Here is a 57671-nt window from a genome sequence, read left to right as displayed (position 1 = left end):
CGGTCCCCCTGCCGTCATGCCCTCACCGGCTCACCCCGTACGTTCTCGCCCCCGGTCTCACCCGCTCCCCGGATTCTGGAGTGCTGTTGCATCGCAGAACGATCGTCCAGGGTGTCGCCGCGACGGTGGCGGCGGCCTTCCTGCCGGGCTCCGCACGGGCCGTGACGGCACCGGACGGCTCCACCGACTACGCGACGGCGCTCTGGGCCCCGGCGGCCCCCGCCAACTACACCGTGCCGTCCCGCTCTTCCGAGCGCCGGATCGACCGCGTGATCATCCATGTCGCGCAGCAGTTGTTCACACCGACCGCGGGCATCTTCCGCGACCCCGCCGAGCAGGTGTCCGCCCACTACGTGGTGCGCTCCGGCGACGGCCATGTCGCCCAGTGCGTCCGGGAGAAGGACGTCGCCTGGCACGCGGGCACCTGGGACTGGAACACCCGGAGCATCGGCATAGAGCACGAAGGGTGGGTGGACCGCCCCGAGTTCTTCACCGACGTCATGTACCTGCGGTCAGCCGAACTCACCGCCGACATCTGCGCGCGTCACGGCATCCCCCGGGACCGGGAGCACATCGTCGGCCATCACGAGGTACCGGGCAGCGACCACACCGACCCCGGCGTCCTCTGGGACTGGGACCGCTATCTCCGGCTCGTGGTCGCCGCCGGATGACCTCGACGGATTTCCGAGCGGCCTCCCTCGTCGCATAGCCGCCTCCCCGGCCGCGTGAGATTCTGGAGATCGTGCGGAATCGACGCGCGTGACGGCGAGCCGGAGGGACGGAAAATGGCGAGCGAATTCACCGTGGGCGACCACGTGCGCTGGAATTCCGAGGCGGGCCACGTCGAGGGCGTCATCATCGAGAAGCACACGCGGGATGTCGCCTTCAAGGGTTATACCCGGCACTGCTCCGAGGACGATCCGCAGTACGAGATCAAGAGCGACAGGACGGGCCACATCGCCATGCACAAGGGCGGCGCGCTGACGAGGGTGTAGGGGCCGATGCCCACCCGGATCTGCACGATCGGCCATTCGACGCGCTCGTTCGACGAGGTTCTGGAGATGCTGCGGGGACACGACATCGTCTGTCCGGCGGACGGTCGCTCCTTTCCCTCCTCCACGAAGCCGGCCGTCCTCGACGGGAACGCGCGGATCCGTGACAGCCGCCTCACGTACCCGCCGCCGGACCCGGCCCCCGCCACGAAGTCACCGTCCTGACCCGTACCGGCGCTCGGCCGGTTCGCCTCGGCCGGCCACGAGCAGGTGCGGAACGCGCCGCGCAGTTCCGCCGGAGCTACTCGGCGGCGCGCCTCCGGCGCTCGCGTTCGAACTCGGCGACATCCGAGATCCAGGGCGTGTGCTGTTCGAGTGCCGCGCAGCCGCCTCGGACGAAGGCGCTCACCAGGTCCCGATAACCGCCGATCCCGTCGACCAGGCTGTACTCCACCCGGTATTCCGGATCGGCCCCGCCCACGCCCTCGCGCAGCGTGGTGATGCGGGCGATGGTGTCCGCGAAGAAGTGGAGCTGAATCCCTTCGCCCCTCTCCTCGTCCTCGATGGTGAACACTTGGTTGTCCGCGGACGCGCGGTCCCCGACGAACTCCCAGAACTCCGCGGTGGCGGCACGGCCACGGCCCGACAGCCACTTCTTCTCGACGCCCTGGTCGTCGGTGAAGGACAGGGCGGTCTTCCTCGCACCGCCGCCGGAACCGTCACTCGCGGCCCCGTCGTCGTCCATCGGGGTGCTCCTGGCCCGGTGCGCCGCCTCCGAGCACATCAGGAAGCTCACGGTACGTACCGCGTCGTCAGCGAGCTGGGGGTACGCACCGCGCACCGCCGTGTCGACCGTCGTCCGCATGCGCTCCCAGTCGCGCTTGTCCGTGGCGTGCTTCCCCCGTCGCGGGTCGCGGCCGATCCCCCTACCGGCGCACGCACGCTCGGCGGTGGCGACCACCCGCAGCACCTCGGGCAGCAGCGCTGGATCGACGTCGCCGGGCGTCCGCCTCGGAATCGTCGCCCCGTGCAGGTACTGGCCCGTATACCTCAGTATCGCGGCGTCGAGCGGGCCGAGTACCACCCCGCGCTCGGCGCGACGCCGATGGGCGTGGTGCTCCTGGGCCCGTCGCACGTCGGCCGTCTCGGTCGCCGTGCTCATCGCCGCGCAGACCTGACCCCGATCGAGCAGATCGGTGTCGGCCCCGTGGGCGACGAGCCGGCCCCTGTCCCACCTGATGCTCCGGAAGAGCGCGTCGACGTCCGCCGGTGCGGCGAGGAGGATCGGGTCGAGAAGCGCGGTGGCGGCGTTCTCGTCGAGCCGGCCCCGGCTGCCCGCGGCGTCGCACAGCGGAAGGACCGCGCTCCACAGCAGCAGGTGCCTGGCCAGATCCTCCTGGATCACCTCCCTGTGGGCTTCGCCGATCGGGAACGTGAAGGTGCGCGGATCATGGTTTGCGTCGGCCCCGGCCGCGAGCATCAGTTTGAGCTCACCGTCCTCGCGGACCACATTCGGGATCCAACCGCTCCGGCGAGTGAAGACGATGTCTCTCATGGCCCCAGTCTTCCTCATCGGCCGGGGCGCCCGGTCTCGCCACGGAGACTCCGGTCATGATCCGTGACCCGGCAGCGGGACGGCGTCCGCGGGTTCGTGCGCTTCCCCTGCGGCAGGACGGCGCGGGTGGAGCGGCCGGCACTCGTCACGCGAGGGCGCGGATCGCCTCGATGGTCCGGTCCACGCTGAGTGTCCCGTTCGCGCAGTCGCGCAGCAGGGCCGTCACCCGTTCGTCCTGGTATTCCCGCAGAGGCGCGGGTGGGGTCGCGGGCGCTGCGGCTCGGGTGATGTCGTCGCGGGTCAGGAGGTAGTCCGCCAGGGCCGCGCAGGAACGGTGCTGGAAGATGACGTCCGGCTTGACCGGAACGCCGAGGACCGTCCCGACCCGGCGGGCCAGGCGCACGTAGATGATGGAGTTCAGGCCGAGCTGCCGGAACGAGGCGTCCTCGTCGAAGCCCAGCGCCTCGTCGCCGATCTCCGGCTGGAGGATCTCGCGCTTGATGCGCTCGATCAGGTCTCGGCGCGGATCCGGGGTGGTCTCTCGCGCGGTGGTGATCCGGTCGATGAGCGAGGTGAGCACCTTCGATTCGCTCAGTTCCGCGAAGTCCGACACGCCAGCGTCCCGCAGATACCGGATGCAGTCGGTCCATCGGACGGGCTTGGCGATCTGCTCGGCGAGCAGGTCGCGGACTTCCTGCGCATCGGGGCCGAACGGCCGGCCGGTCACGTTGGAGATGACCGGTGTCCGCAGGTCGCCGAGGTCGACCGCGGCCAGCAGGTCGCGGAAGCGCGCGGCGGCCGGGGCCATCGCCGGGGAGTGGAAGGGTCCGCTGACGCGGACCGGGACGAAGCCTCGGACACCCTCCACCTTCTCGAGGACCGGCTTGATCCGCGCCAACTCCTCGTGGCTGCCGGAGAGCACGATCTGCTCGGGCGCGTTGTAGTTGGCGATGACGACGCCGGTGGCACCGTGCTGCTTCAGGGTCTGCTCGACGACCTGCTCGGAGATGCCGACGACCGCGGCCATCGCACCGCCGCTCACCTGGCTCATCAGTTCCGCACGGCGTTGCACCAGCGTCAGGCCGGTTTCGAAGTCGAAGGCGCCGGCCGCGAACAGCGCGCTGTACTCGCCGAGGCTGTGGCCCGCGAAGAAGTCCGCGGGCGGCAGGTCCTCCTGCGCCGCCGACCAGTGCAGCGCGTTGACGACGTAGATCGCGGGCTGCGCGTACGCGGTCTCGGAGAGCCGTCGTTCCGGGTTCTCCAGACAGAGCTCTTCGATCGGGTAGCCGAGCACGTGGTCGGCGCGGCGGCGGAGGTCGGGAAACCTCCCGAACAGGCTTCGTCCCATCCCTTTCTTCTGGACGCCCTGGCCGGGGAACACGTAGCAGCGCATCAGAGCCGCCCGCCCCCGAGGCCGGATCCGGTCGGCCGCGCCGGCCACGCGGGAACCTCGGTGATCCGGACCACGGCGCACGTCCAGGTGAAGCCGGCGCCGACCCCGAGCAGCATGCAGAGGTCGCCGACGTCCACGGCACGTTCCCTCACGAGATGGTCGAGTCCGGCGATCTGGTCGCCCGCGCCGAGGTGGCCGACGGTGCGGCCCCAGGACCAGGTCGTGAGATCGAGGTCGATATCGAGTGCGGCGAGGACCTCGCGCTGCAGCACGATGCGTCCGAAGTGCGGAACGACGAACCGGGCGATGTCACCCAGACGCGCGTCCGCGTCGTGCAGGGCTCGCTCGACGCAGTCTCGGAGTCCGGCGCGGAACCGGCGGGTGAACTCGTCGAGCTCCACGTCTCCCAGGTACTGCAGTTTGCGCAGACGCAGGTCGATGGGGTGGGTGGGGTCGTGGTGAGGCGTGAAGGGCGCGTCGCCGCGATGCAGGCGCTCAAGGGTGGGATCCGACACCGTGGAGGTGCTCAGCACCTGTGCGAACCCGGACCTCTTGCTGAGCACCATCGCCGACGCGCCGTCGCCGGGGACGATGCCGATGTCACTGTTCCAGCGGTCGATCACCGGCGGACCGACCTTGTCGGCGGTGGTCACCAGCGCCGCCACGTCGTCGGTGGCCCTGAGGGAGCGCGCCGCGATGTCCAACGCGGTCATGCAGCCGTTGGAAGCGTTCTTGAGCTCGAAGGCGAGCGCCGAATGGTCCCCGAGGACTTCACGGTGGATGTAGGAAGCCGTCGGGTAGAGCTCGAGTCCCTGGAAGTACACGCAGGCGTGCAACAGGAGCGCGATGTCCTCGGGCCGGTGACCCGACCTCTCCAGGGCGTCTGCGGCAGCGGCCACCGCCATCTCGGGCGGAGCTTCGTCCGTGGCCTCGCAGACCGACTCGAGCTGCGTGTCCTCGGCGTCCTGGGCGTCGAACCGGCCGTCGGCGACGGCCTGTTCGACCTTGGTCACCGGGGGCAGGTAGGTTGCGGTACCCGCGATGAACAGGGCCTCTGTCTTCACTTCTCGTTCCCTCTCAGGGTGGTGGCGTCGCGGAGCAGGAGTCCGACGATGGCCTCCGCGGTCGGGTAGTCGAACACCAGGGTGGCGGGAAGCGTGGTGTTCAGCCGCTTGGCGAGGCGCTTGCGCAACTGGACCATGGTGAGCGAGTCGATCCCGAGGGAACGCAGCGCTCTGTCGGCGGGCACGCTGCCGGGTCCGGGCAGGCCGAGCACGTCGGCGACTTCGCCGCGGACGAGGTCCAGCAGCAGAGCCGGCCGTTCGGCTTCGGAGGCGTCCGCCATCCGTGTGTCGAGCGACTCCGCGGTGCCGGCAACTCCGGCTGCGCGCCCTTCGGTTGTGCGCCGCAGCATGTCGCGCAGCAGGGGAGGCGCTTCCGCGTCGCCGAGCGCGTGTCGCAACGATGCCAGTTCCAGGCGCACGGGCATCAGCTGGGGCTCGGGCCGCGCAAGGGCGGCGTCCAGGGCGTTCAGCCCCTCGGTCATGGTCAGGGCGCCGATACCCTGCCGCCGCAGGCGTCCCAGCTCTGCTTTGCCGAGGTGGGCGGTCATGCCCACTCCGGCCTGCTCCCAGAGCCCGAAGGCGAGGCTGAGCCCTGCCAGACCCCGCTTGCGCCGGTTCGCCGCCAGGGCGTCCAGCGTCGCGTTCGCCGCGGCGTACCCGCTCTGTCCTGCGGTGCCCAGCGTTCCGGCCGCCGACGAGAAGAGGACGAACGCGGCCAGGTCCAGCCGCTCGGTCAACTCGTCCAGCAGGCGCGCGCCCTGGACCTTGGGCGCCATCACCCGGTGCAGCCGCTCTGCGGTGAAGCCCTCCACCAGGCCGTCGTCGAGCACGCCGGCGAGGTGGAACACGGCCGTGAGGGGATGGCTCGGGTCGATCCCTTCCAGAACCGCGGCCACCGCGGCCCGGTCCGCGACGTCGCCCGCGACCAGGTCCACCCGCTCGGCGCCCGCGGCTTCGAGTTCCCGCACGAACGAGGCGGCTTCGGGGGCGTTGCCACCGCGCCGTGACAGCAGCACCAGCCGCCGCGCTCCGTGTGCGCGGACCAGGTGCGCGGCGAGTGCGCTGCCGAGCTCGCCGAGACCACCGGTGATCAGCACCGTGCCGTCCGGGTCGAGGGGGCGTGGCACGGTCAGCACGGTTCTGTCCGCGGCGTTCCGCCGCGCGTGGCGCAGGGCGTACGGCGCGTCCCGTACGTCGAAGGCGGTGAACGATCCCTTGGCCCGACTCGCGTCGGGGGCGGACGGATCAGCGGCCGCCCGGGCGAAGGTGAGGTTCGCGGGCACCGCCCTGAGGGTGGCACCGTCCACGCGGATCCGATGACCGAGCGCGCCGGCCGCACTGCCCATGACACGGTCACCGACGTGTACGGAGGTGACGCCGCTGCCGACCTCCCTGGCGATCCCCGCGAACTCCAGGACCTTGGTGTGCGCCGGGCTCATCCCGGCGGCGCGGACCTCGACGCGTACCTCCCACGGCGCGACCGGCTCCGGCGCGCCCTCGTCGTGCGTGGCGGCGACGACGTCCAGCTGATCGTCTTCCCGCCGGTGCAGGTGCCAACCGCCTTCGTGCGGCAGGACGAGCGCGTCGACCTCCCCGACGGTCGGCCGTGCCCGTGGCACGTGGGCGGTCTCGCCACGCAGGGCGCACTCCGGCTCGCCGCCGCTCTCGATCACCCGCGCCAGGAGCCGGAAGTCCGGGGTAGCGGCATCGAGGTCGATCAGGCGCAGGATGCGCTCAGGTTGTTCCGTACGGGCCGTACGCACCATGCCCCACACCGCGGCATGGGCCCAATTCCCCACCTGGTCGTCCGGGCTCGACGACACCGCGTCACGGGTGATCCAGACGAGCTCCGCGCCCTGGAGCCGAGGTTCACCGAAGCACACCTGGAGCGTCCGCAGCGCTTCGGCGGCGCTCCGTTCCGGATCGTGGCACACGGCGGAGGCGCGGTCAGGCAGCGCGAACAGCAGTCGCCGAGGCGTGTCCGCGCGGCCGTCGAGCCGCTTGATGAGGGCGTCCAGATCGGGTACGGCATCGGCGCCGAGCCCCGCGCCCATCTCCGCGTCGCCGACCACGAGGGTGCCCGCGGAGTCGAAGGCCCCGGCGTCGGGGTGTACGCGTTCGAAGCCGACGCGGTAGAGGTGCTCGGCGAACGGGTGGCCGCGGCGTCTGCCGGGCTGGAACTTCAGCTTGCCGATCCGGGCCACCAGGTGGCCCGCCGGGTCGGCCAGCCATACGGTGGCCGGCGCGAGGTCCTCGTCCTCGCCGGATTCGAACGACACGCGCACGGTCAGTTCTCGGCCTGCGGCACGGAACAGCTCGACGTCGGACCAGATGAACGGGACGAGCGGTCCGGGAGCCGCACCCGCCTCCATCAGACCGGCGACGACGACCTGCAGTGCCGCGTCGAACAGCGACGGATGCAGGCCGTGGCCGGCCGGATCCAGCGCCCCCGGAAGGGATACCCGCCCGTAGTAGACGCCCTCGCGGCAGGCCAGTTCGCGCAGTCCTCGGAAAGCCGGGCCGTAGTCGAGCCCGTTGGCGAGGGCACGTCCGTAGAAGGCTTCGACGTCGAGGGCACGGGCGTCGGTCACCGGCCGGTCGTCGAGGTCCGGCGGCGGCGTGACGCCGACGCCCGCCCGGATCACGCATGCTCCGGTCGCGTGCTGCCGCCAGATCAGCGGCTCGTCCGTGTCCTCGGGTTGGGTGTGGAACGCGAAGGGGCGTCGTCCGTGCGCGTCCGGGTCGCCGACGGTGGCCTGGATCCGCAGCGCCCGGTCGGGAAGGAGGACGACCGGCTCCAGCAGCGTCAGGTCCGCCACGGCGTCGGCGCCGGCGGTCCGGGCGGCGAACAGTGCGGCGTCGATCACGCCCGCGCCCGGCACGTAGACCTGCCCGCCGACGACGTGATCGGCCAGCCACGGGCCGTCGTCGAGCGACAGCCGGCCGGAGAACAGATGTCCGCCGCCGCCGGCGAGCGTCGTGATCGCGTCGAACCACGGGTGGCCGTCCGCGGGCTGGTCCGCCGTCACCGCGGCGGGTCCGGCCGGAAGCTCGCCGAGCCAGAAGCGCCGGCGTTGGAACGCGTACGTCGGGATGTCGACCTTGCCGGCGCCACGGGACCCGAGGACTCGCTCCCAGTCCAGGGGGAAGCCCCGCTCGAACAACGTGGCGGCCGCTCGCCAGAGCCGGTCCACGCCGCCCGAGGCGCCTTCGAAGGCAGTGCCGACCTCGACGAACGCGCCGAAGCCCTCCTCGCGCAGCCGCTCCAGCGCGCGGTCGAGCCTCGTGGGCTCCGGCTCCGGCAGGTCGCGGAGCCAGTGGTCGGCCCCGAGCTCAGGGCCCGGCACGACCTCGCCCGTCAGGGGCGAACGGAAGGGGATGGACGTCCGGGCGGGCACGATCCCTGACAACGCGTCGCCGACCGCGCCCCCCGAGCGCGCACGAGCCTGCAGGGCGATGACGCGGGCGCCGTCCTCCAAGGTCAACGCCCCGCTCACCACGGCTGCGGCGACCTCGCCCTCCGCGTCGCCCACCACCGCCGCCGGCTCCACACCCCAACTGCGCCACAGCGCCGCACGTCCGAGACAGGCCGCGAACCGTGTGCACGGCAGCACATCGGGACTGTCCACGTCCTCCTCGCCGCGCAGCACCTCCAGCACGGACCAGCCGGTCAACGGCGCGAGGACCGCGTCGCACTCCGCCACGGCGTCGCGGAACACCGCGCTCTGCTCCAGCAGTCGGCCGTCCGCCTCCGGCGACTGCGCGTCCTGGCCGCCGAACACGAAGGCGATCGCCCCCAGCGCCGTGCCGGTGCCGGGCTCGACCGCCCGCAGGGCTTCGGCCGCCTCGACGGCGCTGCCCGCGAAGACCACGGCGCGTGCGTCGAAGTGCGTACGGCCGACGGCGGAGGTGTAGGCGATGTCCCGCATCGACGCGGCGGGCCGCGTGCCGAGCCACTCGGCCCAGTGCCGGGCCTGCGCACGCAGGGCGGCCGCGTCGGTGCCCGAGATCACCAACGGGTGGACGAGATCGTCGCCAGGCCGGTCCGCGACGGCGGTCTCCGGTGCTTCCTCGATGATGACGTGCGTGTTGGTGCCGCTGATGCCGAAGGAGCTGATGCCGGCGCGACGCACCCGCCGTGTCCGTGGCCACGGCCTCGGCTGCCGCAGGAGCTCCAGTTCGCCGGCGGTCCAGTCGATCCGGGTGTTCGGCCTTTCCGCGTGGAGCGTGCGGGGCAGCCACTCGCGCTGGAGCGCCATCACCATCTTGATGACCCCGATGACACCGGAGGCGGCCTGGGCATGGCCGATGTTGGACTTGGCCGATCCCAGGTGCAGGGGGCGCACGCGGCCCGAGAACACCTCGGCGAGGGCGCCGGCCTCGATGGGATCGCCGAGCACGGTGCCCGTGGCGTGCGCTTCGACGGCGTCGATGTCGGCCGGGGCCAGTCCCGCGTCGGCCAAGGCACCGCGGAGCACGCGCTGCTGCGCGAGGCCGTTCGGCGCGGTGAGCCCCTGACTGCGGCCGTCCTGGTTCATGGCGGTGCCCCGCACGACGGCCAGCACCCGGTCACCGTCGCGCCTCGCGTCCGAGAGCCGCTTGAGCACCAGGACGCCGCAGCCTTCCGCCCAGCTCGTCCCGTCGGCGTCGTCGGCGAAGCTCTTGCAACGGCCGTCGGCCGCGAGCCCGTTGAGGCGGCTGAACTCGACGAAGATCTGCGGGGTGCTCATCACGGTCACTCCGCCGGCGAGCGCCAGGTCGCACGCGCCGCTGCGCAGCGCCTCGCACGCCAGGCGCAGGGCCACGAGCGACGAGCTGCACGCCGTGTCGACGGTGAGCGCCGGCCCGGAAAGGCCGAGTGTGTAGGCCACGCGCCCGGAGATCAGGCTCGACCCGTTGCCCGTGATCTTGTAGCCGTCGCTGCTTCCGACGTCCCAGCGCCGAGCGACGTCGTAGTCCGAACTCATCGCGCCGAGGTAGACGCCTGTGTTGCTGCCTTCGAGGGACGCGGTGCGCAGATTGGCCCGCTCGAGTGCCTCCCATACGACTTCCAGAACGAGCCGCTGCTGCGGGTCCAGGGAGAGCGCCTCCCGCGGGCTGAGCCCGAAGAACGCCGCGTCGAAGTCCTCGACGTCGCGTACGAAACCGCCCTTGCGCTCGAAGCGCCTGCCCGTGGCCGCGCGCTCCGCCTCCTCGATCGTGCTGAGATCCCACCCGTCCCAGCGCTGTGGGAACGGGGAGGAGGCTTCGCGGCCGTCGACGAGCAGGTCCCAGAACGCCTCGGGCGTGTCGATTCCGTCCGGCAGCCGGCAGGCCATGGACACGATCACGACGGGGTCGTCATCGTCGGGCCGCGGGGACGCCGCAGCGGCGGTCGGGGCGTCCGTGGCCTCGTACCGCGCACCGGCGTGCGTCAGCAGCAGCGCCGCGATCGCCCGCGGTGTGGGGTAGTCGAAGGCGAGCACGGTGGGCAGCGGGATCCGTGTCCGTGCGCTGAGCCGGTTTCGCAGCTCGACCACCATGAGGGAGTCGAAACCCTGCTCGCGCAGCGTCATGTCGGGGCGCACGCCGTCCTCGGGCCGGCCGAGCAGGGCCGCGGCCTCCTCCGTGACGAGTGCGACCACGGCTCCCGGACGCTCGGGTTCGGGCAGCGCCATCACGTCCTCACGCCACGCAGCACGGCCGACGGCCGGGATCGCGTCGTCGTGTTCGTCCAGCCAGTAGCGGCGGTGGTCGAACACGTACGCCGGAAGGTCCACCCGGCGCGCGTCCGAGGCCGGGAACACGCGCTGCCACGGGATCGGGACCCCCTGGGCGTGCAGCTCTGCCGGTCCCCGCAGCGCCTGTTCGATCCCGCCGTGACCGCGACGCAAGCTGCCCACCACGACGGCCGTCCCGTCGGCTTCGGTGCCCTGCGCCAGGGCTATCTGGAGCACCGGATGCGGACTCACCTCGACGAAGATCCCGAACCCGTCCGCCCGCAGGCGCTCCAGAGCGCGATCGAAGCGCACCGGCTCCCGCAGGTTGCGGCACCAGTAGTCCGCGTCGAGCTCCGGCCCGGCCGCCCGCTCCCCCGTCACACTCGAATAGAAGGCTGTCCCCGCTTCCGTGGGGGCAAGGCCCGTGAGCTGTTCGCGCAGCGCGGGCAGCAGCGCATCCATGTGCGGGCTGTGCGATGCGTAGTCCACGTCCACGCGCTGGCAGTACGCACCGGTGGCCTCCATCTGCGCGAGGAAGCGGTCCACCGCCTCGCCGTCCCCGGCCACGACGGTCGATCGCGCGGTGTTCACCACGGCGACGGACAGCGCCTCGCCGTAGGCCGCCAGCTCCTCGACGACTTCGCCCACCGGGCGCTCCACGAGCCCCATCGCCCCGTCCGGCGCATGGTCCTGCACGGCCCGAGCGCGCAACGCCACGATGCGGGCGCCGTCCGCCAGGCTCAACGCCCCGCTGACGACCGCCGCGGCCACCTCACCCTGGCTGTGGCCGACGACCGCCTCGGGTTCGACACCCCAGGCGCGCCACATCGCGGCGAGGCCGACGTACATCGCGAACAGCGCGGGCTGCACCACGTCCGTGCGTGTGAAGCGCGGCTCGAGTTCGTCCTGTCCCCGCACGACCGCGGCGACCGAGAATCCGGTGTGCGGGGCGAGCGCCTCGTCGCAGGCCGTCACGGCCTCACGGAAGGCGTCGTTCCGCTCCCACAGCGTCCGGCCCATCCCCCACCACTGGGCGCCCTGACCGGGGAAGACGAACGCGACACGGCCGCGTCCGGCAGCCGCGCCCGTCACGACCGCGTCGTGGCTCTCGTCCGCGGCGAGCGCCCGCAGACCGTCCACCGCCTCGTCCGTCGTCCCGGCGATCACCACGCCGCGTGTGGGGTGCTGCGCGCGGGTCGTCGCCAGCGAGTGGGCGACGTCGGACAGGCTCGTCGCGGGCGACTGCCCGAGGTGGCCGGCCAGCCGTGCGGCGTTGCGCGCGAGCGCGTGCGGGCTCGTGCCGGACACCGTCAGGCAGACGGGGCCGCCCGTGTCCGGTACGGCCGGTACGGGTGCACCCTCGGGCGCCTCACCGAGCGCGACATGGGCGTTGGTGCCGCCGTATCCGAAGCTGCTCACCCCCGCGAACCGCGGCCCGGCCGGCCACGCGGCCGGCTCGGTGACCACTTCCAGACGTTCGGCGGAGAAGTCGATGCGCGGGTTCGGTGTACGGAAGTGCAGGCTCGGCGGAATGACGCCGTGATGCACGGACAGCGCGGCTTTGACGAGCCCGAGCACCCCGGCCGCGGGTTCGAGATGGCCGAAATTCGTCTTCGCCGAGCCGATGCGCAGCGGCGCGGGCCGGTCGGGTCCGAACACGGTGCCGAGCGCGCGCGCCTCCGTCACGTCGCCCAGGGGCGTGCCCGTGCCGTGCGCCTCGACGTACGCCACCGCACTCGGCGCTACGCCCGCGTTCTCCCACGCCGACCGCAGCACCTCCGTCTGGGCGCCGTGGCTGGGGGCGGTCAGTCCGTCTGTCGCGCCGTCGTTGTTGACGGCGCTGCCGTGCACCAGCGCGTAGACGCGGTCGCCGTCGGCGAGCGCGTCGGACAGCCGGCGCAGCGCGACCACCGCGCAGCCCTCGCCGCGGGCGTAGCCGTCGCCGTCACCGTCGAAGGCCCGGCTCAGGCCGGCGGAGCTCTGCGTGCCGAGTTTCGTCAGGGCCACCGAGGTGTTCGGATGCAGCATCAGGTTGACGCCGCCGGCGAGTGCGAAGTCCGACTCACCGGAGCGCAGGCTCTGCACGGCGAGGTGCACCGCGACCAAGGAGGAGCTCGACGCGGTCGCCACGCCCATCGCTGGGCCGCGCAGCCCCAGCGCGTAGGCGATGCGGGACGGGATCACCGAGTTGTCCCAGCCGATGGCCGAGTGGGCGTGGATCGCCTCCGGGACACCCTGGGTGAACAGCGGGTACTCCTGCCACATCGCACCCATGAAGACGCCGGTGCGGGTGCCCGAGAGACTCGCCGGGGAACGCCGCGCGTCCTCGACCGCGGTGCAGGCCACCTCCAGGGCGATCCGCTGCTGCGGGTCCATCTGCCGTGCCTCGGCCGGTGGGATGCCGAAGTACTCCGCGTCGAATCCCGTGACGTCGTCGAGGAATCCGCCTCGCCGGTTCGCCGCGCCGCCGGACGCCTCCGCGTCGGCCCACGCGGTGGCGTTCCACCGGTCGGCCGGTACCGGACGCACCGCGTCGACGCCCTGGAGCAGCGCCTGCCAGAGTGCGGTCGGGTCCTCGATCCGTGCCGGCAGTCGGCAACCGATGCCGACGATCGCCACCGGCTCGCGGTGGTCGTACGTCCGGGCGGCGGTCTGGTCAGCCACGGGAAACCCCGATTTCGTCGGACGCGTAGAGCGCCATGCATGTCTCCTCGATCGCGGAGAGCGGCCCCGCGTCGTTCAGGATCGTCATGTGGTTCGCGGCGTCGATCTCCACCAGGCGAAGGCCCGGCATCTCGCGCGCCCAGTCCTGCTGGTAGTCCACGTGGTCGAGGGAGAAGGTCTCGCCGGCGACCTGGAAGTAGGGTTCGACCTCGCCCAGGAAGAGCCCGCGCCGGTTGCGGAAGTAGGTGCACACCACGCCTTCCGGCCGCGGCAGAGGCCTGATGGTGTGCTCGCCGAGCCGGTAGGCGAGCTGGATCGCCATGTTGCGCCTGACGAACCGCGCGATCTGGGCGGGTCTCATGGCGAGACCGCGCTCGGCCGCCAGCTCCGCGAGCCGCAGGACGAACGCGTCCTCGTCCAGGTCCGCCACGACCTCGTCCCGGTGGACGAGACGGGCACGCAGGACCGCCGGGTCCTTCTCCCCCGCCGGCCAGAGCAGGGAGTTGACGACCTGCAGCGCCGCGCTCCGCGCCGACTGGAACCCGTTCGCGTTCGACTTCGCCAGGCCGGTCCCGTCCGGCGAGTCCACCATCGTCAGCGAGGCCACGTCCTGGCCCTCGGCCTGCAGCCGCCGGGTCACCTCATAGGCGACGATGCCGCCGAGGCAGAATCCGCCGACATCGTACGGCCCCTCGGGCTGCACCGAGCGGAGGACCTCGGTGTAGTACTCGGCCATGGCGGTGACGCCCTCGATCGGCGCGTCCTCGGTCAGCAGGCCACGGGCCTGGATGCCGTAGAACGGGCGGTCGATCCGTTCGGCGATCGTGCGGTAGGACTCGACGCCCGCGAGGGCGCCGTGGATCCAGAAGACCGGCCTGCCCTCGGTCGCGCCGTTGAGGCGCACCAGTTCCGGGGCGGGCACGCGCGTGGAGCGGGCCTCCGCCTTCGACAGCCTGGCGACCACGTCGTCCAACGTGTCGTGCGGCTGCCACCATGCGGGCTGGAAGTCCGGGAACACCTGGCTGATCCGGCCCAGCATCGCGACCAGGAGCAGGGAGTTGAGACCGTAGTCCGCGAGCGACCTCGTGCCGTCGATCTCGTGGCGCGGCAGGCCCAGCACCGAGGCGACGAGGTCGGCGACGAAGGCTTCGCCGTCCAAGGGGCCGGCGCCCGAGTGCGATGCCTGATCCGGCCGCGGCGCCTGCTCGGCGAAGCACGTCAGGCGGGCGAAGGGGTACCCGGGCAGGGTGATCCGCCTGCGTCGGGCGCCACGGTGCATCAGGGCCCAGTCGACGGAGACGCCGGCGGCCCACTGTTCCGCCACGTGGTCGAGCCGCGCCGGCTCCCCGTCGTACTCGGGGCCGGCCGCGGTACCGACGTCCTCGGCGAACGCCACGCGGGCGAGCGTGTCCGGGTCGCCGTCGAGCCAGCCGCCGAGAACGCGAGCGGCCTCGTCCGTGCTCCGCGCCACGAACGCCAGTCGGCAGCTCATCGCTTCCCGGCCGACCTGCAAGGTGTACGCGATGTCCGCCCAGGAGCGCGGATCCGCTCCGGCGAGCCGATGGGTCAGGCGGCGCGCCCGCTCGCGCAGAGCGTCGGCGCTCCGTGCCGAGAGGACCAGGACCTGTGCACCGGGGTCGTCGTCCGGCTCCGCGGAGGCGATGTGCTGCTCCAGCACGACATGCGCGTTCACCCCGCCGATCCCGAAGCTGTGCATGCTCGCTCGGCGCGGCAGCGGCCGGCCGGCGTCGTCGGTGCGCTCGGGCCAGGGCAGGTTCTGCGTGGGGATCCGCAGCCGCGTCCCCTTGAGGGAGAGGTCGGGGTGCAGCCGCCCGAAGCCCGGCAGTGCCGGGATCACGCCGTGCCGCATCGCCTGCGCGGTCTTCACCAGCGCGGCCAGGCCGGACACCACCTCGGTGTGCCCGATGCAGGGCTTCACGTTGCCCAGATACGTCACGTCGGCGCTGTCGTCCCCGCTGCGCTGTCCGGCGCCGAGCGCCGCCAGCTCCGCGCTGTCCGCCAGCATCGAGCTCATGCCGTGGGTCTCGATGTAGTCCACGGCGCCCGGATCGATCGCGGCGTCGGCGTAGGCGCGCGTGACGGCTGTCTTCATGCCCCGGATGTTCGGTGCCGTGAAGGACACGCCCCTGCCGCCGTGGGCCACGCCGGTGCCGCGCACGACGCAGTGGACGACGTCCCCGTCCTCCAGGGCCCGGCTCAGCGGTTTGATCAGTACGGCGGCGACGCCCTCGCCGCGCGCGGTGCCGTCGGCGCCCTGCTGGAACGGCCGGACGTCGCCGCTCGGGCTGAGCATGCCCGCGGCCCGCATCCCGCCGAAACCTGCGGGTGACATCACCAGGTTCACGCCGCCGACGAGCGCCTGCTCGCACTCACCGTCGCGGATGGACCGGATCGCCCGGTGCAGGGCCACGAACGAGGACGAGCACGTCGTGTCGCACTGTTCGCTGGGGCCGTTGAGGTCGAGCAGGTACGAGATCCGGTTGGGCACCATCGCGGGCGACGGCAGACTCATCAGGTCCATGGCCGCGGGCCGGTACTCGCTCTGGGTCGTGGCGACGAACACGCCCGTGGGTCGGCTCCGCAGCTCGGCCGGCCGATAGCCCGCGTCCTCGACGGCGTTCCACGACGTCATCAGCAGCAGGCGCAGCTCCGGAGTGACCTGGCGCGCCTCGGTCATCGACATGCGGAAGAAGAGGGGATCGAATTCATGCACCCCGTCGAGGAATCCGCCCCGCAGCGCGGCCGCCTCGTCGCCGTGGGGCGTCCAGTCCGCACGCTTTTCCGGCGGTGCGGTGATGCGCCGTCCGCCGTGCTCGACCAACTGCCAGAACGCGTCGACGTCGTCGGCTCCGGGGAAGCGTGCCGCCATGCCGACGACCGCCATGCCGTCGAGCTCAGGCCGGGGCCGTACGGGATCGGGTGCCCGGTCCGGGGGTGCGGGCTCCGGCGGAAGTGCGTCCCGCAGGTCCTCGGCGTATTCGGAGACGATGAACTCGCCCAGCTCGGCGAGGGTGTTGTGCTCGAACAGCACCGTGATGTCGAGGTCGACGCCGAGCGTCCCGCCGAGGGTCCGGGCCACGTTCACCGCGAAGATCGAGTCGAGCCCGTAGTTCGAGAAGGGCTCGTCCCGCCCGATCCTCGTCCGCGGGATGTCCAACGCCTCCGCCAGCACATCGAGTGCGACTGCCTCGATGCGGAGGCGCAGCGGTTCTGCGGGCTCACTCCCGGCGCTGTGACCGGCCGTGGCCAGCGCCCCGCTCTCGCGCACCGGCGCCATGTGCGGTGCGGACGGGCGCGGGACGGTCACCGTCTGCCGTATGACGCCGTCGCTCTCGGCCACGATGATCTGCTGTCCGAGATCCTCGGCATCCCGCGCGGGCAGCGCGATCGCGCGGAACCCTTCCTGCGTCAGGACGTGCCGCCAGTGCGCCGTGGAGAGCAGCGGGCTGCCCTGGATACGCAGGTGCGGGTCCTCGAAGCGCCACCACCCGTCGAGGAGGCCGAACGAGAACTGGCTGAGCAGGTTGTTCGCGGTCAGCTCGTTCAAAACCAGCAGTCCGCCGGGCCGGAGAAGCGCCTTGGCGTTGCGCAGGGTGTGGCGGATGTCCCGAGTGGCGTGCAGGACGTTGGCGGCCACCACGGCGTCGTACCCGCCGAGGGTGAGGCCCTGATCCGCCACCGGGCGTTCGATGTCCAGGATTCCGCAGGTCAGCCAAGGATTGTCCGCACCGAACGAACGCTCAGCGTGGTTCAGGAAGACCCGCGATATGTCGGTGTAGCAGTACTCGCGCACGTCCAGCCGCGCGGACCGCAGCGCCTCCAGGACGACGGCGCTCGTGGCACCCGTACCGGCGCCGATCTCCAGGATCCGGGCGGCATCCTCCGTCAGGGCCTGTGCCCGCCGTCGCAGCCGCGCCACCAAGTCGTCGGCCAGCACCTGGTTGAAGAACGCCGACGCCGGGTTGGTCGCGTAGGCGTTCTGCACCAGCTCCAGTGATCCTCCGGGGAAGATGACCTCCGTGGCCGGTCGCCGTCCGGTGAGAATGTCGGGGAAGGCCCGCAAGGTGGTCTCCACCAGGAGGTGGGTGGCCGCGAGGTCGGGATTCCCCTGCCACGCGGGCCGTCCCGTCTCCCACTCGTGCCACAGCTGATCGATCGGCCGGTGCCGCGTGGCATCGCCGAGCAGGATCCCGCCGTCCCGCCGATCGATGTAGCCGGCCCTCTCGAAGAGGCGCAGGCACTCGTCGAACCAGGCGCGAAACCCCGGAGCGAGCCCTGCCGACTCCCGTGCCGCGTCCGGGGTCTGCCCGGACGCGCGGAACGCACCGAGCGTGCGCAGATGGGACCAGAGAAAGTCGAGCAGCAGCTGTTTCATGATCAGTCCCTTCGAAGGCCGCGATCAGATCGCGAGCGCGGTCAGCTCGGCGATGCGGGCACGCAGCCGCTCCAGTTCGCCGCTCGGTACCGCCGCCGGTTCCCGGACGCCGGCGGGCACGGCGTCCGGAGGCACGGCCGTGGGGAGGATGACTTCGTCGTCGCCCAGAACGATGCCCCGATCGTTGAGCGCGGGACTGAACTTCATCAACGTCAGCCTGCTGACCGGCCCCGCGCAGAGCCGTTCGATCGCCGCCGTCAGCTCGTCCGGCTGGATGAGCGGCGCCTGCGCTCCGACCACCGCGTCGCGCTTTCCTCCGGCGGGTGCGTTGTTGAAGCAGTAGCCCAGATTCAGCACCTTGCCGGCAGCGCCGTATCGGCGTCGCACCGTCAGCGCGAAGGAGTCGAGGAACGTGCAGGCGGCCGCGTAGTTCGCCTGCTTGATGGCTTTGAGGTAGGAGTTGATCGAGGACAGGAACAGGGCGAAATCGAGTGAATCACCGCCGAACACCTCCATGCACCGGACGCTCGCGTCGACCTTGCCGCGCAGCACGTCCTCGAACTGCGCCTCGCTCATCCGGGCCAGGCTCGCTCCCGAGAACACGAGGCCCGAGTGGACGACGCCGTGCACCGCCCCGAACCGTCGTACGATCTCGTCCTTCGCGGCACGCAGGGACGCGAGGTCGGTGGCGTCGGACCGCAGATACAGCGGCGCCGGACCGTCCGCGCCGGTCGCCCGGACGATGGCGGCCTCGACCCGCGCGTCCTGCGGCCTGCGGCCGAGCCACACCACCTGGGCGCGGTAGCGGCGGATCAGGTACGCGCTGATGGCCTCGCCGAGGGCGCCCGCCCCGCCGATGATGACGTAGGTGCCGCCCTGTCGCAGCCGGGACGACGTCGGCAGGGCCGGCTGAACGGTCATCAGGCGCTGCCCGTGCCACCGGCCGTCGCGTTGGATGCGCAGGTTCCCGTCCGGGTCCGCGGGCAGGTCGAGCACCGCGGCGAGGGAGGGCGCGTCGTAGGCTTCGACGTCCGCCACCCGCACCCGCCAGTCCGGGTACTCCTTCGCCGCCGTCCCCGCCAGGCCCGCCACACCGGCGTGCGCCGGGTCGACGCCCTCGGCCTCGTGGACGGCGTGCGCCCGCTCGGTGATCAGGGTCAGGCCCAAGGCGCGATCGCCGTACCCCGCGGCCAGCAGTGCCTTCACCGTGCGGAAGGCGTGCAGCGAGCCGCTCGACTGGCCCTCGACCACGCTCGCACCGGACCGGTCCTCCACGGCGCCGGGCGCCACCCAGATCAGATGGTCGAGTTCCGGGACCGACCTGACGGACGTCTCCAGATCCTCGTGCGTACCGTCCGACGGGTCCGCGACCAGGTGCGCTCCTGGCAGGCGCGCGAGGATAACGTCCCGCGCCCGCCCCGGGGGCGCGATGACGCCGACCGATGCGGAACTCCGCGGCCACGGCGCGGATTCCGTCGGCTGGAGGGGGTCCCATACAGGTATCAGCGTGGCGACGTCGTCCGCCGGGTCCGGCGTCTGCTCGGTCCGACGGCCTGTGATGCCCCGCAGCCGCAGGCACACCGTGCCGTCGTCGGTGGCGAGGTCGATGTCGATCCGGTCCGTGCCGCGCGCGTCCTCCGCACGGCGTATCAGGGCCCACATGGTGGATGCGCCGGGGGCGAGGACTTCGGCCGACCTGATGCTGAACACCAGCCCGACCCGGTCGTCGCCGTCGAGCAGGCGCATGCACTGCATCGCCGAGTCCACCAGCGCCGGGTGCGGGCCGGGGCCGTCCATCGTTCCTGACGCCGTGCCGGGCAGGCGCAGTTCGGCGAGCACCGCGTCGTCTCCGCGGTGCACCGCCACGACCCCCTGGAACATGGGTCCGTAGGCGATGCCGCGCTCCCGCCACCCGGCGTAGAACCGGAGGGGGTCGAAGGCCGTGGACCGGAGATCCCGGCGCAGCGCGGGCAGATCGAGCGCCTGCGCGGACGTCGGTTCCGCGGCGGAGACCTCGCCCTGGCAGTGGAGAACGGGCTCGTCTCCGGCCGGCTCCGTGGAGGCCACCGTGAAGCGGGTGACGTCGCCGTCCGCGCGAAGATCCACCCGCAGTGCGCGCGGCTCCCCCGAGACCGAGAGGGGGCGCAGGAAGACGATGTCGCGCAAGCGGACCGGGTCGCTCGCGGTCCGCCCCGCCGCTGCCGCGGCCCACCGCAGGTACATGGCCCCCGGCGCGATCCCGGTTCCCCGCACCTGGTGTTCACGAAGGTAGAACTCGTCGCCGGTGAGGACTTCCCCGTCGCGGCGCGGCCCATCGTCCGCCGCCGCGCGGATCGGCAGCGCGTAGCGTTCCCCCGCGAAGGGGTAGCCGGGCAGCGGAACACGGCGGTAGCGGCGGTCGCGGAACAACGCGGCGAAATCCGGTGCCCCTCCGTCGAGGAACTGCTGGGCGAGCGCCCGCAGCCGGGAGTCCGCGCTCTGCGCCGGAATGTCCTGCCCGGAGAGCCAGGCGGTGCACCGGTTCTCCAGTTCCGCGAGGTCCCGGACCACCCCCGCCCATCGATGCCGCAGGTGCTTGCGCCCGAGCAGAAGGGTGTGGCTCACGTCGCCGGCATCGAGGTCCGGGTGCTCACGGCAGTGGCGCGCGAGTCGGACGATCTGTTCACGCAAGGCGTGCTCCGTCGCGGCGGACAGCACGATCAACCGGTCCCCGTCCTGCCCGGTCGGCGGCGGTGTGGGCGGCTTCGACGGCTGCTCGATGACGGCATGGGCGTTGGTTCCGCTCGCGCCGAGCGACGTGACCGCGGCGCGCCGCCTGCCGCCCTCGGGCACGGCCCACCGCCTCGGCTCGGTGTGCACGAAGAACGGGCTGCCGGCCAACGTGACACTGGCGTTGGTCGTGGTGTGGTGGGGCAGACCGGGGATCACCTCGTGCCTCATCGCCAGCAGTGTCTTGATGACGCCGATCACGCCGGCCGCGGCCTGCGCGTGGCCGATGGAGGCTTTGGAGGAGCCGAGCGAGCAGAACCGCTCGGCGTCCGTGAAGCCGCGGAACGCGCGGTCCAGAGCCCGGAATTCCACCGGATCGCCGAGTTTGGTTCCGGTGCCGTGCGCCTCGACCAGCCCGATCCCCGCGGGGTCGATCTCGAAGTCCTGGTAGATCTGCCGGATCAGCCGTTCCTGCGAGGTCCCGTTCGGCGCGGCGATCCCGTTCGTCGTACCGTTGTGGTTGATCCCGATTCCCCGGATCACGCCGTGGATGTGGTCGCCGTCCGCCTCGGCGTCCGACAGCCGTTTGAGGATCAGCGCACCGACCCCCTCGGCGGGCACGAATCCGTCGGCCGCCTGGTCGAACGCACGGCACCGGCCCGTAGGGGAAAGCATCCCGGCCCGCGACGCGGCCAGATACAGCCGCGGCGAGTTCTGGACGTAGACCCCGCCGGCTATCGCCGTGGTGACCTCGCCCGCCCACAGCGCCTGGCATGCCAGGTAGAGGGAGACCAGCGAGCTGGAGCATGCCGTGTCGACCGCGATCGCCGGGCCGTGCAGGTCCAGGTAGTACGCGATCCGGGACGGCACGAGCGAGTTCATGTTGCCCCACAGCGCCTGGCCCGGATAGTCGGACGGCCCCGTCAGGTCCAGGTAGTCGCCCGCAGCGCAGCCCACGTAGATGCCGCACCGGTCGCGGTCGAGCGATTCGCCCGCGTGGCCCGCGTCCTCGAGCGCCCGCCACGCCTCCTGGAGGAACAGCCGCTGCTGCGGCTCCATGTAGACGGCCTCCGCACCGGAGATCCCGAAGAAGAGCGGGTCGAACTCGTCGACACCGTCCAGGAGACCGCCGTCCAGGCAGACGCTGCCCAGCGACGCGAGGTCCCAGCGGTCCACCTTCCCGACAGCGTCCCGGCCGGTGGCCAGCAGATCCCAGAACTCGCCGGTGTCCCGAGCGCCGGGGAACCGGCCGCTCATGCCGACGATCGCGACGGGTTCCCGGCCGCCGCCCGACGGCACGGTGGTCGCGGACGGCTGCGGCAGTGCGGACGGCTGGAGTACCGCGGCCGACCCGGGTACCGCGGAGGGCTCGGACACCGCCGACGGCTCGGGTACCGCGGCCGCGATGACGGCGCCTTCCTCGTCGACGACGAAACGCGTCAGCCGCCTGATCGACGGGTTCTCGAACAGCACACTCGGATCGAGGTCGGTGCCCAGCGACTCATTGAGCCGCTGCACCAGGGAGACGCCGGTGAGCGAGTCCAGTCCGTAGTCGGCGAAGGGCTTGTCGGCCGCGAGCTCCTCCGCGGTCAGCTTCAGCGTTCCGGTGAGGATCCGCTCGACGGTCGCGCGGACGTGCTCCTCGACCGAACCGGACGCGGCGGGCCGCGGATCCCGGCGCGGTACGGGCGACCCGGCGCGCGCCAGCAGTACCTGCTGGCCCAGGGCGCGGGCCGGCTCCGCGAGGAGTTCGACCGTGTCGAACCCGCACTCCCGCAGCACGTCGCGCCACGCGTCCGAGGACAGCGCCGGTCCGCCCTGGATACGCCTTCCGTCCGTGAACCGCCACCACCCGTCGAGGAGGCCGAAGGTCAGGTGCGACCACCAGTCGTTCCGGGCGAGCTCGTTGAGCACGAGGACTCCGCCGGGCCGCAGCAGTGCTCCGGCATGACGCACCGACCGCACGATGTCCCGGGTGGCGTGCAGGACGTTGTTGGCGATGACGATGTCGTAGCCGCCTGCGGCACATCCCTGTGCGCCGGGCTCCCGCTCCACGTCGAAGGTCCCGAAGGACACGTACGGCACGTGTCCGGCGAACCGCCGCTCCGCGTCGATCAGAAACGCCTTCGAGACGTCCGTGTAGCGGTACTCGGCGACGTCGCACCCCGTCAGCCGGGCGAAGACGCGCTCACTGGTGCTGCCGGTGCCCGCTCCGATCTCCAGCAGCCGGACCCCGTCGCGGCGGGCGTCCACCTCCGCGCGCACCGCGCAGGCCGTCACGTCGTTGAAGTAGTCGGCCGTCGCGTTCCCCCGGTACGCCGGTTCGACCAGCTCGAACGAGCCACCGGGGAACATGACCGCCGTGGCCTTCGTCCGCCCGGAGAGGATCGCGGGCAACGCCTCCGCCATGCGCTCGGTCAGGGCGGTCTTGGCCGCCAGCTCCGGATCCCCGGCTCGGGCGTCCTTCCACGCACGCCAGGTACGCCACGCCTGTTCGAGGCCCGGCGCACTCTTCACGGGCGCCACGAACTCGCCCTCACACACGAGCTCTCCGTGGCTCAGCAGCACGGTCACCGTGTGGTCGAGCCACCGGGCGAGGGACGGCGTGATCCGCTGCCCGATCAGATCGCGTCGAACGGGCGCGTCGAAGAGTCCCGCCGCCACGAGCTGTGCGAGCACGAGCGGGCGCGAGAGGCGGTCCAGCTCGTCCGTGGCGGACGCGCGACCGGACAGGAACGTCTCGACGCTCTCGGGCTCGGCCGCGGCCACGAGCAACGATGCCGCGTCGAGCGGGTCGGCCGTCGGGGGGACCGACACCGGCTCCGGAGCGGGCCAGAACCGTTTCGCAGCGAACGGATACGTGGGCAGGCTCACCCGCACCGGCGGGTTCGCGCCGTGGCAGATCCGCCACTCGACATCGATGCCGTTGACCCACAGAGGCGCGATCTTGTCCCACTCCCCGCGTTCGAGCCACCCGGCGACCAGGTCCCGCAGCTCGCCGGGGTGGTCGAAGAGGCCGAGCAGCGTGTCCTCGGGCCGGCGGGCCGTACCTTCGAACACCATTCCGCTCGCGCCGTGCCCGACGTAGTCCCGCAGGGTCGTGATCAGCCCGTCGACGTCATGGGCGACGAACACCACGCGTTCGGCCATCGCCCGCCGCCCGACCTGCAGCGTGTACGCGAGCGACGCCAGGTCGCCGTGCGCGTCCCGGTATCCCGGCAGGAACTCCAGGAGTTGGCGTACGAGGACGCCGAGCCGCTCCCCGTCGCGGGCCGAGAGCACCACCGCCTGGGGTCCGGGGCGGCGGGCGGCTCGCGCACCCGTCGGCGCCTGCTCCAGTACCGCGTGCGCGTTGGTGCCGCCGATCCCGAAGGAGCTCAATCCCGCCCGCGCGGGCTCGTCGCCGTCCAGCGGCAGATTCCGGTCGGCCACGAAGAACGGCGACTCGTCCCAGTCGATCTCCGAGCTCGGCACGTCGCAGTGCAGGGTCCGCGGAACCTCTCCGTGCCGCAGGGCCAGGGCCACCTTGATGAGGCCGGCGATCCCCGCGGCCGCGTCCAGATGGCCGATGTTGCTCTTGACCGAGCCGATGCCGCAGTACTGGCTGCGTGCCGTGTGGTCGCGGTACGCCTCGGTCAGGGCCGCGACCTCGATGGGATCGCCGAGCCTCGTGCCCGTGCCGTGCGCTTCGACGTAACTGATCGTCGACGGGTCCGTGCCCGCCTTGTCCAGCGCCTTGCGGATCACCTCGGCCTGACCGCGCACACCGGGAGCGTAGAACCCCGCCTTGTCGCCGCCGTCGTTGTTCACCGCGATGCCGCGGATCAGGCAGTAGATGTGATCGCCGGCGGCGATCGCCTCACCGGCGCGCTTGAGAACGACCACCCCGACGCCTTCGCCTCCGGACATCCCGTCGGCGCCGTCGGCGAACGCGCGGCTGCGGCCGTCGCTCGAGAAGTTCAGGCCGGGCTGGTGCACGTATCCCAGGTCCCCCGCGGAGAACAGGCTGGCCGCGCCGACGATCGCCTGGTCCACGTCGCGGGCCAGGAGTCCCTGACAGGCGACGTGCACCGCGCTCAGCGCCGAGGAGCAGTTGGTGCTCACCGCCATGCTGGGGCCACGCAGCCCCAGCTTCGTGGAAATCATCGTGGGCACCGTGCCGCCCTGGGCGAACAGCCAGGCGGCGTAGGTCTCCGAGTTCGCCAGGATCCGCGGACCCGACGCGTTCGCCATCAGTGCCGGGAGCAGGGCCTGGTAGAAGTTCGAGCTCGTGGCCGTGGTGACGCTGGTCGCGGGCACGTCCTCCGGGCGGTAACCGGCGTCCTCCAGCGCCTGCCACGCGTGCTGCAACAGCAAGCGCGCCTGCGGGTCCATGAACTCGGCGTCGCGGGGGGAGATGTCGAAGAACGCCGCGTCGAAATCCGCCCTGCCGTCCACGACCGCCCGCTGCGGCACGTATCCGGGTCGGGTGATCAGCTCCTCCGGCACTCCGAGCGTGCGCAGTTCCTCGACCGACCACGACGTGCCGCCGCTGCGTCCTTCCACGAGCGCGGACCAGAACGCGCGGTGGTCCATGGCCCCCGGGAACCGGCAGGAGATGCCGATCACCGCGATCGCGTCATCGAGCGAGGCGTCGTCGGCCGCCGGAGTGGCGTGGGGCGGCTCGGGGTGCTCCCCGGGCTCGGCCGACCGCGCCGCTGCTGCCTGTTCAGCGGGCAGCAGCCCTGTCAGGTGGCGGGCCATCGCCGCGACGGACGGGTGCGCGAAGACGCTGGTGGGTCGCAACGAGCAGCCGAACTCGCGGTTGATCCGCTCCACCGCTTCGATGGCCGCGAACGAGTCTCCGCCGATGTCGAAGAAGCCCGCGGCACGATCGATGTCACGCGAGTCGAGCACCTCTTCGAAAATCCCGCGCACGGTCCGCTCGAGGTCGCGTGCGGTCGCCGGGCCGCCGACGGCCGGGGGCGGCACCGTCCGGGCGGCCCCGGTCAGCTTCGCCCGGTCGACCTTGCCGTGCGCCGTGAGCGGAAAGGCGTCCAGGGCCACGAATGCGGCGGGCAGCATGTAGGCGGGGAGGGTCTTGGCGAGTTCGGCGCGCAGCCGTGTGACGTCGACCGGCGCCTCCCCGGTCCCGGTGTAGTAGGCCGTGAGCCTGTCCGTCGGGCCGACACGCTCCAGCAGGACGACGCTGCGGCCGATCTCCGGGCGGGCATCGAGCACTGCCTCGATCTCACCGGGTTCGATGCGGTGACCGCGCAGTTTGACCTGGTTGTCCATCCGGCCCAGGACGATGATCTCGCCGTTCGGCAGTCGGCGCGCGCGGTCTCCTGTCCGGTACAGCCGCCCGGGCGCGAACGGGTTGTCCAGGAAGCGTTCGGCCGTCAACTCCGGCTTACGGTGGTAGCCGAGGGCGACCCCGTCGCCGGCGATGTGGAGCTCGCCGGTCACGCCGACCGGCAGGGGGCTCAGGTTCTGGTCGAGGACGTACAGCTGGGTGTTCGGGATGGGGCTGCCGATGGTCACCGGCTCCTCACGGCTCAGCCGCTTGGCCGCCGACCAGATGGTCGTCTCCGTGGGCCCGTACAGGTTCCACGCCTCGCCGCGCGCCACGAGTTGGTCCTTCAGGCCTTCGGGAAGCGCCTCGCCGCCACACAGCATCGTGACGCCCTCGGTGTTCCGCCACCCGACGCGTACCAGCATGGCCCAGGTCGCCGGAGTGGCCTGCATGAGGGTGGGCCGCCAGTCGGCGACCCTCTCCGCCAGCAACGTGGCATCGGCGGCCGTGGCCGATTCACAGACGCAGACCTGCCCGCCGGTGATCAGCGGGAGGTAGAGCTCCAGCGCGGCGATGTCGAAGCTGTGCGTGGTGAGGGCCAACAGCCGATCGTCGGACGTCACTCCCAGCGTGTCCGCCATGGCCAGCAGGAAGTTGGTCAGCGCCGCGTGCGGGACCACGACGCCTTTGGGCTTTCCCGTGCTGCCCGAGGTGTAGATGATGTAGGCGGCTGGGGAAGTCGGGGCTGGTGTGTCCGACGCACCGGCGGTCGTCTCTCCCGCCGCTGCCCCCGCGTGGGCTGCCCGGTCGTCCTCACGGTCCGTCGGGTACAGCCTCGTCCTCGGCGTCCGTGCTGCGGCCAGCCTGTCCATCACCGCCTCATGGCAGATGACGAGGTGCGCGCCGCTGTCCTCGACCATGTAGGAGAGGCGTTCGGCCGGGAGCCGGCTGTCCAGGGGCAGGTACACCGCGCCGAGCCTCATGACGGCGAGGAGGGCCACGACGAGGTCGAGTGACCGTTCGTAGCAGACCCCTACGACGTCCCCGGTGCCGACGCCCTGACGTGTCAGCGCCTGTGCCAGCGCGGAGCTTCGGTCCGCGAGTTCGCCATAGGTGAGGGTCCGCGCGCCGCAGGTGACCGCAGGGGCGTCCGGATGCGCCTCTGCCTGCTCAGCGAAGAGATCCCAGCACGTCCGATGCGTGGGGAAGTCCGCCTCGGTGCGGTTCCATGCCTCGATGACGAGACGCCGTTCCTCGTCGTCGAGCAGGTTCAGCCCGCCTGTCGGCGACCGCCCGTCCGAGTCGAGGATGCTGTCCACGAGGGTGGCGAAGTGTTCCGCCATGCCGGCGACGGCGTGATCCGAGAAGGCGTCGGGGTGATACTTCCAGTTCACCAGGAACCCGTCACCGGGGGCCACGTCCACCGTGAGGTCGTACTCACCCAGCTGGTACAGCCCGTCGACGAGTTCGAAGTCCGTCTCACCGGTGGCGCGGGCCCGCTCGCCCAGGTATCCGGAGAGAGCGGAATCCTGATAGTTGTACACGATCTGATAGAGAGGCGACCGTGGATTCGCGCTGCGGGCACCGAGATCGTCCACGATCCGGTGGAACGGGTAGGCCCCGTGTTCGAGCACGTCGAGCACCGTGGACTGTACGCGCCGGGCGAACGACGTGAACTCCTCGGCGGCGTTCGGCCTGCTCCGGAGGGGCAGCGTGTTGACGAAGCAGCCGACGACCGGGTCGAAGTGTTCCGTCGGGCGACCGGCCACCGGCATCCCGATGACGAGGTCCTCGCTTCCGGTGTACCGGTGCAGCAGAGTCAGGAAGGCCGCCAGGAAGAAGGCCCCCGGACCGATCCCGTGTGAAGCGGTGAAGGCCGCGATGGCGGCGGCCCGCTCCTTCGGCAGCCGACTGGTGAACACCTCGCCCACATGAGGCGCGTCCGGCGGCAGAGCCACCTGCGAAGGCAACCCGGTGAGGACGTCCGCCCCGGTGAGCTCGCGCACCCAGAACTCTCGGTCCTCGTCAGCGCGTTCGCCGGCGAGCATGTCCCGCTCCCACGCGACGAACTCACCGAATGAGGCGGACCCCACCTCGACCGGCACGTCCCGCCCCTCGACCCGCGCCCGGTACGAACGCAGCAGCGTGTCGATGACGAGACGCCCCGACACTCCGTCGACCACGAGGTGATGGATGACCAGCAGAACGTACGCCTCGGAGGGGGAGCGGCGCAGGACGGCCAGCCTGGTCAAGGGGGCACCGGCGAGGTCGAACGGTCGCCTCGCGCTTTCCTGTAAAAGGGTCAGCACGCGACCGGACGGCACATCGGAGATGTCCACGTGCTCGACCGAGAAGCCGTCCGCATCCCCGTGGGACAGGCGGGGACCGTCATCCGTCTCGCGCACCGTGGCCGAGAGAAGCGGGTGCCGGGAAAGCGTGTCGCGGAACGCGGCCTGAAGCGCCGCGGTGTCCACGTCGGCGAACGACAGGCACACGGGGACGTTGTACGCGTACGTCTCCGGCTCCATCTTGGCGAGCGCCCACAGGCCGCGCTGTCCTTCGGACAGAGGAATGTCCACGCGTCTGTCGAGCTCGGCCAGTGCGCCCGTCGTCGACATCTCCCCGTCGGCATACCGGCGAGCGAGCTCGCGAAGGTTCATGACGGAATCCTTCCTTCCACCCCGACCAGGCGTGACGCTGTGGCAGATGACCGCGAGCGAACACGAGGGCGCGGCCCGAGCCCGCAGGGAGCGGGCTTCCCGCCGGCTTCCGGCTCCCGCTCGAGCGCCCCGGCGACTACGACCGTTCCGTGACCACCGGGGACGACGATCGCGCCCCGGTACCGGGCCAGGCGCCGGAGCGGCTCCCGCAGCGGCACCGGCTCCCGGTACAGGGCGCCGAAGATCCTGACGCACTCCCGGCCCCGTTCCTGGCCGCAGAGTTCCGCATCGGCGAACACGGCACGGTCCATCGGTCCGCCCACGGCGTCGACGGGCCCCGAGGGGCCGGCCGAAGGCGACATCCCGGCCGGGCGCTTGAGTCCTGTGAGCAGCAGCGAACAGCGGGCGCCCACCGATGTGGCCGTCGGTGTCATGACAGTCAGTATGGCCCGCGGGCCGTTGCGTGTTCGCACGTCTGTTCCGCTGTGAGACACATCACTTATACGTTTCGACCAGCGCGGAGTGCGTGATCCGTGCCGCCGCCGCGCGCCCGCGCCGGACCGTTCCCCTCGGCCGTTCCGCCTGCCGTCCTGACGCCACCCGAGGAGGTCTGACGGGTCTACCTTCGCCGATGCCGGGCACACGGGATGCACCGCTCGGAAGGAGCAACTCCCATGCTGGGTATAGCCGCCGCTGTTCTGTTCTTCATCGCGTTCCTCATCAACGCCGCCGACATCTCGACCAACGACGTGTTCGCTTCGGGCAATGTGATGCTGCTCGGCCTCATGCTTCTCGCCCTGCACGTGGCGGGGGTGGGGGCCGGCACCCGGATCGGCGGCTCCCGCAGACGCTGAGACAGACGCGGCGGCCCGGTCGACCACGGTGGTCGGCCGGGCCGCCGCGTGTTCGGCCCTCCCCGACGCCTCCCCGCGCCGCAGGAGAACGGGACCCGTCATGGCCGTGGCGTGATGCTCTGAACACTGGTTCACTTCTTCCATGGCCTACCGCAAGACCCCGGCCGAAGTGCGCCGGCTCGAAGTCGCCCGCGAGCATCTCGTCGTCCGCGCCACGGAGGTCGTGGCCGAGCTGGGTTGGGCGCAGGCGTCGGTGACGGCCGTCGCCGACGCGGCCGGGATCGCCGCCGGTTCCGTCTACCAGCACTTCTCGTCCAAGTCCGCGCTCGCCGTGGAGGTCTTCCGGCGTGCGGCACAGCGTGAGGTGGAGGTGCTGGGCGAGGTGCTGGCGGGCGACGTCGACGCCGCCGAGCGGCTGCGCCGGGGGGTGGAGGTGTTCGCCCGCCGGGCCCTGGAGAACCACGGGCTGGCCCACGCGCTGCTCGCAGCCCCCGCCGAACCCGCGGTCGGCACGGAGCGTCTCGCCTTCCGGCGCCGCTACCGGGCGCTGTTCGCCGCGGTGATCGAGGAGGGGGTCGCCACGGGGCTGCTGCCCGATCAGGACGCGGAGATCACTGCCGCCGCCCTCACCGGCGCCGTCGGTGAGGTCCTCGTGTATCCGCTGAGCGCCTCCGCCGCGCACGACACGGACCAGCTCGTCTCCCGTCTCACCGCCGTGGCCCTGCGCTGCGCGGGCGCGGCTCCCTGACCCGTACCGCGTCCGCGTGCCCCGCGTCCTTCCACCCGCCGACCCGCCGTCCCGGAGGAGATCCGATGACCACGTCCGACACACCGCGCAGCAAACCGGCCGCGGTGACGCACGAGGTGACGAACCAGCCGCCTCCGCTCGTCGGTCACGACGCCGCCGACGACGCGGTGCTGCTCGAAGGGGTATGCCGCGAGGGCGCCGGCTGGCACGTGGACGAACTGCACCGCTTCGGCCGGTACGTCGGCAGCGAGGAGGCTCAGCACCGGGCCGACCAGGCCAATCGTCACGAGCCGGAGCTGCGCACTCATGACCGCTTCGGCCACCGGGTCGACGAGGTCGAGTTCCACCCCGCCTACCACGCGTTGATGGACGCGTCGGTCGGAGCCGGGCTCGCGGGCTCGGCCTGGGCCGACGAACGCCCCGGAGCCCATGTCGCCCGCGCGGGCGGCTTCATGCTGGCCACGATGCTGGAGCAGGGACACCTGTGCCCGGTCTCCATGACGTACGCCGTCGTCCCGGCGCTGCGCCGCTCCCCCGACCTCGCCCGGACGTACGAGCCGCTGCTGACCAGCCGGGTGTACGAGCCGGGCCTGCGGACGCCCACCGCCAAGCGGGGCCTGCTCGCCGGTATGGGCATGACGGAGAAGCAGGGCGGCACCGATGTGCGCGCCAACACCACGACCGCCGTCGAGCAGGCCGACGGCACGTGGCGGCTGCGCGGACACAAGTGGTTCACCAGTGCGCCGATGAACGACCTCTTCCTGGTGCTGGCTCAGTCGCCGGGCGGCCTGTCGTGCTTCCTGGTGCCGCGCGTGCTGCCCGACGGCAGCCGTAACACCTTCCGCATCCAGCGGCTCAAGGACAAGCTCGGCAATCGCTCCAACGCCTCCAGCGAGCCCGAGTTCGACGACACCGTGGCCTGGCTCGTCGGCGACGAGGGCAGGGGGGTGCGCACCATCATCGACATGGTGACGATGACCCGGCTCGACTGCGTGCTCGGTTCCGCCGCCGGTATCCGTGCCGCGCTCGCCCAGGCGGTCCACCATGCCCGTCACCGCTCGGTGTTCGGCGCCCTGCTCATCGGTCAGCCGCTGATGCGCAACGTACTGGCGGATCTGTCGCTGGAGTCGGAGGCGGCCACGACCCTGGCCCTGCGTCTGGCGGGGGCCGCCGACCGGGCGCACCGGGGCGACGCCGGGGAGCGCGCCTTCCTTCGTCTGGCCACCGCGATCGGCAAGTACTGGGTGTGCAAGCGGCAGCCCGTGGCGGTGGCGGAGGCTCTGGAGTGCCTGGGCGGCAACGGCTACGACGAGGCCTCCGGCATGCCCCGGCTCTACCGCGAGGCCCCGCTCAACGGCATCTGGGAGGGCTCCGGCAACGTCAACGCCCTCGACATGCTGCGGGCGTTGACGCGGGAGCCCGAATCGTTCGAAGCGCTGCGCGTCGAGATCGAGGCCGCCGCCGGGGCGGACGCCCGCCTCGACACGGCCTGGCGGGAGCTGCGGGCGGAGCTGAACCGCCCCGAGGACGCCCAGCTGCGGGCCCGCCGGGTCGTCGAGCGGGCCGCTCTCGTCCTGCAGGGCTCGCTCCTGGTGCGCCACGCGCCGGACGCGGTGGCCGACGCGTTCTGCGCTTCCCGTCTCGCCGGGGACCAGGGTCTCGCCTTCGGCACCCTTCCCACGGGCACGGACTTCGCCGCTCTGCTGGGGCGGCTTCCGGTCTGACCGAAGCGGTCGGCGGTGCGGGCGAGCGGGTGCCGTCGCCTCCGCGCCCGTGGCCCATGTTCGCGGCCGGGTGCGGCGCCCTGTTCAGGTGGCGTGCCGGCCGCCCGGGTCCGGGCGCCGTCCCGCGACGCCGCGCTCGTCCAGGTAAGCGTCCAGCGCGGCCGCCCCGGCCAGCAGCGCGCGCCCCCGTGCGGCCAGTCGGGCATGCCAGTCGCGCAGGTCGGCGGCCAGCGGCTCCGTGCCACCGGCTGCCCGCACGCGGGCGACCATCGAGGCGATCTGTTCCAACCGGTGGCCCCCACGCCTGAGTTGGTGGGCCAGCTGCGCGTCCCGTACGTCGGCCCCGTCGTACACCCGGTACCCGGTGCGCGGGTCGCGGCGCGGGGTCACGACCCCGGCACGCTCCCACTTCCGGAGGGTGGCCGGCCTGATCCCGAGCTTCGCCGCCAGCGGTCCCACGAACACCCCGCCGGCCTCCGGGCCGGGACCGGGCCGCGAGCCGGGGCCCGGATCCGAGCCGGGACCCGAACCGGAGGCGGCGCGAGGGTCGGGGCCCGAACCGGGGCCACGCGCACCGCCGGCCGGGGGCGAGGCGCCGGGCTTCAGATCGCGCAGGGCGTCCTCGACGGCTCGCAGGGTCCGCCGGTCCTCCAGGAGCTGGGCGTGGCTCTCGTCGATGAGCCGGAACGCCTCCTCCGGTTCGTCGTGGTTCACCGCCCGCATGATCGACGTCGCGGTCGCGTGCCCATGGCCGGGGAGCAACGCCAGGAACGCCGTGAGGGCATGCGCGTGCAGGGGCGTGTAGGTGCGGTAGCCGTGGGGCGTGCGCCCGGCGTCCGGCAGGATCCCCGCCGCCTCGTAGTTCCGGACGGCCTGCGTCGACAAGCCGTGCCGACGAGCCAGATCGACGGGTCGGAGGCGTCCGGTCGTTTGAGGGTTTTTCCCCATGTCGGTGAGCCTATCGCGGAAAAGTCTCCACCGAAGGTTCAACGATACGGTTGAAGCCATGGCCAACGACATCAGGGACATCGCCCATGCCGTCGAGGCGGCCTCCGTCATGGAGCTGTTCGCCTCCCCACCCCGCGTGCTGACCCTCGGCGAGCCCACCCACGGGGTGGACGCCCCACTCCGGCTGCGCAACACCCTCTTCCGGCACCTGGTCGAGCAGGAGGGCTACCGGACCGTCGCCGTCGAGAGCGACTGCATGGCGGGCATGCTCGTGGACGCCTACGTGACGACGGGCGCCGGCAGCCTCGACGAAGCGCTGGGGCGCGGGTTCAGCCACGGTCTCGGGGCTTCCCCCGCCAACCGTGAACTGGTGCGCTGGATGCGTGCGTTCAACGACGGGCGGCCCGCGTCCGACCAGGTCCGGTTCGCCGGCCTCGACGGCCCGCTGGAGATGGCCTGCGCCGCGAGCCCGCGGGAGACTCTCACCGCACTCCACCGCTGCCTCGCGGACCATGTGGACACGGACCTGCTCCCCTGCACCGCCGTTACGCTGGACCGCCTGCTCGGTCCCGACGACCGGTGGACCGACCCCGCCGCGATGCTGAATCCGGCCGCCTCCTGCGGCCGGTCCGCCGAAGCACGGGAACTGCGGTTGCTCGCCGACGACCTGGGGGCGCTGTTCGACGCGTGGACGCCCCACCTGGTCACCGTGCTCCCGCCGGAGGCGTACGACCGGGTGCGCCTGTGCGCGCGGACCGCCATCGGCCTGCTCCGGTACCACCACGGGATGGCCGACCCCTCGCCGAGCCGGCTGGCCCGGCTGTCGGGTCTGCGGGACCAGATGATGGCGGACCGCCTCCTCGCGCTCGCGGAGCGCGGGCCGGTTCTGGTGCACGCCCACAACAGCCATCTCCAGCGGGACATCAGCTCGATGCGGATGGGCGGTCTGCCGCTGGAGTGGTGGAGCGCGGGCTCCCTCGTGAACGCCCGGCTGGGCGAGGAGTACGGGTTCCTGGCCACCGCCTTCGGCACGCTGCGGCACCAGGGGGTCGAGTCGCCCCCGGCGGACACCCTGGAGGGAGCCCTGTACGCGCACGGGGCGGAGACCTGCCTGGTGGACGCCTCCGGGCTGGCCGCCGCCCTCGGTTCTCCGGGCCCCCGACGGCGTACGTCCCCGTACTTCGGCTACGCCCCGCTCGACCCGGCGCAGCTGGCCCGTATCGACGGAGTCGTGTTCATGAGGGACGTCCCGGAGCACTGAGAACGTGCCGGAGCGCCGAGGACGGTTCGACGAGGGCGAGGCCGGCGCCGATGCGGGCTGGTGCCGGTCCCGTCGGGGGCACCGCTCGTCCGACACGGCCCGCACGGCCGGACGGAGGAACCCGCACCCGGTCAGGAATACTCCCGCCGGTCCGTTGTTGATCACACCATGACTTCTGAGATTTCCGGTACGGGCAGGACCTTCGGACGCGTCGGGATCTGGAGCGGCGCGCTGCACGCGTCGCGGGTGGACGACGCGGGCAGGAAGGCGATCACGGAGGCGCTCGCCGAGCTCGACGCGCTGGGGTACGGCACCGTCTGGATCGGGGGCAGTCCGACGCCCGGGGACGCCGCCGCCGTCGTGGCCGCCACCCGTTCGATCACGGTGGCCACCGGCATCCTGAGCATCTGGAACCACACGGCGGAGGAAGTGGCGGCCGCCGTCTCGGCCATCGATCCGGGCGAACGCCGCCGCTTCGTGCTCGGCCTCGGGGTCAGCCACGGCCCGATGGTGCCGCAGTACGCGAAGCCGTACAGCGCGATGGTGGGGTACCTCGACGCGCTCGACGCCGCCGAACCGTCCGTCGGCGCGGGCCACCGGGTCCTGGCGGCCCTCGGCCCGAAGATGCTCGGGCTCGCGGCCGACCGGGCGCTCGGGGCACACCCCTACCTCGTCACCACCGAGCACACCGCCGAGGCCCGCGAGGCGCTCGGCCCCGACGCGGTGCTCGCCCCCGAGCTGACGGTGGTGCTCGACACCGACCTCGACCGGGCCCGCAGCACCGCGCGGACGATGCTGGACAGGTATCTCCAACTGCCCAACTACACCGCCAACCTGCTGCGTCTGGGGTTCACCGAGGACGACTTCGAGGGGGGCGGCAGCGTCCGGCTGCTGGACGCGCTCTTCGCCCTGGGCGACGCCGAGCAGGTGGTCGGCCGCGCCGGGGAGTACCTGGACGCCGGGGCGGACCACGTCGCGTTGCAGGTGCTCACCGCCGAGGAGGGCGGCGGGGGCCTGCCGCGTACCGAATGGCGCGCGCTGGCCGAGGCGTTCGGCGACGGGCTCTGAGGCACCTCCCCCACGCCCGTTCCGCCGGAGCCGGCCTCCCCGTCCGCGTCCCGGTCCGCCCGCTCGTCGCGCCGCGGACCGGGACGCCTGTGTGCCGCCCCGTGTCCGCCGCGGCGCACGCCGGTCTCCGCCTCTCCCAGCCCTCCCGAGCCTGCCTTCCGGCAGTGCGGACGCCAAGACTCCGCACTTCGGGCTCCATTCGGGCGGTCCGCAATCCCAATCGGGCGGTCCGAGCGCCCGGATCGGAAGCCGAACCGGGCGTGACCAGCACCGCAACCGTCGGCGAAGCGGGCACGAACGGGCCGAGGGGACGGGGCGAAGTGACTGGTCGCGGCCCCGGAACTGCTTGTACAAACGACACACGAGCCCGAACGGCCATACGGGTTCTGCCCGTAACGGGCCCAGCAGCGACCAGGGAAGTTCACGGTGGACACCGAAGAACGCCGTCGGGGAATTCTGGACACCGCCCGGCGGGACGGGGTGGTCGGTGTGAACGCCCTCGCGGACCGGTTCAAGGTGGCCAAGGAGACCGTCCGCCGCGATCTGCACGTCCTGGAGGAGCACGGGCTCGTCCGCCGGACCCACGGCGGCGCCTGTCCGGTGGAGTCGGCAGGCTTCGAGACGACGCTCGCGGTCCGCACCACACGCAACGTCCCCCAGAAGTCACGGATCGCGGCCGCCGCCGATCTGCTCGGTGACGCCGAGACGGTCTTCGTCGACGAGGGCTTCACCCCGCAACTCGTGGCGGAGGCGCTTCCGCAGGACCGCCCGCTGACCGTGGTCACCGCGTCCCTGCCCGTCGCCACCTCCCTCGCCGGGGTCGAGAACACCTCGGTACTCCTGCTGGGCGGCCGGGTACGGGGTTCGACGATGGCGACCGTCGACCACTGGGCCTCCCGGATGCTCGCGGGCTTCGTCATCGACCTCGCGTATCTCGGCGCCAACGGCATCTCCCGCGAGTACGGCCTCACCACCCCGGATCCCGCGGTCGCCGAGGTGAAGGCGCAGGCGCTGCGCAGCTCCCGGCGGAGGGTCTTCGTCGGCATCCACAGCAAGTTCGGGGCGGTGAGCTTCTGTCGGTTCGCCGGAGTGGCCGACTTCGAGGCGATCGTCACCGACGCCGGGCTCCCTTCGGCCGAGGCCCAGCGCTACTCCCTCCTCGGACCCCAGGTCATCCGCGTCTGACCGACCCCGCCGGCCGCCGCCTCCGCCCGTACCCGCCGACGCACCGCACCACCCGCACTCCCCCACCCGCCGGGGCGTGGTTCGCCCTGCCCCGCGGCCCGGTCACCGCCCGCCACGACTGATCAGGAGCCCCCATGCCTCATCCAGGACGCCGCCGACCACGCACCCCGTGGCCGCGCCTGTGCCGCGGCCGTCGCGCTGGCTCTGCTCGCCACCGGTTGCGCCGGGGCCGTGCGGGGGAAGATCGGGTACGTCCCCACCCCCGTCGAACGGACCAGGAGCTCGGGGTGGCTGTACACCTGGGCCGGGGGGTGCAGAAGGCGTCCAGGAAGACGGACGACGCCTGGGAGTTCGTCTCCTGGGCCTCCGGCAAGGAGTACGAGGAGCTGGTCGGAGCCACCAGCGGCTGGTCCGACGTACCGGCCGGAAAACGGGCTTCGACCTACGCCAACCCCGACTACCGGGCGGAGGCGGGGCGTTCGCCGACGTCACCGAGCGGGCCATCTCCGAGGCCGATCCGAAGAACCCGGGCACCCAGCCCCGCCCGACGGGCATCCAGTTCGTCGGCGTACCGGAGTTCACCGACCTGGGCACCAAGGTGGCGCAGGAGATCAGCGCCGCCATCGCGGGCCGCCAGTCGGTGGAGGCCGCGCTCGCCACCTCCCGGAAGCTGGCCGAGAAGGTCGCGGAGGAGTACCGATGACCGTCACGGCGACGCGAGAGGCCGCCACGCCTCCCCGGGCCCCGGCGAAGAAGCCGCCCGGCGCCCGGCGGCGCGGGTGGGCCACCCGCGCACCCCTGCTGCCCGCGCTCGTCTTCCTCATCGCCGTCACCCAACTGCCGTTCGTGGCGACGCTGGTGATCTCGTTCTTCGACTGGATTTCCCTCAAGCCGGAGAAGCGCCGCTTCACCGGGTTCTCCAACTACGCATCGGTGTTCACCGACGAGGCGTTGCGCGAGTCGGTCGTGACGACCGTCGTGCTCACCGCGTCCGTCGTCATCGTCAGCGTGCTGCTGGGGCTCGTCCTCGCGCTGCTGCTCGACCGGGCCTTCTTCGGCCGGGGGTGCGCACCCTGCTGATCACCCCGTTCCTGCTGGTACCGGTATCGGCCGCGCTGCTGTGGAAACACGCGCTCTACAACCCGGAGTACGGCTTGTTCAACGGAGCGCTCACCTGGTTCGGCGACCTGTTCGGCATCGAGGCCGTGGCGCAGCCGGAGTGGACGTCGGAGATGCCGCTGATCGCGGTCGAGGCGGCGCCGGTGTGGCAGTGGACGCCGTTCATGATGCTGATCCTGCTGGCCGGACTGCAGAGCCGCCCCGCCGAGGTCATCGAGGCCGCGCGGCTGGACGGGGCGGGGTCCTGGCAGATCTTCCGCCATCTGACCCTGCCGCATCTGCGCCGCTACCTCGAACTGGGCGTCCTGCTCGGGTCGGTGTACATCGTGCAGAACTTCGACGCGGTGTTCACGATCACCTCCGGCGGTCTGGGTACCGCCAACCTCCCGTACACCGTCTACGAGACCTTCTACCGAGCCCATGAGTACGGGCTGGCGTCCGCCGCGGGCGTGGTCGTGGTGATCGGCACGATCATCATCGCCACCTTCGCGCTGCGGGTGGTCTCCTCCCTTTAGCGCTGCCCGCCGCGTACGCGCTCTCCATCCGGCGGGTGCGCAGGTGGACGGACGTGATGTTCTTCTTCCTGTCCACCAAGATGCTCCCGGTGGTCGCCGGGCTGCTGCCGGTGTACCTGTTCGCGAAGAACACGGGGCTGCTGGACAACATCTGGCTCCTGGTCCTGCTCCACACCTCGATGAACCTGCCGGTCGCGGTGTGGATGATGCAGGCCTTCCTCGCGGACGTGCCCGTCTCCATCATCGAGGCGGCGCAGGTCGACGGGGCCCGGCTGCCGACCGTACTGCGCCGGGTCGTCGCCCCGGTCGCCGGTCCCGGCATCGCGGCGACCGCCCTGATCTGCTTCATCTTCAGCTGGAACGAGCTGTTGTTCGCGCGGGTGCTGACCGGCGTGGTCGCCGGCACCGCACCCGTCCACCTGACCACCTTCGTCACCAGTCAGGGCCTCTTCCTCGCCCAGCTGTGCGCGGAGTCCGTGGTCGTGTCCCTGCCGGTGCTCGTCGCCGGCTACGCCGCCCAGGACAAACTGGTCCAGGGCCTCTCCCCGGGAGCAGTCAAATGAGGGCAGCCATCGTCGAAGCCCCTGGCAAGGTCTCCGTGACCACCGTCCCGGACCCCTCGCCCGGCCCGCGCGACGTGGTCGTCGAAGTCGCCTCGTGCGGGCTGTGCGGGACCGATCTCCACATCCTCCAGGGCGAGTTCGCCCCGACCCTGCCGATCGTGCCGGGGCACGAGTTCGCCGGGGAGATCGTCGGCGTCGGCGCGGACGTCACCGAGCTGTCCGTCGGCGACAAGGTGGCCGTGGACCCCTCGCTGCACTGCCACGAGTGCCGCTACTGCCGTTCGGGGCGCGGCAACCTGTGCGACAACTGGGCGGCGATCGGGGTCACCGTGCCCGGTGGCGCGGCCGAGTACGCGGTGGCGCCCGTCGCCAACTGTGTGCGGCTGCCGGACCACATCGACGTCCGGGACGCGGCGCTGATCGAACCGTTGTCCTGCGCGGTGCGCGGGTACGACGTCCTCAACGGCAACCTGGGGGCGCAGGTGCTGATCTACGGGTCGGGGACCATGGGCCTGATGATGCTGGAGCTGGCCAAGCGCACCGGCGCCGCGTCGGTGGACATGCTGGACGTCAACCCCCGGCGGCTGGCGACCGCGACGACCCTGGGCTGTACAGGCGCGGCGGCCCGCGCCGAGGAGCTGGACCGGCCGGGCGGCTGGGACGTGGTCATCGACGCCACGGGCAACGCCGCGGCGATCCAGGACGGGCTGGGGCGGGTCGCCAAAGGCGGCACGTTCCTCCGGTTCGGGGTCGCGGACTACGCGACGACAGCGGTGATCGAGCCGTACCGGATCTACAACCAGGAGATCACCATCACCGGGTCGATGGCGGTCCTGCACAGCTATGAGCGGGCTGCCGCACTCTTCGCGAGCGGGGTGCTGGACGCGTCGGTGTTCATCAGCGACCGGCTGCCGCTGGAGCGGTATCCGCAGGCGATCGAGCGCTACCGGGCGGGGATCGGCCGCAAGATCGTGGTGGAGCCGTGACGGACGTTGGGGTCGGCCGTACCGGACGGGCGCGTTCCGTTCTCGTGGTCGGCGAACGGAACCGTCCACGGGGCGGACGAAGAAGATGCCGGCGTATGCGTCCGGGACGGCGGCGTCGGTCTGCGCCCGGCCGGGAACGGAACCCTCGGCCCCGCTCGGTGTGTGAACCCGGCGCCCACCGGGCATCAGGATGAGGACCCGAGTTCCGCACGGCCCTCCCCCGGCCCACGGAAGCCGCCGCGCCCCCCGCGCGCTGGAAAGCGTGCGGGGGGCGCGGCGGGTTTCAGCTCTGCGGCCGCTTGCCGTGGTTCGCGGCGTTCTTGCGGCGGGCCTTCTTCTTGCGACGTCGCTTCGAGGACATCGAACCCTCCTTCTCTGCTCGGGGCTCCGTTGCGGACGGTCCAGCGGGTGGTGCCACCCGTGATCAACGGGCCGCCTACCCATCCACACCGTGGCAAACCCCCGTGGCGTGTGCAACCGGCGGCCCCACACGGGCGGGTGTGGACTGATGTGCGGGAGGCGTCGGTCAGGGCCGGTAGCGCAGGGGGTGATCGTCCGGAACCTGGACGACGGCGATCCGCACGCCGTCGGGATCCTCGATCCACATCTCCACCAGTCCCCAGGGTTCGCGCCTCGGCGGGCGCAGGACGGTCACCCCGTTCGCCCGCAGTTCCTCGTGGGCTGCCTCGGCGTCCTCGACCTGGAGCCAGATCCGTACGGAGGGCGAGGGCCGGGCCTCACCCCTGCCGGAGAGCTCCAGGAATCCGCCGCCGAGGAAGTAGACCGTGCCGCGCTCCGGTCCGGTACCGAATTCCCGGTGGACGGCGAGGCCGAGGGCTTCGCCGTAGAAGGCACGCGAACGCTCGGGGTCGGTGGGCCGGAGCAGAATCCTGCTGCTCAGTACGTGCACCATGACCCCGAGCCTACGCCGTCCGCCTCACCGGGCGGCTGCGCGCCCAGGGTCAGTTGGTCAGTTCGTCGATGAGGTCCTCGGAGCACCGGTCCTCGGCCGCCCGGCTGTCGGCCTTGTCCACGCAGCTCTCGAAGTTCCTGAACTCGCGGGAGTCGAGCACGGAGACGGCGAGGACGAGGATGATCGCGGAGCCGATGAGCCCGAGTACGCCGAAGGCGGTGCCGGCTATCGCCATTCCCCGGCGCGGGGCGCGGCCCTGGCGGGTGCGGAGTGCGGCGATGACGCCGAGAACGACGGCGAGCAGGCCGAGCAGCAGACCACCCACGATGGTCCAGAAGAAGAGACAGGCGATGAGGCCGAGCACAAGGGCGGCGACCGCGAACCCGTTCGTCCGTACGGGCGCCTCGCCGCCGTAGGGGTCATGACGGCCTGGGGATTGTCCCGGATACGAGGCGTCCGGGTACGAAGGAAGGGACATCGGGGCGGTGCTCCTGTTCTCTCCGGTGCTTCCCGTCCACCTGCCCCGTGGTGCGGCCGTCAATCGCCGCCCCGGTCATGCTCCGGCCACTGAACAGACCTGCCGGGGGGCTTCTCGGCGGAGCTGTGCGGACAGGTGGTGCTGAAGCGGCCGGCCGACCGCGGCGAGATCGTGGACGAAGCCGAGCGTGTCGGAGTCCGTCAGCGTGTAGCGGCGGCGGGTGGCCTCGACCGGCTTGGCGGTGGGGGCGAGGGACACCTGCTCGGTGGCGAGCTCGACGGCGCCGTCGAGGACGTGGCCGGACAGGATCTCCGCGATGCCGGTGGGCTGGGTGATCAGGGCCTCCATCCGCCCGTCCGCCCGCAGCCGCCACCAGCCGGTCTCGCGGGCGGACGGCCGCAGCGGGTTCCCGTCCGCGTCGAGCAGCCAGGCCCTGGCCTCGTACGCGAGGAAGGGCCGCCCGTCATGGCTGAACGTGACCTCCTGGGCGTACGTGAAGTCCGCTTCCAGCGTCGGGTACCCGCCGCGGCCGGTGCCCCGCCAGGTGCCGAGGTACCCGATGACCGGGGCGAGCAGCGGATGCGGCGCGGGGGACGCGTCGGGGCGGAGGGCGTCGGGGAAGGGAAGGCCGGGGGCGGGGTGGCTCATACGGGGCGCGCTCCTGGGGCTGTCGGACCGGCTTCGGGGCACAGCCGGCGTTTTCCGTCCCGCGCCCGTGCCACGAGCACACCGGTGGCCCCGCACCGTACACGGGGGCCACCGGTGGTGCCGGGACGGCGGGTCGACCGGGGGGCTGCGCGGCGTTCCCGTCGGGGACCGGGGCTCCGCGGCCGGGGGTGCCGTGGAGTCCTCATGCGGGGTCGGCCGCCATGCCCTCCATCAGGCTCTTCGGCCGCAGGTCGGTCCAGTTCTCCTCCACGTAGTCCAGGCATGCCTGGCGTGAGTCCTCCGGATGGGCCACGGTCCATCCGGCGGGCACCTCGGCGAACGCCGGCCACAAGGAGTGCTGCCCTTCGTGGTTGACGAGCACCAGGTAGGTGCCCTCCTCGTCCTCGAACGGGTTGGTCACCGAATCCTCCGAGTCGCGCGGGTAAGGCTACCTTTACTTGATCGCTGACGACATTACCCACCCACCCCGTTGCTGACACACGGAAACCCGGACCTCATGTGTGCGGCAGCGGAGTCGATGGCGCGCGGTCGGCGTCCTGACGCCTCGGCGTACGGGCGCACCGGTCACGCGGTACCGGTTCCGTGGTCAGAGCCCGAACTCGCTCAGACGGGTCTCGTAGCGGATGGTGACGTCCTCGGTGTCGCCGGCCGGGCCGTCCCACAGGGCCTCCAACTCGGCGCGCACCGCGTCGGGCAGCGCCTCGTACCGCTCGGACCAGGTGTCGGAGTTCGGTATCCAGTAACCGACGACCTTGAAGCGGTCCGCCGGCAGCCCCAGATCGCGGCGGAGGTAACGGCGCACCGCGCGCAGGGCGTTGGTCTCCCCCGCGACCCACACATAGCCGCCGGTGAGGTCCGTTCCGGGCGGTACGGCGGCGGCGACCAGGTCGGCCAGACGGCTCGGTCCGTGGCCGTTCCCGCCGTAGGTCCAGGTCACTTTGGAGTCGGGCAGTTCCCGCAGCGGCAGCACGGCGGCGGGGTCGGGAGCCTCCAGGACCACGCGGGTCCTGACGTGGTCCGGGGCGTTCTCCAGCAGACGGGCGACGGCGGGCAGACCGGTCTGGTCGGCGACCAGCACCTGCCAGGCGAGGTCGGCGGGCGGACTGTAGAGGCCGGTCGGGTCGTTGACGCCGATGACGTCCCCGGTCCGCGCCTCCGCGGCCCAGGCCGAGGCGACTCCGCCCTCGTGCAGCACGAAGTCGATGTCGATCTCACCCGCCTCCGGTCGCACCGCGCGGATCGTGTACGTGCGCATCGGCGCGACGGGCTGCCCCTCCGGCGTCTCCCAGCCGCCCTGCTCGGTCGTCCGCGGCAGGGAGACATCGGTGCGGTCCCGACCGTGCGGGAGGAAGATCCGCACGTACTCGTCACCGACCCCGGTGGTCTCGAAGCCCTTCAGGCCTTCCCCGTGAAGGGTCACGCGGGTCATGGACGCGGTGAGTGGCCGCACTCGGGCGACGACGGCTCGGTGGATCGTCATGGACACTGCCCCTTCGTACGCGTGATCGGCCTGAGCGCCTCGCCCGCAGGGACGAGAGAACCGAACTAACTTAGGACAGCCTAACCTTCGGTGAGTCTCGGTTCGAGACCGCCTCGGCAGCCGGGCCCGGCGCTGTGTCAAAATCCGGCGCATGACCGTGCGATATCCACGTCCCCTCCGGCCCGGTGACCGCATCGGCGTCACCTCCCCCTCGAGTGGCGTGCCCGACGAACTGCGCGAGCGGCTCGCCACGGCGGTGCGCGTGGTGGAGGAACAGGGGTACGAGGTCGTCACGGGCCGGTGCATGGACGGCTCCCGGCACGTCAGCGCACCCGCGGCCGACCGGGCGGCGGAGCTGACGGAGATGCTGACCGATCCCGGCATCCGGGCGGTGGTGCCGCCGTGGGGCGGGGAGACGGGGATCGACCTGCTGGCCCTGCTCGACTGGGACCGGCTGCGCGCGGCCGAGCCGACCTGGCTGGTGGGCTACTCGGACATGTCCACCGTCATGACCCCGCTCACCCTTCTCACCGGGGTCGCGACCGTGCACGGGAACAACCTGATGGACACCCCGTGCCGGGCACCGGAAGGGCTGGTCTCCTGGTTGGACATCGTGGCCGCGCCGCCGGGCCATCGGTTCTCCCAGACCCCGCCGGAGCGGCACCGGGCCGAGGCATGGGACGACTACGCGCTCCACCCGGACGTCCGCGCGTTCACGCTCGACACGCCGGGGCGGTGGACCCGGCTGGACGGCGGCGGCGACGTGGACGTCGCCGGGCGGCTCATCGGGGGCTGCACCGAGATGCTGGCCAACGTGGCGGGCACGCCGTACCTCGACACCTCGGCCTTCGCCCGGACGCACGCCCCGGAGGGCCTCCTCGTGTACGTGGAGGCGGCCGGCGACGACGCGTTCGCGATCTGCCGCTATCTGCACGGGATGCGGCTGGCCGGATTCTTCGACGCGGCCAACGCCGTACTCGTGGGCCGCACCTCGGCCCCGGACACGTCCTCGCTCACGCAGCACCAGGCCGTGCTGGAGGCCCTCGGTCCGCTCGGCGTGCCGATCGTCGCCGATGTCGAGTGCGGCCACGTGCCGCCGTACCTCCCGCTGGTCAACGGCGCACACGCACGGGTCGTGCACACGTCGACGCACAGCGCACTGACCCAGACGCTGAACTGACCACCGGGGCGAGCCCCCGCCCCGTGCATCTCCGCGAGGGCTCCGCGCCCGGTGGACCGACCGGTTCGGGGGTGCGCCGGGCGGCGGTGACGGATCGCTCCTCCGCTCACTCCTCCGCGAGCACGGCGTCGATCTCGCCGAGGAAGTCCTCCAGGTCGCCCGGGGTGCGGGAGGTGATCAGCGGCCAGCCGCAGGCGTCGTCGCGCACGACGGGCTTGTCGACCCAGGTGCCGCCCGCGTTGGTGATGTCGGTGCGCAGCGAGGCGTACGAGGTCAGCGTCTTGCCGTTGACGTAGCCGCCCTCCACCAGCGCCCACGGCCCGTGGCAGATGGCGGCCACCGGCCGGCCGGAAGCGGCGAACGAGCTGACGATGCGGGTGGTGGCGTCCTCCAGGCGCAGCGAGTCGGCGTTCAGCGTGCCGCCCGGGACCAGCAGGAGATCGTACGCGCCGGGGTCGACGTCGTCGAGCGTGAGGTCGGGGCGCACGGAGTCGCCGGGATCGCGGTCGCCGACGAGGGTACGGATCTCGTCGGTGGAGACCGCCGCCACGCTGACCTGCGCTCCGTGGTCCCGCAGGTGCTTCACGGGGACGACGAGCTCGTCCTGCTCGACGCCGTAGTTGGTGACGATGGCCAGGATGCGGCGGTCGCCGAGAGCGTTGGTGGGACATGGGCTGCTCCGTTCCTCTGGTGTCGTTCGTCCGGGTGGTTCATCCGGGGTCGTTCAGGCGGGGTGGCTCATACGGTGTGTTCGTGCGGTCGCTCCGTGGCGGGCTCGCCCGCCGTGATCCGGACGCATTCCGCGACCGTCTCGCGCAGGCTCCCGGTCCGCGCCAGGATCTCGCGCTGGATCTGTGCCCCGTTGCCGCGCCGGTCCACGGCGGCCAGCGCCTTCTCGGCGGCCTCCAGGTCACCGCTGTCCGCGAGCGCGTCCCGCACGTGGTCCATCAGGGCCCGCAGAACGTCGCGCACGGGCTCCGGCCGGAGGGTGAGCGGATGGACCAGCCGGTCGTCCAGACCCGAGCGGCCGGCCCGCCAGGAGGCCACCCGCAGCAGGCCCACGCTGGTGTCCGGGGCGGGACGGCCGGCCCGCCACTCCCGTGCGGCCGTCTCCACCAGACCGCGTACCAGCGTGGCCAGCAGCACCGTGTCGGCCGGGTCCAGGCAGACGTCCGCGACCCTCACCTCCACAGTGGGGTATCGGTGCGAGAGGCGCGCGTCGAAGTAGACCATCCCCTCGTCCCGGAGCACCCCGGTGTCGACCAGGGACCGTACCTCGGCGTGGTAGGCCTCGGCGGATCCGTGGACCCCCACCGGGCCCGCCGAGGGCCAGCGCCCCCATACCCGGCTGCGGTAGCTGCTGTACCCGCTGTCCTGCCCCTGCCAGAACGGGGAGTTGGCGCTCAGGGCGAGCAGCACGGGCAGCCAGCACCGCATCCGGTCGAGCACGGCGACGCCCTCCTCGTCCGACTCCACCGAGACATGGACGTGGCATCCACAGGTCAGCTGCTCCTGGGCGGTCAGCCCGAAGTGCTCGGCCATCCACCGGTACCGCTCCCCCGCGCCGATCTCGGGGCTGACCGGGAGCGGTGAGGTGGCGAGGGCCGCGACCGACGCGCCGGCGTCGGCGGCGTGCCGTATCGCTTCGGCCCGCCAGCGGCGGACAGCGGTCCCCAGTTCACCCATGTCGGCACAGGGGTGCGTGGAGAACTCCAGTTGCTGGCGGTGCAGTTCCGATTCGAAGGCCGACTCCCCGACCGCTTCCCTCTCGGCGATCGCCAGCACCGCCGAGGACAGTGCCCGCGCCTCCCCACTGGCCGCGTCGACCAGCAGCAGCTCTTCCTCGACGCCCACCGTACGGGCCACGGCGTCCTCCTCTTCGATGGTCGACGGCACTCAGGCGGAGAGGACGGAGTCGTCCTCGGGCCGGGCGCCGGGCAACCGGTGGCGGGCTGCTACCAGGGCGCTGTCGACATCCCCGGTCCCGGTGGAGACGCACAGGGTGTACGCCACGTCGTCCATCCGCTGACGCGCCTCCTCGCCACCGCTGTCCGCGTGCAGCACACGCAGCGCCTCGTACTGCTCGACGAGGTTGCGCAGGACCGTGGGGTGGGCCATCAGCATGGTGTTCCTTCCGCCGGATTCGTCGTGCGCCCGGTAGGGGCAAGGCCCCGAGTACCCGCGCAGGGGCGAGCCACACCACGGGCGGCCATCGCCGTTCCGAGCCGTTCGGCGCGGTCCCCGAGGGTGGCCCGGACCTTCCCGTACGACCGGGCTCCGGGGGCCGCGCGGCTTCTCCCCCGCCCCCGACCGGGTGTCCGAGGCCTCGTCGGACCAGGTGACTGGTTCGCCCGGAAGCGGGTACCCACCAGGGCGCATCACTCATCCCCGGTCGCACGGGGCAGAACGGAAGGAAGCTCTCATGACTGACCGCAGGCCGGAAGGCACCGCCTACACCGGAGCTGCCGGCAGCCCTCCTCCCGTTCCGGCGGACATGCCGGACCAGCAGACCCAGGAGGGCGAGGACGCTCTCGACATACCGATTCCGGACCGGGTGGCCCGCGCGGACGAGCCCGAGCCGGACGAGGCGGGAGCCGGCCGGGAAACGCCGCGCAACGCGGGCGCGCACCCCGAGGAGCAACCCACCCCGGACGAGCCCACGGGCTGACCGCCCGGCTCCCGCCCCACACGTCCGTGGCCCGGCCCTCGGAGGGCCGGGCCACGGACGTGTCGCGTTCAGTGGTGTCCGCGTGCGGTGCTCGACGCGCCCGAGAACAGCCTGGCCACCGCCCGGAAGGGCAGGGCGACCACGGTGGCGACGGCTCCCCCGATGGAGCGCAGCACGTCGGCGATGGCCTTCAGCATGGGTCGGCCCTCCGTTCTCGCTCCGGGAGGCTCCCGGAGCGTTCGGTTCGACAGCCACCGTGTACCCGTACCGCGGCACGCCAATCGGACCGCGCCCGGCGGGACGGCGGGGGCCGGCCCACGCAACACCGGAGCCCCGGAACGCGATGCGTTCCGGGGCTCCGGGTCGGTCGACCGGATCAGGCGGCGGTGATGTTCTCCGCCTGCGGGCCCTTCTGGCCCTGGGTGATGTCGAAGGTCACCGCCTGGCCTTCCTGGAGCTCACGGAAGCCGGAGGCGTTGATGTTGGAGTAGTGCGCGAAGACGTCCGGACCCCCGCCGTCCTGCGCGATGAAGCCGAAGCCCTTTTCCGAGTTGAACCACTTGACGGTTCCGCTGGCCATGCCTGTACCTCTCAGGAGTTGACGGATCCGCACCGTGCGGATCCGGAGGTGATCGCCCTGGTTCTCAGGCATTGCTCAGCAAAACGCCCGCGCCAGGCGCGGGCAGGTACTGCGAACCACGACATCTTCCGGCGACGCTACACGGCGAGATCACTCCTCACCAGAGAGCAACGCCATTTTGATGTGGATCACCTTCACCGTCACCGGCCCGCACCACACCGGTGACACGCCGTTCACGGTCTCCGGGCGCCCGGCGACCCCACCCGCCCGCCGGGTCAACGGCAGTTGGGAAACCCGCGGTCGCCCGGGCGGTCGCCTCCGGGCACTACTGGATGAATCTGGGCAACCAGCGGGCCTGGTAGTCGGGGTGGCCCGCGTACTCGGCGGCGAGCTGGCGTACGGCGAAGCCCAGACCCACCGCGCGGCCGGAGCGGAAGTCCTCGGCCGGGCGGTCGGTGTCCAGGTCGGCCACCTCGACGTACTCGCCGAGCATGACCCGGTTCGTCTCGATGCGCTCCAGGGTGCGCGCGGGGTCCTGGAGCGCGATGTGCTGGTCGAAGCCCCGGCCCCGTACCGTGAACGCCACTCCGCCGGTGCGGTCGTGGACCTCGCCCGGCACATCGGCCGGGCACCGCCATCGGTCGCCGCCGGCGGCCAGTGCGACCTGTTCCTCGTCGGCGAGCCGCGCCCGGACGAAGGCCACCATGTCTGCGTTGGCGCCCATGTGGATGCCGCTCCCTTGCGCTGATGAATCCCTGCACTCGCTACGGGGAGCATTCTGGTGGAACCGGCGCGACGCGATCCACCTCCGCATCCGGTTCACCCCACCGTGTCCCCCGAGCCGTCCGCGTTCCGCGCCGCCAGGTCGGCGAGCACCCGGTGCAGGGGCTCGTTCCTCCGCCGCCGGTACTCCTGCACCGCCCAGCCGTTTCCGTCCGGATCGGTGAAGTACAGGAAGGTCGCCCCGTCGTCGGGGGCGTACCTCTGCGGTTCGGAGACCTCGACACCCCGGCCCACGAGTTCGGCGTATGCGGCGTCGATGTCGGTGACGCAGAGCTGGAGGCCGTGGTACGTGCCCGGTTGCGGGGTTCCGGTCGGGTGGGGCAGGCCCTCGGTCAGCGCGATGGAGCAGCCGGATCCGGGTGGTGTCAGCTGGACGACACGGGCGCCCGGCATCACCTCGTCGTCGAGGTCGACGTGGAAGCCGACCCCGTCCCGGTAGAAATCGCGGGCCCGGTCGATGTCGGTCACGGGGAGCACGATCACTTCGAGGGTCCAGTCCATGGCTCAGCGCCCTTTCGCGGGTCGGTCGGTGTCCGGGCCGGTGTCCGTTCCGGGCGCGGCGTCCTCGGCCGCGCCCTCCGCCGCGAGCGGCGTCGCGCCGCCCCGGAGGCGTGCCAGGTCGTCGGAGCGCACCTGGATGACGAACAGGGCGACCAAGGCGGCGAGCACGGCGAAGCAGGCGGCGACCACGAAGGCGCCGGAGACGCCCGAGGTGAGGACCTGATCGCCCCAGGGCGAGGGCAGTTGCCCGGTCCTGCGGAACTCCAGGAGCTGCGCGGGGGTGCCCTCGCGCAGGAATTCCGGGACCTGGTCCCTCGCCTCGTTCCGGCTGGCCGTCCCGAACGTCGTGACCAGGATCGAGAGCCCCAGGGACCCGCCGACCTGCTGGGTGGCGTTGAGGACGCCGGAGGCGGCGCCCGCCTCCTTCGGGGCGACGCCCGAGACCGCCATCAGGGTCAGCGACACGAACTGCATGCCCATGCCGAAGCCGAAGACGAGCATCGGTCCGAGGATCGAGCCGAGGTACGTGCTGTGGACATCGGTCAGCGTCAGCCAGCCGAGCCCGGCAGCGGCCAGGAGCGCGCCCACCACCATGAAGGGCTTCGGGCCCCACCGGGGCAGCAGTTGGGAGGCGAGGCCCGCACTGACGGCGATGACGGCGCTCACCGGCAGGAAGGCGAGTCCGGCCCGCAGCGGGCTGAAATCGAGGACGTTCTGCACGAAGAGTGTCAGGAAGAAGAACATCCCGAACATGGCGGCGGCGAGGCTGAGCATCATCGCGTACGATCCGGCGCGGTTGCGGTCGCGGAACATCCACAGCGGCGTGATGGGCTGCTTCGAACCGTGTTCGACCAGGATGAACGCGGCGAGCAGGACCACGGCGGCGGCGAACGAGCCGAGGGTCAGCGCCTCGGTCCAGCCCTCCTCGGAGGCGCGGATGAAGCCGTAGACGAGCAGTACCATGCCGGCCGTCGAGGTGAGGGCCCCGGCGATGTCGAAGTGGCCCGGCCGGCGCTCCGACTCGGGGATGAAGCGAGGCGTGGCGACGGCGATCAGCAGGCCGATGGGGACGTTGACGAACAGGACCCAGCGCCAGTCCAGCCACTCCACCAGTACCCCGCCGGCAAGCAGGCCGATCGCGCTGCCGCCCGCCGAGACGGCCGCGAACACCCCGAAGGCACGGTTGCGTTCGGGGCCCTCGCGGAAGGTCGTGGTGATCAGCGACAGGGCGGTGGGCGAGGCGATGGCGCCGCCGACCCCCTGGAGGGAGCGGGCTGCCAGCAACTGCCAGCCCTCCTGGGAGAGTCCGCCCAGCAGCGAGGCGAAGACGAAGAGGAGCACGCCGAAGATGAAGACCCGGCGGCGGCCGAGGATGTCGCCGAGCCGTCCGCCGAGCAGCAGCAGACCGCCGAAGGTCAGCGTGTAGGCGTTGACGACCCAGGACAGGTTCTCGGTGGAGAACCCGAGGTCCTTCTGCATGTGCGGCAGCGCGATGTTGACGATGGTGACGTCGAGCACCACCATCAGCTGGCACGAGGCGATGACCAGCAGGGCCAGTCCGCCGCGGTGCCGGTCGTGTGCGGTGGCCGTGGGCGGGGGTGTCGCGCGGGAGCCCGTCATGGTGGAGTCGTCTTCCGTGCCGAGGGCAGTGCGCCGCGTACGCGCGGGCGCTCACCCGATCGACGTTATGCCCGAACCGGGGCCTGCGCCATTCGGGCGGGCGGCCGGACACGCCGCGGTCTCACCGGAGCGCGTGGACCGCGGCGCGGAACACGGCGGGAGCCCGGTGGGCGGCGGCGACGATGAGCCGCCCGGAGGACGGGTGTCCCGCCGCGCCCAGCAGGGCGGCGGTGAGCCACCGGTGGCGTCGCGTGACGTGCGCCCAGCGGCGGGGGTACTCCTCCGGCCGCCCTGCGGTCAGGCAGTCGATCGCGGCGGTCGCGGTGGCCGTGGCGAGAGCGATGCCCTCGCCGGTCAGGGCGTCCACGTAGCCCGCGGCATCGCCGACCAGCAGGACGCGCCCGGCCCGCCGCCCGAGCGCCCGCTGACGCAGCGGACCGGCCCCCCGTACGGTGGTGGCCCCGGCGACGCCCGCGAGCCGGGCCGCGAGAGCCGGGAAGGCCGCCAGGTGCTGGTCGTAGGGACGGCGCTCGCGGCTCAGCACGGCCACGCCCACCAGGCGGTCGCCGACCGGCGTCACGTACGCCTCGCCGTACCGGGACCAGTGCACCTCGACGTGGTCGGTCCACGGTGCGACCGGATAGTGGCGGCGCAGGCCGTAGCGCCCGGGGCCGGGGACGGGCCGGTCGAGGCCCAGCGCGCGGCGCAGCGGCGAGTGGAGGCCGTCCGCCGCGATCAGCCAGCGCGCGGTGATACCGGCGGCGGTGACGGTGCGCTCGTCCTGCCGGACCCCGTGGGCCTTGGCGGTGACGACGCGTACGCCGAGGGCGGTGGCCCGCTCGTGCAGGGCGGTGTGGAGGTCGGTGCGGCGGACGCCCGCGCCGGGGCCGTCCCGGAAGGCCGCTTCCGCGCTGCGCCGGCCGTCGGTGTAGCGGATGCCGCGCAACTCACGGCCGCCGACCCGTACACCGAGGTCGCGGAGGGCGGCGACACCGCCGGGCATGATGCCCTCCCCGCACGCCTTGTCGAGGGGGGTGGTGCGCGGCTCGACCACCACGGTCTCCAGGCCGGCCGACGCGGCCCGGACGGCCGCTGCCAGCCCGGCCGGGCCGCCGCCCGCGACGAGGACGTCGATCACGCCCGTGCCTCCCCTGCCGGGAAGCGCCCGAGGGCTCCGTCCTCGCACCGGATCCGTACCGCCAGGAGCGCGGCGTTCAGGACGGTGAACACGAGGGCGGTCACCCACGCCCCGTGGGCCAGCGGCAGCGCGGTCCCCTCGGCGGCGACGGCCAGGTAGTTCGGGTGGCTCAGCCACCGGTAGGGGCCGCCGGTGACCTTCGGCAGGCCGGGGACCACGATGACGCGGGTGTTCCAGCGGGGGCCGAGCGTCCGGATGCACCACCAGCGCAGCACTTGCGCGAGGAGGACGACGGCCGCCATCGTCCAGCCGAGCACGGGCGGGAAGGGGCGTTCCGCGAACCCGGCCTCCGCCAGGCAGCCGACGAGCAGCGCCATGTGCAGCGCGACCATCGCCGGATAGTGCCCGCGGCCCGATTCGACGCCGCCTCGGGCCAGGCTCCAGCGGGTGTTGCGGCGGGCCACGACGAGTTCGGCGAGGCGTTCGGCGGCGACGGCCAGCACCAGGAGGGTGTACCAGGTCATACGGGCTTCCGTTCGGGGGGCGTGGGCGGCGAGGGGGGAACCGTGGCTTCCGCCCGGTGGCGGGCCGAGGCGGGCGGGCGTGCCGACACCCGTGGCGGGGTGGCGTACCGGCACCGGACGGGCGGCCGTACTACCAGCGCAGCAGCACCAGTTCGCAGCAGAATCCCGGTCCCATGGCCAGCAGCAGTCCGGGGGTTCCCGGCTCCGGGCGGCGCTGTTCGATGGTGTCCCGCAGGACGTGCAGCACCGAGGACGAGGAGAGGTTCCCGATGTCGGCCAGCGACCTCCAGGTGACGTCGAGCGCGCCCTCCCGCAGGTCGAGCACCTCCGTCACCGCCTCCAGCACCTTGGGGCCGCCCGGATGGCAGACCCAGTGGGCCACGTCCTTCGGTTTGAGACCGTGTTCGTCGAGGAACTCCCGTACGTCGTCGGCGAGGTACCGGCGGACGACGTCGGGCACGGCCGGATCGAGGACGACGCGGAATCCGGTCGAGCCGATGTCCCAGCCCATGACGTGCTCGGTGTCCGGGTACATCCGGCTGCGGGTGGCCACGATCTCCGGCCCGGCGACGGCCCGGCGGCCGCCGAGGGCGACCACCGCCGCCGCCCCGTCGCCGAACAGGGCGGTCGCCACCAGGTTGGCGGGCGATGCGTCGTGGCGCTGGAAGGTGAGGGAGCACAGTTCGACCGAGAGCAGCACGGCCACCTCGTCGGGGTGGCCGAGCAGGTAGTCGTGCAGCCGGGCCGTCCCGGCCGCTCCGGCGACGCAGCCGAGGCCGAAGACGGGCAGCCGTTTGACGTCGGACCGCATGCCGAGGCGGGCCATCAGCCGGGAGTCCACCGAGGGGGCGGCGATGCCGGTGACGGAGGTGAACATCAGCAGGTCCACATCGGTGGGCCGCAGCCCCGCCGCCCGCAGCGCCCCCCGTACGGCGTGGGCGCCGAGGTCGGCGGCGGACCGGATGAACACGTCGTTGGCGGGGCCGAACCCGTCGAGGTCGCGGTAGGCGTCCAGGGGCAGCACGGTGTGCCGGGTGCGGACCCGCGCGTTCGCGTGGAGGCGGTCCAGGACACGCCGGTCGGCGCCGGGCGGCAGGCAGGTACGGGCCACCATGTCGGTGACCTCCCGCTGGGTGTGACGGTGGGGCGGCAGGGCTCCGTGGACCGCGGCGATGCGGGTCATCCCGCCTCCTGCTTCGGTGAGGGCATGCCCCATCCTGCGCACAATAAGTGACGAATCAGCGTAAAAGACCCGCCCTGTCGCCGCATTGACGGGCCGACGGGCTTCTACGATCGCCCGATGGACGCCACGGACAGGGTGAGCCCGGCCGGTCCCGCCGCGCCGGAGGGCGCACCGGCCGCCGCACGCACGGCCGTGGCCCACGAAGCCGCGGCGAGCCGACGGCTCCCGGGCACGGCGCTCGCGCTGGCGTGCCACCCCGGGCCGGCGCTCGCGGTGACCGCGCTCGCCTGCGCCCTCGCGCTCGGCTCCGGCCTCGGCGGCCCCCGTTCCGCGCTGGTCACGGCGGCGGTGCTGACCGGTCAGCTCTCGGTGGGCTGGTGCAACGACGCGTACGACGCCCGCCGGGACGCGCGGGCCGGGCGCCGGGGGAAGCCCGCGTCCGACGGCACGGTCGGACCCGGCGCGGTGTGGGCGGCAGCAGGCGTCGCGCTCGCCCTGTGCGTGCCGCTCTCGTTCGCGTGCGGCACCCTCGCCGGTACGGTGCATCTCGCGGCGGTCGGGGGCGCCTGGCTCTACAACGTGCGGCTCAAAGCGACCGCCCTGTCCTGGCTGCCGTACGTCACCGGATTCGGCGCGCTCCCCGCCGCCGTGGCGCTCTCCCTCCCCGGCGCACCGTGGCCCCGGTGGTGGACGGTGACGGCCGGGGCCCTGTTGGGCCTGGGCGCGCATCTGGCCGACACGCTGCCGGACATCGCGGCGGACCGGGCCGCCGGCATCAGCGGGCTCCCCCATCGGCTGGGCACCGCAACGACCCGGCTGCTGCTGCCGTTGCCGCTCCTCGCCGCCACGGCTGTGCTGACGTTCGGTCCGCCGGGCCCGGTGACCGCCGGGGGCGGAGCGGCCCTGCTCCTGGCCGGGGCGACGGCGGTCGTGAGCCCGGTGCTCGGCCGGCGATGGCGCAAGGCCGCGCTGGGCGGCGCGGTGGCCGTGGCGGTGGCGGATCTCGCGCTGCTGCTGTTCCGGGGCGTGGCGGCGGCCTGAACCGACCGATCCCGCACGTGCCCTCCGCCCCTGAACGAATCCCCGACGCCGAGGGGCCCCGGACCGTGCGGTCCGGGGCCCCTCGGGCGGTGGTGCGGGAGGATCAGTAGGCGCCGAAGACGTTGTCGATCGAGCCGTACCGGTCGGCGGCGTAGTTGCACGCGGCCGTGATGTTGGCGACCGGGTCGTAGCTGTCGGTCGAGGTGCCGGGCACGTGGTACGCCTGGAAGGTCGGGTCGATGACCTGGAGCAGCCCCTTGGACGGGGTGCCCCTGACCGCGTTGGAGTCCCAGTTGTTGATCGCGGCCGGGTTGCCCGAGGACTCACGCATGATGTTGCGGTGGATGCCCTCGTAGGTGCCGGGGATGCCCTGCTCGGCCATGATGGCGAGCGACTCCCTGATCCAGCCGTCCAGGTCGTTCGTGTAGGTGACGGCCTTCTTCTCCGCGGCCGGAGCGGCGTTCGCCACGGGGGCGGCGCCGGCACGCTCCGAGCGGTCGGCGCGGTCCGCCGATCCACGCTCGGCGGCCGGGGAAGCCTTGGCGGCCTTGCCCTCCGAAGCGGTGGCGGGCTTGGCGCCGAGCGTCAGCGTGATTCCCGGCTGAATGAGGTGGGGATTCCCACCGATGATCTTCCGGTTGCCTTCGTACAGCTTCTTCCAGCCGCCGCTCACGGAATGTTCGCGGGCGATCTTGGAAAGGGTTTCGCCGGCCTTCACGGAATGCTGGGCGGGCGCGGCCTGGACGGCGGAATTCACCTGCGCGGGCACCGATGCGGGCGCCACGGCAGCCTGCGGGGCGGACGGTGCGGGGGCGGCGAAGGCGCTGGTGGCACCGATCACCGGGAGGGCGAGAACGGCTCCGCCGGTGGTCACGGCGGCGAGGCCGCGGCGCAGCGAGGTGGACGGGGAACGACGGTGCTTACCCTGTGCGGGCATGGGGCTTTCCTCTCCGGCGCCTGCGAGGTGAGCTGTCGGGTTCAGACGGGAGATGTCTGGCCGCACGGTCGTGCGACTTCACCCCGAGCCGTTCCGGTTCCGGATCGGCGACTTACCTGGTTCCCCCGCTCCTGCCGTACGTGAGTGGGTTTCGGATTCCCGGACGGCGGCAGGATTCGGCGTTCCATCCGGATTGACGGTGACCGTAGGCGAGAAACATCGGAACGAACAAGCCCCGCATTCCGGATTCCCTTTTCTCCGCATGATCGAATATCGGAATACCCGGATCGGACCGTGCCGTCGCACCGTCAACTTTCCCCACACGAAAGGGAACCGATGCCTCCGCTTCTTCGTCCGCCTTCGCACACGTGACGCTCACCACTCCTTCACATCGGCGGCGAAGCCGAAGTCAAGCAAATGCCATGAAAGCCCCGCCAAGCACGTTATGAAACAGAATGACCAAACAAGCCAAATCGCCCATATCAACACGACAAAACGGGCCGACCGGGCACTCCAGGCGGGCCGGTCGAACAGCCCGCGGGCCCATCGCTTACGGTGTGGGGTGGAGAGTAGTAAGCCAACCCTTACTTCCGACGTACGCTGTACCTGCCCGCGTTCGCCCGCCCCGAAGGATCACCACCCATGACACGCCCCGTCCGCGTCGCCATTGTCGGAGCCGGCCCCGCCGGTATCTACGCTGCGGACGCGCTGCTCAAATCCGAGGTCTGCCAGGACCCGGGGGTCTCGATCGACCTCTTCGAGCGGATGCCCGCGCCCTTCGGCCTGATCCGCTACGGCGTGGCCCCCGACCACCCGCGCATCAAGGGCATCGTCAAGGCCCTGCACCAGGTGCTGGACAAGCCGCAGATCCGCCTCTTCGGCAACGTCGGTTACCCGAACGACATCGGCCTGGACGACCTGCGCTCGTTCTACGACGCGGTGATCTTCTCCACCGGCGCCGAGGCCGACCGGGCGCTCGACATCCCCGGCATCCAGCTGGACGGCTCCTACGGCGCGGCCGAGTTCGTCTCCTGGTACGACGGCCACCCCGAGGTCCCGCGCACCTGGCCGCTCACCGCGGAGAAGGTCGCCGTGCTCGGCGTCGGCAACGTGGCGCTCGACGTGGCCCGCGTCCTGGCCAAGACGGCCGACGAGCTGCTGCCCACCGAGATCCCGGACAACGTGTACCAGGGCCTCAAGCAGAACAAGGCGCTGGAGGTGCACGTGTTCGGGCGGCGCGGACCGGCCCAGGCCAAGTTCAGCCCGATGGAGCTGCGGGAGCTGGACCACTCCCCCAACATCGAGGTCATCGTCAACCCCGAGGACATCGACTACGACGAGGGGTCCGTCGCCACCCGCCGGGAGAACAAGCAGGCCAACATGGTCGCGCAGACCCTGGAGAACTGGGCGATCCGCGATGTCGGCGACCGCCCGCACAAGCTCTTCCTGCACTTCTTCGAGTCCCCGGTCGAGATCCTCGGCGAGGACGGCAGGGTCGTGGGGCTGCGCACCGAGCGCACCGAGCTGGACGGCACCGGCAACGTGCGGGGCACCGGCCGGTTCACCGACTGGGACATCCAGAGCGTCTACCGCGCCGTCGGCTACTACTCGGAGGAGCTGCCCAAGCTCCCCTTCGACGTGGCCTCCGGCACCGTCCCGCACGAGGCCGGGCGCGTCATCTCCGGGGACGAGCACATGACCTCGGTCTACGTCACCGGCTGGATCAAGCGCGGTCCGATCGGCCTGATCGGCCACACCAAGGGCGACGCCAACGAGACGGTCGCCTGCCTCCTGGAGGACCGCGCCGCCGGCCGTCTGGCCGAGCCGGCCACCCCCGCCCCGGAGGCCGTCGAGGCGTTCCTGGAGAGCCGCGGCGTGCGCTACACGACCTGGGAGGGCTGGCACAAGCTGGACGCCCACGAGCAGGCGCTGGGCGCGGCGCAGGGCCGTGAGCGGATCAAGGTCGTGGAGCGTGAGGGCATGCTGGAGGCCTCCGGCGCCTTCGCACCGGCCGAGGACCCCGCCGACGCCTGATCGACAGGACGTCTGGTCGGACGGGCCGCCTGCCGAGCAGGACGTAGGGACCGGCAGACGGCGTTTCGACGGCCGGCTCTAGCGGGCCGGATCCGGGGCAGCCTCCGTGCGCCCCGGATCCGGCCCCCTGAACGTGCGCCACAGATCGGGCCCGGTCGCCCCCGCCGTCCCGGATCGCCGGGGCCGCCCCGCCCCGGCCCAGCGGGCGGCCAGCAGCAGCGCGATGTCGTCCGGGCGGTCGGTGGCGGCCCTGGCCTCCGCGATGACCTGATCGGCCCGGTCGGCCAGCGGGACCGCGCCGATGCGTTCGACGGTGGCGCGCAGCCGCTCGATCCCCTCGTCGATGTCCGTCCCCGGGCGCTCGATGAGCCCGTCCGTGAACAGGGCCAGCATCGCCCCTGGTTCGAGCCGCATCTCCGTGACCGGGTAGGACGCGTCCCCGTCGATCCCGAGCACGATGCCGCCGGGCAGGTCCAGCACCTCCGTCCGGCCGTCGGGGTGCCGCAGCACGGGCTGCGGGTGCCCCGCCCGTACGGCGCGGGCCACGCCGGTCCCCGGATCGAG

At 72.1% G+C, this 57671-nt stretch carries 39 protein-coding genes, 4 pseudogenes and 1 riboswitch (1 of these 44 only partly in view); of the genes and pseudogenes, 17 read left to right on the top strand and 26 right to left on the bottom strand.

All coding sequences use genetic code 11. The annotated features are described in order from the left end of the window. Positions 1–86: 86 nt before the first annotated feature. The 3 genes and pseudogenes from QFZ71_RS29555 to QFZ71_RS29545 all read left to right on the top strand — a co-directional run. Positions 87–671 (top strand): N-acetylmuramoyl-L-alanine amidase, encoded by a 585-nt coding sequence (locus QFZ71_RS29555; RefSeq protein ID WP_307671210.1) that lies wholly within the window; start codon positions 87–89, stop codon positions 669–671. 114 nt (positions 672–785) lie between these two features. Continuing rightward, positions 786–995 (top strand): DUF2945 domain-containing protein, encoded by a 210-nt coding sequence (locus QFZ71_RS29550; RefSeq protein WP_307671209.1) that lies wholly within the window; start codon positions 786–788, stop codon positions 993–995. 6 nt (positions 996–1001) lie between these two features. Next, positions 1002–1124, top strand: a pseudogene (locus QFZ71_RS29545) (DNA repair protein); the annotation flags it as partial. Positions 1125–1293: 169 nt separating this feature from the next. Here the strand turns inward: QFZ71_RS29545 and QFZ71_RS29540 are convergent. From QFZ71_RS29540 to QFZ71_RS29515, 6 genes are all read right to left on the bottom strand, one after another. Further along, the gene (locus QFZ71_RS29540; protein WP_307671208.1) at positions 1294–2547 is read right to left on the bottom strand and encodes a DUF6357 family protein; all 1254 of its coding nucleotides are present in this window, start codon (positions 2545–2547) and stop codon (positions 1294–1296) included. 145 nt (positions 2548–2692) lie between these two features. After that, the gene (gene fabD / locus QFZ71_RS29535; RefSeq protein ID WP_307671207.1) at positions 2693–3940 is read right to left on the bottom strand and encodes an ACP S-malonyltransferase; all 1248 of its coding nucleotides are present in this window, start codon (positions 3938–3940) and stop codon (positions 2693–2695) included. Then, positions 3940–5004, bottom strand: coding sequence for a ketoacyl-ACP synthase III family protein (locus QFZ71_RS29530; RefSeq protein WP_307671206.1), 1065 nt, complete (start codon positions 5002–5004; stop codon positions 3940–3942). The genes fabD and QFZ71_RS29530 overlap by 1 nt, the downstream gene beginning before the upstream one ends. Beyond that, positions 5001–13367 (bottom strand): type I polyketide synthase, encoded by an 8367-nt coding sequence (locus QFZ71_RS29525; protein WP_307671205.1) that lies wholly within the window; start codon positions 13365–13367, stop codon positions 5001–5003. Before QFZ71_RS29525 ends, QFZ71_RS29530 begins: the two co-directional genes overlap by 4 nt. Then, positions 13360–17763 (bottom strand): beta-ketoacyl synthase N-terminal-like domain-containing protein, encoded by a 4404-nt coding sequence (locus QFZ71_RS29520; protein ID WP_307671204.1) that lies wholly within the window; start codon positions 17761–17763, stop codon positions 13360–13362. The genes QFZ71_RS29525 and QFZ71_RS29520 overlap by 8 nt, the downstream gene beginning before the upstream one ends. A 24-nt stretch (positions 17764–17787) precedes the next feature. Next, complete coding sequence (locus QFZ71_RS29515) at positions 17788–28407, bottom strand: non-ribosomal peptide synthetase (protein ID WP_307671203.1); 10620 nt, start codon at positions 28405–28407, stop codon at positions 17788–17790. Positions 28408–29081: 674 nt separating this feature from the next. Between QFZ71_RS29515 and QFZ71_RS29510 the strand changes: the two genes are divergently transcribed. The 3 genes from QFZ71_RS29510 (at position 29082) to QFZ71_RS29500 (ending at position 31733) form a co-directional block, all read left to right on the top strand. Continuing rightward, on the top strand, positions 29082–29261 hold the full coding sequence (locus QFZ71_RS29510; protein WP_030118564.1) for a hypothetical protein: 180 nt from the start codon (positions 29082–29084) through the stop codon (positions 29259–29261). A 142-nt stretch (positions 29262–29403) separates the two neighbouring features. Beyond that, complete coding sequence (locus tag QFZ71_RS29505) at positions 29404–30009, top strand: TetR/AcrR family transcriptional regulator (protein WP_307671202.1); 606 nt, start codon at positions 29404–29406, stop codon at positions 30007–30009. 65 nt (positions 30010–30074) lie between these two features. Further along, positions 30075–31733, top strand: coding sequence for an acyl-CoA dehydrogenase family protein (locus QFZ71_RS29500; RefSeq protein WP_307671201.1), 1659 nt, complete (start codon positions 30075–30077; stop codon positions 31731–31733). 84 nt (positions 31734–31817) lie between these two features. Here QFZ71_RS29500 and QFZ71_RS29495 read toward each other — a convergent pair whose 3' ends face one another. Further along, entirely contained in the window at positions 31818–32681 is an 864-nt protein-coding gene (locus tag QFZ71_RS29495) for a MerR family transcriptional regulator (protein ID WP_307671200.1), read from the bottom strand. 58 nt (positions 32682–32739) lie between these two features. On the opposite strand from QFZ71_RS29495, the gene QFZ71_RS29490 reads away from it, so the two are divergent. From QFZ71_RS29490 to QFZ71_RS29460, 7 genes and pseudogenes are all read left to right on the top strand, one after another. Continuing rightward, complete coding sequence (locus QFZ71_RS29490; RefSeq protein ID WP_307671199.1) at positions 32740–33942, top strand: erythromycin esterase family protein; 1203 nt, start codon at positions 32740–32742, stop codon at positions 33940–33942. A gap of 168 nt (positions 33943–34110) precedes the next feature. Continuing rightward, entirely contained in the window at positions 34111–35010 is a 900-nt protein-coding gene (locus QFZ71_RS29485; RefSeq protein WP_307671198.1) for an LLM class F420-dependent oxidoreductase, read from the top strand. Between the two features lie 426 nt (positions 35011–35436). Then, positions 35437–36195 carry a DeoR/GlpR family DNA-binding transcription regulator gene (locus QFZ71_RS29480; protein ID WP_307671197.1) on the top strand — a complete coding sequence of 253 codons (759 nt, stop codon included), beginning with the start codon at positions 35437–35439 and terminating at the stop codon, positions 36193–36195. A 183-nt stretch (positions 36196–36378) separates the two neighbouring features. Then, a pseudogene (locus QFZ71_RS29475) lies at positions 36379–36898 on the top strand (sugar ABC transporter substrate-binding protein); the annotation flags it as partial. Then, positions 36895–37829, top strand: a pseudogene (locus tag QFZ71_RS29470) (carbohydrate ABC transporter permease). The pseudogenes QFZ71_RS29475 and QFZ71_RS29470, both read left to right, overlap by 4 nt. Continuing rightward, positions 37817–38392: pseudogene (locus QFZ71_RS29465) on the top strand (carbohydrate ABC transporter permease); the annotation flags it as partial. The pseudogenes QFZ71_RS29470 and QFZ71_RS29465, both read left to right, overlap by 13 nt. Next, on the top strand, positions 38389–39378 hold the full coding sequence (locus QFZ71_RS29460; RefSeq protein ID WP_307671195.1) for a zinc-dependent alcohol dehydrogenase family protein: 990 nt from the start codon (positions 38389–38391) through the stop codon (positions 39376–39378). The pseudogene QFZ71_RS29465 and the gene QFZ71_RS29460, both read left to right, overlap by 4 nt. Before the next feature lie 283 nt (positions 39379–39661). Here the strand turns inward: QFZ71_RS29460 and QFZ71_RS30550 are convergent, their stop codons facing one another. The 6 genes from QFZ71_RS30550 to QFZ71_RS29435 all read right to left on the bottom strand — a co-directional run bounded on the left by QFZ71_RS30550 (position 39662) and on the right by QFZ71_RS29435 (position 42918). Next, positions 39662–39739 (bottom strand): 50S ribosomal protein bL37, encoded by a 78-nt coding sequence (locus tag QFZ71_RS30550; protein WP_373465217.1) that lies wholly within the window; start codon positions 39737–39739, stop codon positions 39662–39664. A gap of 165 nt (positions 39740–39904) precedes the next feature. Further along, positions 39905–40291, bottom strand: a complete 387-nt coding sequence (locus QFZ71_RS29455; RefSeq protein WP_307671194.1) for a VOC family protein — start codon at positions 40289–40291, stop codon at positions 39905–39907. A 49-nt stretch (positions 40292–40340) separates the two neighbouring features. Continuing rightward, positions 40341–40769, bottom strand: coding sequence for a DUF4190 domain-containing protein (locus QFZ71_RS29450; protein WP_307671193.1), 429 nt, complete (start codon positions 40767–40769; stop codon positions 40341–40343). Positions 40770–40844: 75 nt separating this feature from the next. Continuing rightward, positions 40845–41417 (bottom strand): FABP family protein, encoded by a 573-nt coding sequence (locus QFZ71_RS29445; RefSeq protein WP_307671192.1) that lies wholly within the window; start codon positions 41415–41417, stop codon positions 40845–40847. A 202-nt stretch (positions 41418–41619) separates the two neighbouring features. Further along, positions 41620–41838, bottom strand: coding sequence for an MbtH family protein (locus QFZ71_RS29440; protein ID WP_307671191.1), 219 nt, complete (start codon positions 41836–41838; stop codon positions 41620–41622). 186 nt (positions 41839–42024) lie between these two features. Continuing rightward, positions 42025–42918, bottom strand: a complete 894-nt coding sequence (locus tag QFZ71_RS29435) for a siderophore-interacting protein (RefSeq protein WP_307671190.1) — start codon at positions 42916–42918, stop codon at positions 42025–42027. Between the two features lie 151 nt (positions 42919–43069). Between QFZ71_RS29435 and QFZ71_RS29430 the strand changes: the two genes are divergently transcribed. Next, positions 43070–44098 carry a S66 peptidase family protein gene (locus QFZ71_RS29430; RefSeq protein WP_307671189.1) on the top strand — a complete coding sequence of 343 codons (1029 nt, stop codon included), beginning with the start codon at positions 43070–43072 and terminating at the stop codon, positions 44096–44098. A 106-nt stretch (positions 44099–44204) separates the two neighbouring features. Here QFZ71_RS29430 and QFZ71_RS29425 read toward each other — a convergent pair whose 3' ends face one another. The 3 genes from QFZ71_RS29425 to QFZ71_RS29415 all read right to left on the bottom strand — a co-directional run bounded on the left by QFZ71_RS29425 (position 44205) and on the right by QFZ71_RS29415 (position 46222). Further along, complete coding sequence (locus tag QFZ71_RS29425; RefSeq protein WP_307671627.1) at positions 44205–44738, bottom strand: DJ-1/PfpI/YhbO family deglycase/protease; 534 nt, start codon at positions 44736–44738, stop codon at positions 44205–44207. Positions 44739–44836: 98 nt separating this feature from the next. Next, positions 44837–45964, bottom strand: coding sequence for a glutamate--cysteine ligase (locus QFZ71_RS29420; RefSeq protein WP_307671188.1), 1128 nt, complete (start codon positions 45962–45964; stop codon positions 44837–44839). 30 nt (positions 45965–45994) lie between these two features. Beyond that, positions 45995–46222: a DUF5133 domain-containing protein gene (locus QFZ71_RS29415; RefSeq protein ID WP_307671187.1), complete on the bottom strand. Its 228-nt coding sequence runs from the start codon at positions 46220–46222 to the stop codon at positions 45995–45997. 298 nt (positions 46223–46520) lie between these two features. Between QFZ71_RS29415 and QFZ71_RS29410 the strand changes: the two genes are divergently transcribed. Next, complete coding sequence (locus QFZ71_RS29410; protein ID WP_307671186.1) at positions 46521–46766, top strand: hypothetical protein; 246 nt, start codon at positions 46521–46523, stop codon at positions 46764–46766. 68 nt (positions 46767–46834) lie between these two features. Here QFZ71_RS29410 and QFZ71_RS29405 read toward each other — a convergent pair whose 3' ends face one another. The 8 genes from QFZ71_RS29405 to QFZ71_RS29370 all read right to left on the bottom strand — a co-directional run bounded on the left by QFZ71_RS29405 (position 46835) and on the right by QFZ71_RS29370 (position 53095). Next, positions 46835–46963 (bottom strand): LPFR motif small protein, encoded by a 129-nt coding sequence (locus QFZ71_RS29405; protein ID WP_307671185.1) that lies wholly within the window; start codon positions 46961–46963, stop codon positions 46835–46837. Between the two features lie 179 nt (positions 46964–47142). Next, positions 47143–47346: a cold-shock protein gene (locus tag QFZ71_RS29400; RefSeq protein ID WP_030188562.1), complete on the bottom strand. Its 204-nt coding sequence runs from the start codon at positions 47344–47346 to the stop codon at positions 47143–47145. A 325-nt stretch (positions 47347–47671) separates the two neighbouring features. Next, a complete protein-coding gene (locus tag QFZ71_RS29395) occupies positions 47672–48070 on the bottom strand; it encodes a DUF6221 family protein (RefSeq protein WP_307671184.1) in 399 nt (132 codons plus the stop codon). 95 nt (positions 48071–48165) lie between these two features. Beyond that, a complete protein-coding gene (locus tag QFZ71_RS29390) occupies positions 48166–48630 on the bottom strand; it encodes a VOC family protein (RefSeq protein ID WP_307671183.1) in 465 nt (154 codons plus the stop codon). Between the two features lie 3 nt (positions 48631–48633). Then, positions 48634–50250 carry an MFS transporter gene (locus tag QFZ71_RS29385; protein WP_307671182.1) on the bottom strand — a complete coding sequence of 539 codons (1617 nt, stop codon included), beginning with the start codon at positions 50248–50250 and terminating at the stop codon, positions 48634–48636. Between the two features lie 121 nt (positions 50251–50371). After that, positions 50372–51388, bottom strand: a complete 1017-nt coding sequence (locus QFZ71_RS29380; protein ID WP_307671181.1) for an NAD(P)/FAD-dependent oxidoreductase — start codon at positions 51386–51388, stop codon at positions 50372–50374. Beyond that, entirely contained in the window at positions 51385–51912 is a 528-nt protein-coding gene (locus QFZ71_RS29375) for an isoprenylcysteine carboxyl methyltransferase family protein (RefSeq protein WP_307671180.1), read from the bottom strand. The genes QFZ71_RS29380 and QFZ71_RS29375 overlap by 4 nt, the downstream gene beginning before the upstream one ends. A 130-nt stretch (positions 51913–52042) precedes the next feature. Beyond that, the gene (locus QFZ71_RS29370; protein WP_307671179.1) at positions 52043–53095 is read right to left on the bottom strand and encodes a type III polyketide synthase; all 1053 of its coding nucleotides are present in this window, start codon (positions 53093–53095) and stop codon (positions 52043–52045) included. 117 nt (positions 53096–53212) lie between these two features. On the opposite strand from QFZ71_RS29370, the gene QFZ71_RS29365 reads away from it, so the two are divergent. Next, positions 53213–54136 carry a UbiA family prenyltransferase gene (locus tag QFZ71_RS29365; RefSeq protein WP_307671178.1) on the top strand — a complete coding sequence of 308 codons (924 nt, stop codon included), beginning with the start codon at positions 53213–53215 and terminating at the stop codon, positions 54134–54136. 103 nt (positions 54137–54239) lie between these two features. Here QFZ71_RS29365 and QFZ71_RS29360 read toward each other — a convergent pair whose 3' ends face one another. Next, positions 54240–55073, bottom strand: coding sequence for a LysM peptidoglycan-binding domain-containing protein (locus tag QFZ71_RS29360; RefSeq protein ID WP_307671177.1), 834 nt, complete (start codon positions 55071–55073; stop codon positions 54240–54242). Between the two features lie 4 nt (positions 55074–55077). Then, positions 55078–55265, bottom strand: a riboswitch (cyclic di-AMP (ydaO/yuaA leader). 450 nt (positions 55266–55715) lie between these two features. Here QFZ71_RS29360 and QFZ71_RS29355 point away from each other — a divergent pair. Next, positions 55716–57107 carry an FAD-dependent oxidoreductase gene (locus QFZ71_RS29355; RefSeq protein ID WP_307671176.1) on the top strand — a complete coding sequence of 464 codons (1392 nt, stop codon included), beginning with the start codon at positions 55716–55718 and terminating at the stop codon, positions 57105–57107. A gap of 78 nt (positions 57108–57185) precedes the next feature. Here the strand turns inward: QFZ71_RS29355 and QFZ71_RS29350 are convergent, their stop codons facing one another. Further along, positions 57186–57671: the final stretch of a SpoIIE family protein phosphatase gene (locus tag QFZ71_RS29350; protein ID WP_307671175.1), read on the bottom strand. Its footprint extends 2049 nt past the window's final position; only the last 486 of its 2535 coding nucleotides appear in the window; its start codon lies off the right edge, out of view; the stop codon is at positions 57186–57188.

Source organism: Streptomyces sp. V2I9 (genome assembly GCF_030817475.1).
Lineage (GTDB): Bacteria > Actinomycetota > Actinomycetes > Streptomycetales > Streptomycetaceae > Streptomyces.
This window is presented reverse-complemented; position numbering and strand designations above follow the sequence as displayed.

Coding starts and splice junctions, on each gene's coding strand:
- QFZ71_RS29490 (WP_307671199.1), top strand. CDS start 32,740: ATGGCCAACGACATCAGGGACATCGCCCATGCCGTCGAGGCGGCCTCC.
- QFZ71_RS29445 (WP_307671192.1), bottom strand. CDS start 41,417: ATGAGCCACCCCGCCCCCGGCCTTCCCTTCCCCGACGCCCTCCGCCCC.
- QFZ71_RS29540 (WP_307671208.1), bottom strand. CDS start 2,547: ATGAGAGACATCGTCTTCACTCGCCGGAGCGGTTGGATCCCGAATGTG.
- QFZ71_RS29355 (WP_307671176.1), top strand. CDS start 55,716: ATGACACGCCCCGTCCGCGTCGCCATTGTCGGAGCCGGCCCCGCCGGT.
- QFZ71_RS29460 (WP_307671195.1), top strand. CDS start 38,389: ATGAGGGCAGCCATCGTCGAAGCCCCTGGCAAGGTCTCCGTGACCACC.
- QFZ71_RS29455 (WP_307671194.1), bottom strand. CDS start 40,291: ATGGTGCACGTACTGAGCAGCAGGATTCTGCTCCGGCCCACCGACCCC.
- fabD (WP_307671207.1), bottom strand. CDS start 3,940: ATGCGCTGCTACGTGTTCCCCGGCCAGGGCGTCCAGAAGAAAGGGATG.
- QFZ71_RS29450 (WP_307671193.1), bottom strand. CDS start 40,769: ATGTCCCTTCCTTCGTACCCGGACGCCTCGTATCCGGGACAATCCCCA.
- QFZ71_RS29370 (WP_307671179.1), bottom strand. CDS start 53,095: ATGACCCGCATCGCCGCGGTCCACGGAGCCCTGCCGCCCCACCGTCAC.
- QFZ71_RS30550 (WP_373465217.1), bottom strand. CDS start 39,739: ATGTCCTCGAAGCGACGTCGCAAGAAGAAGGCCCGCCGCAAGAACGCC.
- QFZ71_RS29410 (WP_307671186.1), top strand. CDS start 46,521: ATGACTGACCGCAGGCCGGAAGGCACCGCCTACACCGGAGCTGCCGGC.
- QFZ71_RS29385 (WP_307671182.1), bottom strand. CDS start 50,250: ATGACGGGCTCCCGCGCGACACCCCCGCCCACGGCCACCGCACACGAC.
- QFZ71_RS29520 (WP_307671204.1), bottom strand. CDS start 17,763: ATGAAACAGCTGCTGCTCGACTTTCTCTGGTCCCATCTGCGCACGCTC.
- QFZ71_RS29365 (WP_307671178.1), top strand. CDS start 53,213: ATGGACGCCACGGACAGGGTGAGCCCGGCCGGTCCCGCCGCGCCGGAG.
- QFZ71_RS29360 (WP_307671177.1), bottom strand. CDS start 55,073: ATGCCCGCACAGGGTAAGCACCGTCGTTCCCCGTCCACCTCGCTGCGC.
- QFZ71_RS29415 (WP_307671187.1), bottom strand. CDS start 46,222: ATGCTGATGGCCCACCCCACGGTCCTGCGCAACCTCGTCGAGCAGTAC.
- QFZ71_RS29495 (WP_307671200.1), bottom strand. CDS start 32,681: ATGGGGAAAAACCCTCAAACGACCGGACGCCTCCGACCCGTCGATCTG.
- QFZ71_RS29510 (WP_030118564.1), top strand. CDS start 29,082: ATGCTGGGTATAGCCGCCGCTGTTCTGTTCTTCATCGCGTTCCTCATC.
- QFZ71_RS29500 (WP_307671201.1), top strand. CDS start 30,075: ATGACCACGTCCGACACACCGCGCAGCAAACCGGCCGCGGTGACGCAC.
- QFZ71_RS29390 (WP_307671183.1), bottom strand. CDS start 48,630: ATGGACTGGACCCTCGAAGTGATCGTGCTCCCCGTGACCGACATCGAC.
- QFZ71_RS29485 (WP_307671198.1), top strand. CDS start 34,111: ATGACTTCTGAGATTTCCGGTACGGGCAGGACCTTCGGACGCGTCGGG.
- QFZ71_RS29405 (WP_307671185.1), bottom strand. CDS start 46,963: ATGCTGAAGGCCATCGCCGACGTGCTGCGCTCCATCGGGGGAGCCGTC.
- QFZ71_RS29515 (WP_307671203.1), bottom strand. CDS start 28,407: ATGAACCTTCGCGAGCTCGCTCGCCGGTATGCCGACGGGGAGATGTCG.
- QFZ71_RS29375 (WP_307671180.1), bottom strand. CDS start 51,912: ATGACCTGGTACACCCTCCTGGTGCTGGCCGTCGCCGCCGAACGCCTC.
- QFZ71_RS29400 (WP_030188562.1), bottom strand. CDS start 47,346: ATGGCCAGCGGAACCGTCAAGTGGTTCAACTCGGAAAAGGGCTTCGGC.
- QFZ71_RS29505 (WP_307671202.1), top strand. CDS start 29,404: ATGGCCTACCGCAAGACCCCGGCCGAAGTGCGCCGGCTCGAAGTCGCC.
- QFZ71_RS29395 (WP_307671184.1), bottom strand. CDS start 48,070: ATGGGCGCCAACGCAGACATGGTGGCCTTCGTCCGGGCGCGGCTCGCC.
- QFZ71_RS29550 (WP_307671209.1), top strand. CDS start 786: ATGGCGAGCGAATTCACCGTGGGCGACCACGTGCGCTGGAATTCCGAG.
- QFZ71_RS29435 (WP_307671190.1), bottom strand. CDS start 42,918: ATGACGATCCACCGAGCCGTCGTCGCCCGAGTGCGGCCACTCACCGCG.
- QFZ71_RS29430 (WP_307671189.1), top strand. CDS start 43,070: ATGACCGTGCGATATCCACGTCCCCTCCGGCCCGGTGACCGCATCGGC.